Source organism: Enterobacter cloacae complex sp. P27C (assembly GCF_014895705.1).
Taxonomy (GTDB): domain Bacteria; phylum Pseudomonadota; class Gammaproteobacteria; order Enterobacterales; family Enterobacteriaceae; genus Enterobacter; species Enterobacter bugandensis.
Map to the genome: position 1 here is coordinate 346,030 of NZ_JADBQB010000003.1, position 57,270 is coordinate 403,299.

A 57,270-nucleotide genomic window follows, 5' to 3' on the forward strand; every position below is an offset into this window, starting at 1 on the left:
AGGCTGTGCCAGCTGAAGGTTTTGACGGCAACAATCGCCATAATCCCCGCCAGCACCGCCATCGGGATTTTGGCCATCACTTCGCTGAGTGCCGTCACCAGGAGCAGCAGCACGATGCCCGCCGCAATGGTTGAAATGCGGCTTCGTCCTTTCCCCATCTCCACGTTAACGATGGTTTGTCCGATCATCGCGCAGCCCGCAATGCCACCGTAGAGCCCGGCCATGATATTCCCCACGCCCAGCCCGATGCTCTCGCGACGCTTGCTGGAAGGCGTAACCGTCAGTTCGTCCACCAGTTTTGCCGTCAGCAGGGACTCCAGCAGACCGACGAAGGCAATACTCAACGCGCACGGCCAGATAATGTTCAGCGTCTGTAAATTAAGCGGCACCAGCAGCTCGGTTAATCCAGGCAGACCGCCAGTCATTGAGCCTTTATCACCGACAGTCGGCAGGATCTGACCGGTGGTGACGGTGAAAAGGGTTAACAGCACAATTGCAATCAGCGGGGAAGGGACGCTTTTAATATAGCGCGGCACCCACAGCACAATCAGCAGCGTCAACACGAACAGGCCCACAATCAGCGGGCTTCGGCTCCAGAAATGCGGCACCTGAGCGAAGAAAATCAAAATGCCAAGGGCGTTAACAAATCCGGTCATCACCGACTGGGGAATAAAGCGCATCAGCCTTGCCATGCCCAGCACGCCAAACAGAATCTGGATCACGCCAGCCATCAGCACGGCGGGAAGAATGTATTGCACCCCGTGCTGATGCACCATCGGGCCAATCACCAGCGCTACGGAACCGGCCGCAGCCGTGACCATCGCCGGACGACCGCCCAGCACGGAGAGAGCAAGACACAGCACCACGGAGGCGATCAGGCTGACCTTCGGGTCAACGCCCGCCACCACGGAAAATGAGATCACTTCGGGGATCAGCGCCAGAGCGGTAATCACGCCCGCCAGCGTTTCACGCGCCAGTTGTTTAGGGGAGTGCAGCACGCTGGCTACACTGTCTTCAGGGGATACGGCAGAATGAGGTAGGGACATAACAGTTCGCTGGTTAGGGCAGGCTTCCGTGCGCGCGATCACAAAGTGCAGCATAGTAGCCATAAATTCCTCCTTATACCAGTTGCGCGCCGCAATCCCCTACAAACAATCCATCATTAAATTTCACAATTACAATAATTTCGTAACCTTTAAACAATATTTAAAAGTTGTTACCGTGCCCACGCAGCTTTTTTCACCTGCAATTTCCACGCATCAAGCACTTTTACACTAAGGCATAAATTATGAAAAAAATGACTGCCATGCTCTTTTCTCTGGCCGTCGGGCTCAACGCCGTCTCAATGGCAGCGAAAGCAGACGCACCAAAAGAGCAGGAAACGGACGTCCTTTTAATTGGTGGCGGCATCATGAGCGCCACGCTGGGAACCTATCTGCAAGAACTGCAGCCGGACTGGTCCATGACCATGGTCGAGCGCCTCGATGGCGTGGCGCAGGAGAGTTCGAACGGCTGGAATAACGCTGGTACGGGCCATTCGGCACTCATGGAACTGAACTATACGCCGCAGAAAAAGGACGGTTCCATTAGTATCGAGAAGGCGGTAGAGATCAACGAAGCGTTCCAGATCTCGCGTCAGTTCTGGTCCCACCAGGTCAACAGCGGTGTGATGCACGACCCGCACTCCTTCATCAATACCGTGCCGCACATGAGCTTTGTGTGGGGCGAGCAAAACGTGAATTTCCTGCGCGCACGCTACGCTGCGCTGCAGCAGAGCACCCTGTTCCGCGGGATGAAATACTCCGAAGACCACGCGCAGATTAAAGAGTGGGCGCCGCTGGTCATGGAAGGCCGTGACCCGAACCAGAAAGTGGCGGCGACCCGTACCGAAATTGGCACCGACGTGAACTACGGCGAAATTACCCGTCAGCTGGTGGCGTCCCTGAAGAAGAAAGATAACTTCAATTTGCAGCTCAGCACCGAAGTGCGCGGCTTTAAGCGCAATGCGGACAACAGCTGGAGCGTGACGGTTGCCGATCTGAAAAACAATGAAGCCGAGCACGTCATTAAGGCGAAATTTGTCTTCATCGGTGCGGGCGGCGCGGCGCTGAAGCTGCTGCAGGAGTCCGGTATTCCTGAAGCTGACGACTACGCGGGCTTCCCGGTCGGCGGCCAGTTCCTGGTGTCCGAGAACCCGGAAGTGGTGAACCGTCACCTGGCAAAAGTGTACGGTCAGGCTTCCGTCGGTGCGCCACCGATGTCCGTCCCGCATATCGATACCCGTATGCTTGACGGTAAACGCGTGGTGCTGTTCGGACCGTTCGCGACCTTCTCAACCAAGTTCCTGAAAAACGGCTCCCTCTGGGATCTGCTGAGCGCGACCACCACCTCTAACGTCAAACCGATGATGGACGTGGGCCTGGATAATTTCGACCTGGTGAAATACCTGATTAGCCAGGTGATGCTTTCTGATGAAGAACGCTTCGAGGCGCTGAAAGAGTACTATCCGCAGGCGAAGAAAGAAGACTGGCGTCTGTGGCAGGCGGGTCAGCGCGTGCAGATCATCAAGCGCGATCCGAAAGAGGGCGGCGTGCTGCGTCTGGGTACCGAAGTGGTGAGCGATAAGGATGGCACGATTGCCGCGCTGCTGGGTGCGTCACCGGGTGCATCTACCGCTGCGCCAATTATGCTGCACCTGATGGAAAAAGTGTTTAAAGACAAAGTCGCCAGCCCGGAATGGCAGGCGAAGCTGAAAACCATTATTCCATCCTACGGCACGAAGCTGAACGGTAACGTGGATGCGACGGAACAAGAGCTGGAGTACACCAGCCGCGTGCTGCAGCTGCAGTACGTGAAGCCGCAGGCTGCGGATGCTGCGCCGAAGGCGGAGCTGAAGCCTCAGCCGGAAAACAAGCCGGTTGCGGATATCGCGCTGTAAGGTAAAAGCAAAACGGTAACATCTGTTACCGTTTTTAGTTTAGCAGGTCGGGTAAGGCGAAGCCGCCACCCGACTTGTTTTTAACGTACTACCGCTTGTCCGACCGTCTCTTCTGCCTTCCACACGCGATATTTTACTTCCACGTTTTCAGGCGTATATACCACGATCGGCAACTTGCTGTTGTAGCGCAGCAGGCTGTTGTCGCCCAGATAGGCCGTCACAAATTTCTTCTCTTTCTTGCCGTCCGGGCAGGCCATCATGGTAGAGACCGGAGAGGTCACTTTATCAAAGACGTAATAGTCATAACCCCAGCCTTCCAGGGTTTTGCTTTCCAGCTGGCCGCCCAGACGATGCTGATTGCAGTCCACTTCCAGCGTCTTGCCAATTAACAGTTCGACTTTGTAATTCGCTTCGTCCTGCTGAACCGGCAGTTGAATCACCTGACGCTTCATGCCTTTTTCCGCTTGCGGATAGGGTGCAACTTTTTCCAGCGGCTGCGCTTTTTGGGCGTCGCTGGCGAAAGCGCTGGTGCTGACGCACGCGGCGGCGAGAAGCGCGATGGCAAATTTAGGTGCGTTTTTCATTGTCATTCCTTTATGTCAAAACGGTCCTGAACAGACTAACATAACGAGTGTGAATGATTGGTGTGATTTACTTACATTTTAATTATATGCAGCGTAATAAACTTAGAATTAACCTTTTTGGCAGGTGTTTGTACTGGTGTGGAGTGTGACGGGCGTTCGTGTTATTTTAGTCCATCGATAATGTTATTCATCTGTGAAAGGGAAGAGAGATGGTTCGTGCAAAACTGAAAACACCTGAAGGCCGCAAGTTCCTCCTGGCGCTACTCGTCGTGTTTATGATTGCTGCCGCGTGCGTCGGGCGGGCCACCATTGTTGGCGTCATTGAACAGTACAACATTCCTCTCTCCGCCTGGACTACCAGCATGTATGTGCTGCAGTCGGCGATGATCTTCGTTTACAGCCTTGTCTTCACCGTTCTGCTGGCCATCCCGCTGGGCATTTTCTTCCTGGGCGGACGTGAAAAACACTGAGCATTCACCTGCTATAAGAAGCCAGCCTGCGGGCTGGCTTTTTTATATGTGATGATATTTATTCGCATTTCCAGGGTATTCTGTGTCGAACAAGGTCGTTCGACATAAAGCAGGAGATGTTCAATGTTATCCCGGTTTGCAACGCTTAGTCGGATCCCGAAAGGCGTCTGGGTTGTGGGTGGGGTCAGTATGCTGATGGATATCTCCTCGGAGATCATTCACAGCCTGCTGCCGCTGTTTATGGTCACGACACTGGGAGCCAGCGTGATTTTCATTGGCTTGATTGAAGGCCTGGCTGAAGCCACCGCGCTGTTTATCAAAGTTTTTTCCGGTGCCATCAGTGACTACCTGGGTAAACGTAAAGGACTGGCGGTGCTGGGCTACGGTCTTGGCGCGCTGAGTAAGCCGCTGTTCGCTATCGCCTCTTCGTCGGGCATGATTCTGGGGGCACGCTTAATCGACCGGGTAGGGAAGGGGATCCGGGGCGCACCGCGCGATGCGCTGGTCGCTGACGTTACGCCGCCGGAACTTCGCGGCGCGGCCTTTGGGCTGCGTCAGTCGATGGATACCGTCGGCGCATTTCTCGGGCCGCTGCTGGCCGTAGGCTTAATGCTGCTGTGGAACGATGATTTCCGTACTATCTTCTGGATCGCAGTGATCCCCGGCGTCCTCGCCGTGGCGCTGCTTTTCTTCGGCCTGCATGAGCCGAAAACGCCCGTCGAACATAAACGCACGAACCCCATCAAAAAAGAGAACCTCAGGCGCCTCGGGAAAGGCTGCTGGTGGGTTATTGGCCTGGGCGCCATCTTCACGCTCGCACGTTTCAGTGAAGCCTTTCTTGTCCTGCGCGCACAGCAGTCGGGGGTGCCGCTGGCGCTGATCCCGCTGGTGATGGTGGCCATGAATTTGCTCTATTTTCTGTCAGCCTATCCGTTTGGCAAGTTATCGGACGGGATGAGCCACTCCCGACTACTGCAGTGGGGCCTGGTGATGCTGATTGGGGCAGATATTGTGCTGGCGCTAAGCACCCACTGGGCTGGAATGCTTCTGGGCGTTGCGCTTTGGGGAGTGCATATGGGGATGACGCAGGGGCTGCTGGCGGCAATGATCGCAAAAACGGCACCTGCGGATCTGCGCGGTACCGCCTACGGCATTTTTAGTCTGGTCAGCGGCGTGGGATTGTTAGTCGCCAGCCTGGGCGCCGGGGCCATCTGGGAAAGGTTTGGCGCGGAATATACGTTTTATGCCGGAGCCGTGATTTGTCTTGTTACGCTGATGTACCTGTGCAAAACACCGGACGAGGCAAAATAAAAAACCAGCCGTAATAGGCTGGTTTTCAATGTGTTTTTGGTCGGCACGAGAGGATTTGAACCTCCGACCCCCGACACCCCATGACACCGTTTGTAAAACGTTTAAAGCCGCGTCATTTCTGGTGTTTTACGTTATTTGACTGTATAAACAAACAGTGCTTTATTTGCAAAATTTGCGTTATATACATCAACAAGTTAGCTGTTAGTTTTTCCCCATGTTAATTGCAAAAATCATTCTTGCTTCGGGCTGTTTTTTTATTTAAATTACTCAGGCCTATTTATCTATTTGAAGCGTATAAAATTTATTTTTTTAAATTTCGCTTAATTTTTTTTTGAGTTCAATCAAACATATGAAAAAATTTAAGAAACACTGCATTGGTTGTGATAAGAAAATGAAAAATCCTACTAAGGAACATTTCTGGCCAAAATGGCTTATTAAGCATACCAAAATGGAAAAACACACTATAGTTTGGCTCAACGAAAAGAGAATACCGCCTTTAACTGCTACTATTCCTCTATGTGCTGAATGCAATTCAGAATTAGGAGCTAAGTTAGAGGATCCTATGAAGAATATCTTAAGTGACATTGAGGCTGGCAAAGGGATATCAGATAATGAAGCTGAGTTATTTATTCGTTGGGCATGGAAAATGGAGGGTTTTTCATGGCGTTTAGTTTCGCCAGATGGAAATTATTCATCAGTCTATACAGTTAAAGAAAGAGTACTGAAAAAGATTGATCAAGTTAGAGGAAGCTTAGTTTTAGCTATAGCATTAGTCGAAGATGCTTACGAAGGAAGAGATTTTCTTCCGATGGGTTTGTGTAACTTCAACGAAGTTAATGCAATCATTGTATCAGGCGTTATTGGTCATGTGGCTTTTATTGTTCTTACTGATGATCAAATTGGTAAGTTACCGATAAATTATTCTTATTACAGGTTAAACCCATTACGTGATAATTTAGGTGACGCAAAGTTGTACCATCCCACTGTTGGATTTAAAACATTTAGACAGGCACAAGATTTAACTAGAGACGCTGCGAGTTTAATATCATATTCTTTTGATAAAGAGAATAGTGAAATTATGAAAAAGGCAGAAAGAGAAGTAAAAGGGAATGTTATCCTTTTATAAGAATGATATTGTCGGTGGAAAATTTAATTTAAATAGTAAAAGGATATCAGTATTATTTTTATTAATGTTTGCATGGTTAATTGCAGTAAATGTATTTTGGCTAGGTTGATATTCATAGCTTAATATGAGTATTAATTTCAAATATCATTGGTTGGCACGGAGCTAGCTATATGTTTAAGGCTAGCTCTATGCATTGATGATAATTTTAAGTTATAAAAATTTGAGTAAAATATTCCCATCAGAGGTCTTGGATTTCTCCATGGGGAACTAAAACCCAATTAATATGGTTTTTTGTATATATTTTTGTAGATTTCGCGTCGCTGTGAGCCATTCGTCCTTGAGGATCTATACCCTGCATATCGAAAAGATGCGCTGCCAATGCTCTGATTTCATGAAATGTTGGTCTTTCTTCCATAGGTAAATGGTTGTATAAACCAAGTTTATCGCGAGTAATAGAAAAAGACCGACTTAAATAATCCGGTGCAACTTGGGTGGGGTGTGAAACCTCTTTGCTGCGTTTTACTTGCCGTTCTGGGATCCTGTGAACGATAAAGGGACTGGCTACATTATCTCGGCTGGAATCAATTATGCGTTTTAGCTCATTACCAATAGGGATCGCAACATGTGAGGCCTCCTTCTTTTGTACCTTTTGGCGGTGGATGTAAAGCGTTCCATAGATACCATTCTCTGGCTGTTCGAACCAGACACAACCACAAACGCCATTTTTCGGTTCGCGAATTGAATACCTAATCCTGGATACTTCAAGGCGAGCATGTGTCGTCTGTAAGGCCAAATCCATCGCAGTTCTTAACCACGTCGCCGCTGCACGACGTATAGCCATGAAATTCTCTAGCGACAGTCGTTGCCTTTTCTTTTCTTCGGTTCTGCGCATTTTCTTCCTGGTTGCCGGGTTATCAAGCATCAAGGATTCATCGACCGCATACGAAAAAAGCTTTTTGAGAAAGCTGACTTTTCTGTTTTGCACGTTCGCGGAAGCGCTGGCATGGTACTTGTTGATGTAGGCGTTAACGTGCTCCAGTTCGATATCGCAAGCCGGTATGTTAATGAAAAACTCTTTCACGCGTAGTGCGTCATTGTTCCAATCATCTAAAGTACTCTGAGAAGGGCATTCGTCTTCAACAGCCCGAGCCATGATGTGATCCACGTGATCTGCAAATGGTTTGGCTTCTCCAGCAACCCCGCCGGATTCTCTAATGAGATTATCAACCGATGGGGAAAGTTCAGGTCTCATTCTAAGGTTGTACTCACGGGCAATAGCTATGGCCATGGCCCGATCCTTACCTATATTCTTCTTCTTTCCTGTAACAAGCGTGAATTTATAAACACCGCGATCTTTATCAAAAAATAAATAATCTGGCAGGTGTCGGTATTCTTTTTTTCTTGGCCTTGCCGCCATGGTTAGCCCTCATTAATCAACTGGCGAACTGCTTGACTAACCATTGAGTCGACGCCCCATTTTTCTGTTTCGCAGACAAAAACAGATCCGTCCACGATACGCCCCATGAGTAAACCATTCTCGACCCAACGTTTAATCGTTCGGTTATCAGGAACAGAGTCATCGGTGAACTCTCGGCGTCCCCATTGACTCGCCTTCATCAGCTTTGCCATGGTTTCCTTCTCCATAAGCCCGGCTGCACCCGGGCTAATAGTATTGTTACTCGCTACTGGTAGTGATGTTCAACTTCGGTGCTGCAAAAATCTTAATGCCAGCCGTAAGAATCTCGTGAATAGCGTTGTCATTACCAGAACACCAGCCTTCTGCATATTCGCGGCTGAACCCGCTAATGTGCATTACTTCGCCTACGCTACGTTGTGGAAGATTTACCTCCCGCGCCTCCAGTACAGCACTTCGCTTTTCCGCGTTTGCCAGTTGTTCGATGAGTTCTTCAACTAACGTCACACGCATCACTACCTTCTGATAGTCGTGGCGTTTGGCTCTGGCGATTGTGGCGCGCAGAGTCGCATATTTGTTGGGGGTCATTGGACGGACTCCTGACGAAGATGGTTTATTTCGGCGTCAAGGCTCATTCGCTGGTCCATCGATTCCGTCAAGGCGGCAAATGTCACGTCCAAGCGAGTGGCTACCTCACGCATCAGGGAAGCTTCTGCTGGTGGCAGTTTCCCCGCCGCAGCATGGGCTGCGGCTACCAGTTCTTTTATCTTCATGCGAGGCATGCGCGTGATTCCGTAAGCTCAATGAAACGGTTAATGAACAAACCATATGCCTGGCCTGGGCGAAGAGGAACGATCTGGATAATGTCGCTGGCCGGAATACCTTCGAGGCAAGGCCAGAGTGAGCCGTCGTCGATATCCAGATCGCGGCGTTCCGTGGCAAGCATCACCAGATCGGCGTATTTCACTACCGCTGACATATCAGGGGTGATGCTGAATTTGGCCCGGAGCAGCTGTTCTACCCGCTCTTCAATGCGGCGGTAATCTGGAAGCAATGCTTTCAGGGGGGCAGGGATGTCCTGGCAACAGGCTTCAGCTGCGTCATGCATCAGGGCTTCAAAGGCAAACTCTGGCGGCACAACTTGGCTGCACAGTACCGAGTGCTGGGCCACGCTGTAAAATTCCGGCAGATGACCACTGAAGCGGCAGATGTGGGAAAGTGCGGTCGCAATATCCTCGATCTCTACGTCGTCAGTGGTTGAATTGAGGTAATCGAATTTCTTACCTGAAAGTGTCTGGATATAACTCATCGTATCTTCTTCTCCATTCACCAGGCTGCACCCTGGCTGCTTGTTAAGTGCCCATTGGTTGTGTTATCATTTGAAAACGGATTATTCCAAACGAACTCTGGTTGTTCGGTGCCAATCTGTCCTCTATTTCAGTAGCTGCATTAGCGTTAGTAGCCGACGTTTTGACCGTCTATCCATTCATCAAAACAGGAGAAATCGCTATGAATGCAACTGTATTCACTGAAATCTTTGTATTAGTAACTTGCGGGTATGCGCTGCGGGCTGCAAACCTGATGCAAAGCTGAGTAGGGGCTTTAAACACCGTCCGAACCATACTCTTCGATGAGATGAGTAGCCCATGCCCGCACCAATTTAAGAACCTCGCTTAGGCGGGGTTTTTTTATATCCGCAAAATTGTGTCGGTGGTGCCTCCACCTGCCGGACCGGCCAGAACCGGCGACGCTACACCTCAAGAAACGTATTCATTTCAAAAGTTGAAATAAAAACTTGTTGGCCTCGTCACTTGCGCAGAGCCGCATTACCACAACTGAAAGCCCACTCCTTCGGTAACAAACCTGCCCCCGCAGTGAAAGAGAGAAGGAGTGCGCTTTCACGTTGTGCCCTTAAAAAGCTGGCTGTCACCCTCAAGGGGAAAGTGAGCAGCCAGAACAGGGATCACTTCTTATTGCTTTGGCCTGCTTTTAACCACATCAGGCGCGGTGGTAAGCCATTTGCGAATCATCCGGTCATTCATACGCCACTGGCGGCTACTTCGTGGGCTTCCTGCCTGTTCGCTGTTGATGAAAATGAAGATAAAAGATATTTGCGAAATGCGCAAGAAATAAAATGCGTAAAACGCAAGTTAATGGGCGTAAAAAAACCGCCGTGTAGGCGGTTATTTGTTCTTTGGGGATGTTATCCGTGCCGTTTAACTGACTGCGACTGGCTGATCATTACCTTGCCGAAAACGTAAAATCTGTCTTCATTGGACTTATCCACTGACCACTCCCGATATTTAGGGTTATCAGAAATGACAAGAATTTTATCGGGGATCATCTGTAATCTTTTGACGTAAATTTTATCATCAAAACCAAAGACATAAATCCCATCACCATCAAACTCATTGATCGAAATATCTACGAATATCAAATCACCTGGTTCAATGGTATCAGCCATGCTGTCGCCACGAACGTTTATCACTTTGACAGTATCAGGTGTTCTCCCACCAAATAATGCGGCAGCTCTTTTGTTGTTGTACTCAATGGACCTAATGACATCGACAACATCACTACCTTGTATATGGCCCATGCCAGCACTGGCGCTGACATCGAGCAACTCGACTCTAAACACAGGGTCACCCTCTCCATAAGCTGGATTTTTACCACTGGATTTACATACAGTAGTTTCGTTTGGAGACGGTGTAAAGAGTTCTGCCACGCTAACACCAAGTGCCGTAGCATATTTGCTAAGCGATTGTTCAGTAAATGACTTTTGCTTTCCTGTCTCTACACGTGAGACGTTCGCACCGTCAATACCTACAGCTTCAGCAAGATCTGAAATTTTCATGCCCTTTTCGAGGCGTAATTCTCTAATGCGGTTTCCTATGTTCATGCGTCCATTACAGGTTGTTTTTGCGTGATATGCAAAGCAACTTGCGCAAGTCGTAACTACACATTAATATGCGTATTACGCAATTAAAGGGGGCTTTATGCAATCACCGTTAAGAAATTTGCGAAAATCGCAAGGTTTTACTCTCTCTCATGTGGCAAACGTGGTGGACATTGATCCAGCCAACCTAAGCCGAATTGAAAGGGGCCAACAAATCGCATCACTCGATGTAGCTGAAAGGCTTGTGAAGTTTTATTCGGGCCAAATTGATGAGCTCCAAATCTTGTACCCGCACCGTTATACGCAGGCTACAGAAACCGGTGCAGCATCGGTACCACAGGAAAAAGGAGAAAGCCGTGGGTAATGAACCGGAATGGAAAGTAGATAAGCAGCCAGCCTGGCTGGTGGCCGCAATCAAAAAAACGATAACCGAGCTTCCGGGCGGATATTCCGAAGCAGCTGAGTGGTTGGGTGTGACCGAGAACGCGCTGTTTAACCGGCTGCGTACCGATGGTGATCAGATCTTCCCGCTCGGTTGGTCGATGGTGCTTCAGCGTGCTGGTGGTTCAAACCACATAGCGAATGCTATTGCTCGTCACTCGAACGGTGTTTTTGTGCCATTGGCTGATGTTGAAGAGATTGAGAACGGCGATATCAACCAGCGTCTCATGGAGTCAGTTGAGTGGATCGGCAGGCATTCGCAATACGTTCGTAAAGCTACCGCTGACGGCGTTATTGATGCTCAGGAACGCGCCCAGATCGAAGAGAACAGCTATCAGGTGATGGCTAAGTGGCAGGAACATTTGACGCTGCTTTTCCGTGTGTTTTGCGCGCCGGAAAAGAGTGACGCCCGCGAGTGTGCAGCTCCGGGCGTCGTGGCAGACAAATCTTGTATGGAGAAGTAATCCGCATGACCAGTTTATCGGCTTTTAACCGTTTACCGCAACTCAGGATGATCCCGGTACCGGGCGCTCCGTTGTTTCGGTATGAACGCAGAATAGCAAACCGCTGGGTGCCATGTAACCACAGTCGGGCGGTCGCAATTGTGGGGGTTTACTACAGGAAGGCGAAACGCTTATGCGCGAAGTTAACCGAAGGTACAAAGACCACAGAGGGATCCCCGTTCGGGTTATCCGGTGGGAGCCAGAGACTCAACGAGTTATCTACCTGCGGGATGGTTATAACCACGAATGTTTCAGCCCGCTCGAACAATTCAAGCGCAAGTTTACAGAGTTAAAGGACGACCATGAGCACTAAATTAACGGGTTACGTTTGGGACGCTTGTGCCGCTTCTGGCATGAAGCTGTCCAGCGTTGCCATCATGGCGCGTCTGGCAGACTTCAGCAGTGATGAGGGGGTTAGCTGGCCTTCCATCGCTACCATCGCGCGCCAGATTGGTGCCGGTGAGAGCACGGTTCGCACAGCCATATCTCAACTGGAAAAAGACGGGTGGTTAACCCGTCAGCAGCGCCGTAAAGGCAACCGCAATGCATCGAACGTTTACCAGCTCAATGTTGCGAAATTACAGGCTGCTGCCTTTTCTCACCTGTCAGATTCTGACGCATCAAAATCTGATGCCTCAAAAACCGACGCGTCAAAATCTGAGGCATCAAAAAACGATGAAAAAGGCGGTTTTCACCCGTCAGAATCTGGGGGGGATCCGTCAGTAAATACAACTACTGATCCATCAGATAAAAAACATTCTTGTCCGGTTGCTGCGCAACCCGACCCTGTGGTGGTTATCACCGATCAGGCGAAGCAGGTTTTATCACATCTGAACAAGACCACCGGATCACGGTATCAGGTCTGCAAATCGTCCTTGGAAAACATCCGGGCTCGCCTGGCTGACGGGTTTACGCCCGATGAGCTGCTGTTGGTGGTGGATTACAGCGTCGAAAAGTGGGGCGAAGATCTGAAAATGGCCGAATATCTGCGCCCAACAACGTTGTTTTTGCCATCTAAATTCCCAGGTTACCTGCAATCCGCAAATAAGTGGAACGCAGCAGGACGCCCAGAACGACAGTACTGGGGCTCAATTCGTAAGCATGATCCGATGAAATTTGGTGGGCCAGATAAAGCCATCCCAGCTGGCTTCAGGGGAGCGAAATGATGAGCATGAATGATGATAACAAATATTGCCGCGCGCTGGCTGAACTGCGCTCAAAGCCAGCGCATGAATTGAAAGAGGTTGGCGATCAGTGGCGCACTCCGGATTTGTTGTTTTGGGGCATCAATTCGATATTTGGGCCGATGGTTCTGGATCTGTTTGCAGACGATAGCAATGCTAAATGCCCTGCATGGTATACCGCCGAAGATAACGCGCTGACGCAGGACTGGTCAGAACGTCTGGCAGAACTCGGTGGCGCCGCGTTTGCTAACCCGCCATACAGCCGTTCTCAGTACCATGAAAAGCAGGCCATCACTGGCATGACCCACATCATGAATCACACAATGGCTATGCGTGATAAAGGTGGTCGTTACATATACCTCGTGAAGTCAGCCACAAGTGAAACATGGTGGCCGGAGGATGCCGATCACATCATGTTTATTCGTGGTCGTATTGGGTTCGATCTTCCTGTTTGGTTTGTTCCCGCTGACGAGAAGCAGCAACCCACCAGCGCATTTTTTGCCGGGGCAATAGCTGTTTTCGACAAAACCTGGCGTGGTGAAAGCTTCAGCTATATCAATCGCACCGAACTGGAAGAAAAAGGGCGTGCAGCATTGTCATTGGCTCAATTCGCCGCGGCAAAAATGGCCCTTCCGCCGGTGCCGGAAAAAGCAATGCCTACTCCCATTGCAACGCCTGATACAGAGTCGCGCATCTGGCCTCTTGAGGTTGGACTGGTGTTTAACCAGATTGAAGGGGCTGACGCTCTACCTGTTTCACAGCAGAACAAGCTGAAAGCCAATATCAACCAGCTGTGGCTCGAACGTATGCCGACGAGTGAAATTATCACGACCGCTGGTGGTCTCTTCAACAGCATACAGGGGGCCGTCAATGCGTGAAATTATCGTTGATAACTTTGCTGGTGGCGGCGGCGCGAGTACCGGCATAGAACTGGCGATCGGGCGTAGCGTGGATATCGCTATCAACCACGACGAAAACGCTATTGCGATGCATAAGACGAATCACCCTGACACGCTGCATTATTGCGAGTCGGTGTTTGACGTTGATCCAAGCGCAGCCACCAGCGGTAAACCTGTCGGCCTGGCCTGGTTTAGCCCTGACTGCCGCCATTTTTCCAAAGCGAAGGGCGCTAAGCCAGTCAAGAAAGAGATTCGAGGGCTGGCGTGGATTGTCCTGCGCTGGGCGCTGGCAGTACGTCCCCGAGTCATGATGCTGGAGAACGTCGAAGAATTTAAGACATGGGGCCCGCTGCTGGATGAAGAATTACGCCCGGATCCTGAGCGTGCTGGTGAAACATTCGAGGCATTTGTCGGCATGCTGTCGACTGGTATCGCGGCGAATCATCCAGCACTGGCTGAGGTTTGTGAATTTCTTGCCATTGAGCCGCACGGCCAGCAGGCGCAACAGCTGATCGCCGGGCTTGGCTATGAGGTCGATTATCGTGAGCTGCGCGCTTGTGACTACGGCGCGCCAACGATCAGAAAGCGTTTCTTCATGGTCATGCGCTGTGACGGCCGCAAGATTCATTGGCCTGAAGCGACTCATGGGGATCCAAAATCGCTGGAAGTACAAAGCGGCAAGCTGGCGCCATGGCGTACCGCGGCGGAGTGTATTGACTGGAATATCCCGGCCCGGTCCATCTTCGATCGCAAAAAGCCGCTGGCGGAAAATACGCTCAAACGTATCGCGCGCGGCATCCAGCGTTTCGTTATCGAGAGTGCTTCGCCGTTTATCGTTAAGTGCAACCATACCACGTCACACGGCAAATATGATTGTTTCCGTGGGCAGGAGCTCGAGGCTCCATTACAAACCATCACGAAAACCCACGGCTATGCGCTGGCGGTGCCGCACCTGACTAAATTCCGCACCGGAGCCACCGGGCAGCCATTAACTGAGCCGGTACCAACTGTCACCGCTGGGACATCGGCGCGCCCGGGCGGGAATGGGCATGCGCTTGGCGTAGTTGAGGCCGCCCTGACACCGTTCCTGGCAGGCAACGGCGGCAGTGAGTACCAGGCTAAGCCGCGCCCGCTGGATAAACCCGCTCATACAATCCTCAAGCAGTCCCGCTCGTGTGTGGTTGCGCCGGTCATCACCCGCCAGTTTGGTGCCAGCGTTGGGCACAGGGCTGACGAACCGAGCGCGACGATTACTGCAGGTGGTGGCGGTAAGTCGCAGCTGGTAACTCCAACACTGATCCAGATGGGGTACGGCGAACGCCCAGGGCAAGAACCGCGTGTTCTTCAACTGAATAACCCGCTCGGCACAGTCACTGCTGGTGGTAATAAGTTTGCGACGGTGAGCGCGTTCCTGGCGAAGCACTATGGTGGGAATTACACGGGCCCGGGTGTTGGTCTGGATGAACCCGCACATTCCGTTACCACTGTTGATCACCATGCGGTTGTCGCGTCTCACCTGGTGAAGCTGCGCGGAACCTGCCGCGACGGTCAGACGATGGATACTCCTATGCCGACTATTACCGCTGGTGGCCAGCACGTTGGCGAGGTCCGGACATTCCTCGAAACATACTGCGGTGATAGCGAGGATGAATGGCTGGTGACGATCGAGGGGGTTAAGTACCAGATCGTCGATATCGGAATGCGCATGCTGCAACCGCATGAGCTTTATAAGGCGCAGGGCTTCCCTGACGGCTACGTTATCGATCAGGACTATCGCGGCAATCGTTACGCCAAAGACAAGCAGGTAGCGCGCTGCGGTAACGCAGTACCGCCGCCGTTCGCTCGTGCGCTGGTAGAAGCAAATCTTCCTGAATTATCTGCAAATCAAAAGGCGGGTGCAGCCGCCTGATATGGAGAAATAGCATGAATCAGTTAACCGCAAAGGGTGTTGTGACAATGTCCAGCCGTGAAATTGCTAGGCTGGTGCAGAGCAAACATGGTGATGTGAAGCGCTCAGCTGAGCGCCTTGCATCTGCTGGTATTTTAACCGCGCCGTTGGCGCACACCCCCTACACACACCCGCAAAACGGGCAAACCTACGAGGAGTATTGGTTCAACAAACGTGATTCTCTGGTGATCGTCGCCAGGCTGTCGCCAGAATTTACCGCCGCTGTTGTCGATCGCTGGCAAGAGCTGGAGAACAGCCAGGCCGTAAGTGTCCCGCAAACATTGCCGGAGGCATTACGTCTCGCCGCGGATCTGGCCGAGCAGAAAGAACAACTCAGCCAGCAGTTAGCCGCTGCCGCGCCGAAAATTGAGTTTGTCGATCGGTATTGTACTGCCAAAGGCTCAATGTCTTTCCGCCAGGTGGCAAAGCTGTTGCAGGCCAAAGAGACCGATTTCCGCTTGTTCCTCATTGAGAGCGACATTATGTACCGGCTCGGCGGAGTGCTGACACCGCGGCACCAGCACATTGCAGCCGGGCGGTTTGAAGTTAAAACTGGCACTTCGAGCGAAACAAACTACGCCTTTAGCCAGGCACGTTTTACACCCAAAGGCATCGAGTGGATCGGCGGCCTGTGGACGGCACACATCGCTAAGGGGCATGCCGCGTGAGAGGACTGTTTACAGCTGAGACTGTTCCGCGCCTTGGGCTTGTGCTGTTAAAGCCGGGTAGCGAACTGATGTCTTTGTTTCAACAGGGGCGTGTGCTGGTGGAGCCTCAGCCAAAAAGTATGGCTGGGCTTCCGTCGGGGCTCATCCCTGATGCCAGGCAGCCGCTGGCAGAAGATAAGTCCCTCGAGGAATTCTTCACCGACGAGAGAGTTATCCGTGCAGCAGGCGGTTTGACCGCGTTGGAATCCTGGTTAGAGCGTAACATTAAGGAATGCCAGTACCCGTACACTGATTATCACCATCATGAGCTGGTAACGATGCGACATCCCCCTGGATCAATGTTGCTCTGTTGGCATTGCGATAACCAGCTGCGCGAGCAAACCACTTCGGCGCTGGCAGAACTGGCCCGGCGTAATCTCATTAACTGGCTGATCAATTCCATCCTGTCTTCGCTTGGCTACAACAACGAGCGTGAACTATCCCTCGGTGAATTGTGCTGGTGGGCCGTTTATTCAGGCATTGCTGATGCAATCACGGAAAGGATGGCCCAGCATGCGCTTCGCTTACCGGATGAGCCGTTTTTATCCGTATATCGAGAAAGTGACATTGTGCCGATGCCCCCTGCTAAAAGCATTTTGCAGAAGAAGGCCACCCCTGCGGTCACGGCTGCGAAATTAAAGCATGGAGCAAATCAGGAAGTGGCCTATGACCAGCCAAAGGTTCTGGCTCTGCATGCGGATCCTGAATCCCCTGAATCATTCATGTTGCGCCCAAAACACCGCAGGTGGGTGAATGAAGACTATACCCGGTGGGTTAAAACCCAGCCCTGTGAAGGTTGCCGGCGGCCAGCGGATGATCCACACCATGTCATTGGTCACGGCATGGGCGGTACCGCCACTAAAGCCCACGATTTGTTCGTGATCCCTCTGTGCAGAGAGTGTCACGACAAATTACATGCTGATGTTGCAGCGTTCGAGAAAAAACACGGTACCCAGCTAGAACTGCTATTCCGGTTTATGAATCGAGCGCTGGCGATCGGCGTAATAACAAAAGCGTAATTGTATGGAGCGCTGAGCATTATGAATTTACAAGAACTCGAATATACCCGTATTGAATTGCGCCGCGCGCTGACCGATTTCTCAGGGGCGACGAAGGGACAGCTGCAGGCGTTCAGTGAGCATCCACCAGCAGATAAAAATAAGTATCCCCGGCACCATCCAGAAATCGTCATGGGGGGTGGGGAAGGTTGTGGATCGAAGGTTGTAAAAACTCTGGCCACTCCGCTTTATATTCTGGAGACAAGAAGCCGTCGACGCCCATTACCCCCTATGAAGGATGCCGAGTTTGCTAGTTCTGCGTGGCGCCGCTCGGTAAATGGCCTTGGAGAGCATCTGCAGGCGTGGGTCCGGTACTGCTATGGATATGATCTGTCTTTCCGGTACCAGACATTAATGTGCCAGTACGTTTGGGCACAGTTTCAGCATCAGCAGGGAAGTAAGAAGCTCCAGGACAGGGTCACAAAAAAATTAGTGGGGCTGGTCTGGCTCGCGGCCCAGGAAGTTGCGGCATCACGCAATAACGATACGTACCAGGAGTATGCGGGGGCGGCACTGGCCCGCATGGTTAGCGTGGAGCGTTCAACCTGGCTCAGGGTATACGCTGTTCACTGGGCTGCATTTAAAGCAGCTTTCGTGGAAATGGACATGCTGGCGTTATGCGAAAGCCTGGCGCGGTACGAAGAGTATGAAGAAGCGAAAGTGGTGGAAATGTGAAGTAAATTTCACTAACTCCTTCAATCAGGCTTGCAAAATGCAACAAATTAAGTCATATTTGAAGCTAATTTGATATGCTGCCAAATCTTTACCCAACCTCGCTCTTGCGGGGTTTTTTGCTATGATGTATTTCTTTTTTTTGGGAATTCATCATGGATATACTGAATCTTTTGGAGGTTTTGAAACCTGCCAGTAATCTTGTTACGGTAAAAATAGAGAATAGTTCCACTTTTTGGGATTCATTGAGCAAAATTTTAATAGCAATTTTACCTGCATTTATCTCTTTTGTTGCCTTATTGTTTTCTTATTTTCAATTCAAGGCTAGTATGCGCAAGCAAAGTGAGCAATATGCTTTAGGTATTGAGCAGCAGTTATTGACCTTAAAGCTTAATACTCGTCTTGCAACTGAGATTGAACTTAAAAAAGATGTGTGTAAAGAAGTAAGAACGGCATTTGTTGGTTTTATGAAATATCATGCAGAGTTATATCAAAATAAAGTCAGATATTCTAAACTCATTAAGAGTAATAATGGCGAAAGCACCGATGAAAGTCGCGAATTGCACAATGTTATTATTGCCAGGACGCAATCAATGATAGAAAGTAAAATGCTTCTTGACTCATATTTCGACTTGGATGATCCAGAAGATAAAGAATTTTATGATCATATTAATGATGCTACAAGCATTGCTCTTAAAGGGGGTGATGGTTCTGGGTATGACTTAGGATATTCACAAGGTAAATGTAGTCGACTATGTTTCAAATATATTGAAAGAAGACGGAAAGAAATAACAGGCCTAGTACATACTATTGGGAACTGATCTCTCGCTCCAAAAAGGAGTCCCCTTTGTGGAAATGGGCGGCTGGTGGGTGTTGTAGCACTCTGCCAGCCATCAGCTCATGCTTTCAGGTCACAAGCTAACCAAGGCCCATTGCTTTAGCGCAAAAGCAAAGAGAGCCTATCAGAGTTACGCTTATTGATCTATGAAAAATACTGTAAATATAAACAGTGTTGAGTTAGTCAACGCTGATAGCCTGCAATACCTCGCAACCCTCCCAGATAACACCATTGACCTTATTGTTACGGATCCTCCTTACTTTAAGGTGAAGCCGAACGGCTGGGATAATCAGTGGAACGGTGACGCCGACTATCTTCGCTGGCTTGATATGTGTCTTGCCCAGTTCTGGCGAGTGCTTAAGCCTGCCGGCAGCCTGTATTTGTTTTCAGGTCACCGACTTGCATCCGATATTGAGATCATGATGCGTGAACGCTTCAACGTTATGAATCACATTATCTGGGCGAAGCCATCAGGGCGCTGGAACGGGTGTAATAAAGAAAGCCTGCGCTCTTACTTCCCCGCGACGGAACGCATCCTTTTCGCTGAGCATTATCAGGGGCCATATAAGCCGAAAAGCGACGGATTTGCTGAGAAAAGCAACGAGGTCAAACAGCACGTCATGGCTCCGTTAATCACCTACTTTAGGGATGCACGAGCTGAACTGGGGGTCACGTCCAGGCAAATAGCTGACGCCACCGGAAAGAAAAATATGGCGTCTCACTGGTTCGGTGCCAGTCAGTGGCAACTACCGAACGAGCAGGATTACGAAAAGTTGCAGGAATTGTTCACTCAGATCGCCATTGAGAAGCACCGCGCCTCTGAACTCAAAGCACCGCATCACCAGCTGGTGGCCACATGGCATTCGTTGAACCGGAAATACCTTGATCTGCTGGAAGAGTACAAATCTCTTCGGCGGCATTTCTCTGTGACAGTAGCCGTGCCCTATACAGACGTCTGGACACATAAACCCGTCCAGTTCTATCCAGGTAAACACCCGTGCGAAAAGCCCGCTGATATGTTGCGGCAAATCATCAACGCCAGCAGCAGGCCCGGCGATGTGGTAGCTGATTTCTTTATGGGCTCGGGATCAACTGTTAAAGCAGCCATTGAACTGGGCCGCCAGGCTATCGGCGTAGAACTGGAAGAGGAACGTTTCAACCAGACGGTAAGTGAGGTAAGGCAGCTGGCAGGGGAATAAAAGCTTGGGTCGCTATCGCGGCCCTTTTTATTACCTCAACTGGACACCCGCAACGTAGCGAGGTGAGAGCATGTATCGAATGGAAAAAATCACGACGGGTATTGCATACGGCGCATCGGGAGGGGGGACCGGATACTGGTTGCTTCAGCTCCTCGATAAAGTCTCCCCATCTCAATGGGCGGCCATTGGTGTGCTCGGTAGCCTCATGTTTGGTTTGCTGACGTGGTTAACGAGTCTGTACTTCCAAATCAAAGCGGATCGCCGCAAAGCTGCGCGGGGTGAATGATGTCGAACAAAGCAAAACTCAGCGCAGCAGTGCTGGCGCTAATCGCGTCAGGGGCATCTGCTCCACTCATTTTCGACCAATTCATCAGCGAGAAAGAAGGCAATGCGCTGGTGGCCGTTGTTGATCCGGGTGGGGTCTGGTCATTATGTCACGGCGTGACCGTTATCGATGGCAGGCGTGTTGTTAAAGGCATGACGGCCACTGAGGAACAATGCCGGAAGGTTAACGCTATTGAACGCGATAAGGCATTAGCCTGGGTTGATCGCAATATCAAAGTGCCTCTGACAGAGCCACAGAAGGTGGGTATCGCATCCTTCTGCCCGTATAACATCGGCCCCGGTAAATGCTTCCCATCGACCTTCTATAAGCGCATCAACGCAGGTGACCGCATCGGTGCATGCGAGGCAATCCGCTGGTGGATTAAAGACGGTGGCCGCGATTGCCGTCTAACCAAAGGCCAGAAGAATGGCTGCTATGGGCAGGTTGAGCGACGGGACCAGGAAAGTGCTCTTGCATGCTGGGGGATAAGCAAGTGAGTCGATTAACCTCTATTATTACCGCGGTGGTTATCTGCTTTTTGGTCTCTATGGCATGGGCTGTTTACCACTATCGCGGCAACGCCATCACCTACAAAGACCAGCGCGATAAAGCCATTGAAAAGCTCAGCCTAGCGAGCGCCACTATAAAAGACATGCAGACCCGCCAGCATGACGTCGCTGCACTGGATGCCAAGTACACTGGAGAAATGGCTAATGCTAAAGCTACTATCGATCAGCTTCAACGTGATGTTGCTTCTGGCAAGCGTCGGCTGCAGCTCAACGCCAGATGTACCACGAACGGAGCGACCAGCACCGGCGGCTTGGGCGATGCTTCCGGCCCCCGACCTTTTGACTCCGCTGAACGGGATTATTTCACCCTCAGAGAACGAATCGTCACAGTGACGAAGCAGGTAGACTATCTGCAGAATTACATAAGAGAGCAGTGCTTTCAATAGATTACAGCTCATTACCTTCTGATATTTTCTCTCCTCTAAATGGATTTCCTGCTAATATAGTCCAGTCATTCACGGTTTAACGTGCCTTGACTATAGAACTATTTACGTTGAAAATTTCTCATTTTCTACAAGCAAGTTCATTGATGAATGTGAGAAAAATAATATCTTCAAAGTCAAAAGGGGATGAGAAAATGATATCGTTACTATTTGGCGCCGGAGCCAGTTTTGGTGCCGAGTTACATAAGCCTGTTCCTCCTTTAGGAAATTACTTATTTGATAAACTTGTGGAACTGGGTGGCGCGTTTTCTGAATTGCCGGATGATATTAAGCAGGAGTTCAGACTACACGGATTCGAAAAAGGTATGTTGAGTATACCTAATGACAGTAGAGTCATTAACCCCCTTCAGAAGGAAATAGCAAAATACTTATCCTCATTTAAACCGAGCAATGAAAATGCTTATGTAAGACTATTTCGTTCGCTGAGAGAGTATGCGAAGCATGTTAATGTCATCACACTGAATTATGATTTGCTTATTGAGCATGCTATGCTTATGTCTGGCGCACAAAAAGTTTCATATGGTCTAGATGCCAATGAGCAAAATTATAGTGTTTTGAAAGTTCATGGCTCTGCTAATTTTGTGCCAGTACTAGCACCTAATGTTATCTTTGAGGGTAATGTATCCATTGGTTGTGGTGCATTTATTGAAACTAATCAGATACTTTCATTAAATAGCCATGAAGAAATCATAAAATGGTGTGATTCACGCCAAAACTCGGATCTCAGTCCGATAATGTGTATGTATAACAAAGAGAAACGTGTGGTGATTAACCCTAAATACCTTGAGTCAAAGAGGAAGGAATATGCAGACGTTGTCTCAAATACTAAGACGTTAATAATTGTTGGGGTTAAATATATTGCGCATGATAACCACATATGGGATGTAATACTTGATTCAGCCCCGGAATTAATAATTGTCGATCCATACCCATCTGAAGAGTTTTTATTGTTATTGCAACAAAGAAACATCACTCATACTCTGATGCGTGATTCATTTTATAAAAGCGTACTAAAGTTATCATTATATATAAGGAATAGAGTTAAAATTTACCCTCAAATTTAAAATCTTATCTATCAATGAGTTGGCAGTTCGTTTTTTAGTAAAGGGGAGGTTGCAAATAGTGTTTCGCTAAGGTTTATGAGGAAAACAAACATTGTTATGTATGTAGGGAAGCTCTGTCAAAATGAATGCAGGGAGAGTTGTAATCGTTATTTCAGGTGATGATCATGTCCAAAAGTTATTCGGTAAAAAATATTTAAAACGCCCTTTTAATTGGGCTTTTTTATGTGCTGGATACGCGAACCTATACCTTGCTGACTAATTTTGAAAAGAGGTTAGCAGCTAATCACATTATGCAAATGATATTTGTTATCTTTTACGGGTCCTTTCCGGCGATCCGCCCTGTTACGGGGCGGCGACCTCGCAGGTTCTCGCTATTTATGAAAATTTTCAGGATTTTTCCTTTTCCGTTCTTCTTCTTGCTAAGTATCTGTCTTTGCTGGGTATAACCCACCACAAGAAAGGAAGTGTTAAAGCCTGGTAGTAGTCATTTTACCTGGCATGGTTTCCTTACCCTGTGTTTCGCCTGGAGTTCGTCATGGAGGTCAATAAAAAACGCCTTTCAGAGATTTTTGGTGTCAGCATCCGCACGGTCCAGAACTGGCAGGATCAGGGAATGCCAGTTGCGCGCGGTGGTGGAAAAGGTAATGAAGTGCTTTATGACTCTGCCGCCGTAATCGAATGGTATTCCGCCCGTGACGCAGCGATAGAAAACGAAAAGCTGCGAAAAGAGGTTGAACAGCTGAGAGTTGATTCAGAATCAGACCTTGTGCCTGGCACGATTGATTATGAGCGCCATAGGCTTACCCGAGCCCAGGCTGATGCTCAGGAACTAAAAAATGCAAAAGAGTCCGCTGAGGTGGTGGAGACCGCATTCTGCACGTTCGTGCTGTCGCGGATAGCCGGAGAAATTGCCAGTATCCTTGATGGAATACCTCTGTCGGTTCAGCGGCGCTTTCCGGAACTGGAAAATCGACATATTGATTTCCTCAAGAAGGACATCATAAAAGCCATGAACAAAGCAGCTGCGCTGGATGAAATGATACCGGGGTTGCTGAGTGAATATATCGAACAGTCAGGTTAAGGGGCTACAGCACTCCGCGCGCTCGGGGCTCCGTTCGTTGTACCGGCCAGAACCGCAAACGGCGGTTGAGTGGGCAGACGAAAATTATTACCTTCCAAAAGAGTCTGCTTATCAGGAAGGGCGCTGGGAAACGCTGCCGTTTCAGCGTGCGATAATGAATGCGATGGGTAATGACTATATCCGCGAGGTCAATGTCGTTAAGTCTGCCCGAGTAGGCTATTCAAAAATGCTGCTCGGCGTGTATGCGTATTTCATCCAGCACAAACAGCGTAACTCGCTTATCTGGTTACCTACCGACGGTGATGCAGAAAACTTCATGAAATCCCATGTTGAACCGACAATCCGGGACATCCCCTCACTGCTGGCGCTGGCGCCCTGGTACGGTAAAAAGCACCGGGACAACACGTTGAGTATGAAACGTTTCTCGAATGGGCGAGGTTTCTGGTGCCTCGGTGGTAAAGCTGCAAAAAACTACCGTGAAAAATCTGTTGATGTGGCGGGTTATGACGAGCTGGCGGCATTTGACGATGATATCGAGAAAGAGGGCTCTCCAACGTTTCTGGGGGATAAACGTATTGAAGGGTCGGTCTGGCCTAAATCGATACGAGGATCCACACCCAAAATTAAAGGGACATGCCAGATTGAACGTGCCGCCAAGGAGTCTGAGCATTTCTTGCGCTTCTATGTTCCCTGCCCACATTGTGGGGAGGAGCAGTTTCTTAAATTCGGCGATAAAGAGACGCCATTCGGGTTCAAATGGACGCCGGGCGATCCTGCCAGCGTTATATATCTGTGTGAACACAATGCCTGCGTAATTAAACAGCAGGAGCTCGATTTTTCGCAGGCGCGGTACATCTGTGATGAAACCGGGATCTGGACGCGAGACGGACTTTGCTGGTTTTCATCATCGGGTGCAGAAATTGATCCGCCTGACAGCGTAACCTTTCACATCTGGACGGCCTATAGCCCCTTCACAACCTGGGTGCAAATCGTCAAGGACTGGATCAAGACCAAAGGGGACACGGGAAAGCGTAAGACGTTCGTCAACACAACGCTTGGTGAAACGTGGGAGCCTAAAATTGGTGAGCGTCCTGATGCTGAGGTGATGGCCGAACGTATTGAGCACTTCGGTGCCAGGGTGCCGGAGCGCGTGGCCTATCTTACTGCCGGTATTGACTCCCAGCTTGACCGTTACGAAATGCGTGTCTGGGGCTGGGGGCCTGGTGAGGAAAGCTGGCTTATCGACAAAATTATCATTATGGGGCGACATGATGATGAATCCACGCTTCTGAGGTTGGATGAGGCGATCAACAAAACCTATCCGAGGCCTAACGGCGTTGAGATGCTTATTTCCCGCATCTGCTGGGATATCGGCGGCATAGACCCAACGATTGTTTATAACCGCTCGAAAAAGCATGGTCTGTTTCGTGTCATCCCCGTTAAAGGCGCATCTGTCTACGGCAAGCCCGTGGCGAATATGCCTCGTAAGCGTAACAAGAACGGCGTTTATCTCACTGAGGTAGGAACAGACACCGCGAAAGAGCAAATTTATAACCGTTTCACGCTGGTGGCAGAAGGCGACGAACCGCTGGCGGGAGCGGTTCACTTCCCTAATAACCCTGAAATATATGATTTAGCTGAGGCTCAGCAGCTTACGGCTGAAGAGCAGGTTGAGAAGTGGGTAGACGGGAAGAAAAAAATCGTCTGGGACAGTAAAAAACGACGAAATGAGGCGCTTGACTGTTTTGTCTATGCACTTGCAGCTCTGCGGATAAGTATCTCCCGCTGGCAGCTGGATCTGGATTCTCTTCTGGCCAGCTTACGGGAAGAAGACACTGGCCGTAAAAATAATAAATCTCTGGCGGATTATGCCAGGGCATTAGCGGGAGATGAATAATGGCAACACAGGCTGAACTGGATGCCGCGCGCGCAGCGTTACATGATCTGATGATGGGAAAACGGGTTGCGACGGTACAGAAAGACGGTCGAAGGGTGGAATTTACGGCGACGTCAGTCAGCGATCTGAAAAAGTACATCGCCGATCTAGAGTCACAGGTCGGTACCACTTCACGACGCCGCGGGCCGGCAAGGTTCTACGCATGAAAATTCCTTCTTTAGTTGGCCCCGACGGGAAAACCTCCCTGAGGGAATATGCAGGCTATCACGCCGGTGGCGGCGGATTCGGTGGGCAGCTAAATGCCTGGAATCCCCAGAGTGAAAGTGCCGACGCCGCACTTCTGCCGAACTTCGCCCGGGGGAATGCCCGTGCTGATGATCTGGTCCGTAACAATGGTTATGCGGCAAACGCCGTTCAGCTTCACCAGGATCACATCGTCGGGTCTTTTTTCAGACTGAGTTACTGCCCGAGCTGGCGTTATCTCGGCATTAAAGAAGAGGAAAGCCGAGCATTTGCCAGGGAGGTGGAGGCCGCCTGGTATGAATATGCGGAGGATGACTTTTGCGGGATTGATGCCGAGCGCAAGCGTACCTTTACGATGATGATCCGTGAAGGCGTTGCGACACACGCATTTAACGGTGAACTGTGCGTCCAGCCCACCTGGGACAGTGATTCATCGCGACTTTTTCGCACGCAATTTAAAATGGTTAGTCCAAAACGCGTGAGTAATCCCGGTAATACAGGTGACACGCGTAACTGTCGCGCGGGTGTCAAAATCAGTGATAGCGGCGCAGCGCTGGGGTACTACGTCAGTGAAGACAGCTATCCTGGCTGGATGACGCAAAAATGGACCTATATACCACGGGAACTGCCGGGCGGAAGGCCATCATTCATCCATATTTTTGAACCGCTTGAGGATGGACAGACCCGCGGCGCAAACGTGTTTTACAGCGTGATGGAGCAGATGAAAATGCTCGACACCCTGCAAAATACTCAGCTCCAGAGCGCAATTGTAAAAGCTATGTATGCGGCGACAATCGAGAGCGAGCTTGATACCGATACGGCGATGGACTTTATCCTCGGCGCGGATAGTAAGCAGCAAAATAAGCTGACGGGCTGGCTTGGCGAAATGGCAGCATACTACGCTGCAGCGCCGGTTCGCCTCGGTGGCGCGAAAGTGCCTCATCTTATGCCGGGCGATTCCCTGAACCTTCAGTCAGCACAGGATACCGATAACGGTTATTCCACCTTTGAACAATCACTCCTGCGCTATATTTCGGCCGGTCTTGGTGTTTCGTATGAGCAGCTTTCCCGTAACTACTCTCAGATGAGCTATTCGACGGCGCGCGCCAGCGCCAATGAATCCTGGGCGTTCTTTATGGGGCGTCGCAAGTTTGTCGCGGCCCGGCAAGCCTGCCAGATGTTCGTCTGCTGGCTCGAAGAGGTGATTGCGCGCCGGGTTGTCACGCTCCCGTCCAAAGCCAGGTTTAGCTTCCAGGAGGCGAGAACTGCCTGGGGTAACGCCAACTGGATTGGCTCGGGGCGCATGGCTATTGATGGGCTGAAGGAGGTGCAGGAGGCCGTGATGCTGATTGAGGCTGGTCTCAGCACATATGAGAAGGAGTGTGCCAAACGCGGAGATGACTATCAGGAGATATTTTCTCAGCAGGTACGTGAAACTATGGAGCGCCGGAGCGCGGGACTTAAACCTCCGGCATGGGCGGCAGCTGCATTTGAATCTGGGCTGAAAAAATCAAACGAGGAGGTAAAAGATGACGCCAGAGCTGCGTAATCTCCCGCATATTGCCAGCATGGCCTTCAATGAGCCGCTGATGCTTGAACCCGCCTACGCGCGGGTTTTCTTTTGCGCGCTGGCAGGCCAGCTGGGTATCACCCGACTGACTGATTCCGCTTCTGGCGTCTCGCTCGGCGCTGAACAAATTGCAGAGCCGCTGGCGCTGTTTGGCGATGACGAGGAAATGGGGCCCCGGCTCGCGCGGAGCTATCAGGTAACAAACGGGATCGCGGTGCTGCCCGTTTCCGGGACGCTGGTCAGCAAAACCCGGTCACTTCAGCCTTATTCCGGTATGACGGGCTATAACGGGGTCATTGCCCGACTGCAGCAGGCAATGAGCGATCCAGGCGTAGACGGTATTCTGCTGGATATGGACACGCCGGGCGGGATGGTGTCCGGGGCTTTCGACTGTGCCGACATTATTGCCCGGATGCGGGATATCAAGCCCGTCTGGGCGCTGGCAAATGATATGAACTGCAGCGCAGGGCAGTTAATTGCCAGTTCTGCATCGCGACGACTTGTCACGCAAACGGCCAGAACCGGCTCCATCGGCGTCATGATGGCGCACAGTAATTATGGCGCTGCGCTGAAAACTAACGGCGTTGAGGTCACGCTGATTTACAGCGGCGATCATAAAGTCGACGGCAACCCCTACGAAAAACTACCAAAGGACGTTCGCGCTGATTTTCAGACGCGCATCGATGCCACTCGTCAGATGTTTGCCGAAAAGGTTTCCGCTTATACCGGAATGTCAGTGCAGGCCGTACTGGACACCGAGGCGGCCGTCTTCTCCGGCCAGGAGTCCGTGGATAGCGGTCTGGCGGATGAACTTGTTAACAATACCGACGCGCTCAGCGTGATGCGTGAAGCACTCGACAGACGCAAAAAAACAACCACTGGAGGAACTATGCCATCACCTTCTGCATCTGCAGCGACCAATCAGCCAGCTGACCAGGCAGCAACACAGACGACTGCACCGGCTGAGCAGGTCACCACCGTTGACACAACAACTGCTGCCTTAACGGCCCCGGCAGACCTCAGCGCTCAGGTTTCGGCAGCCGTAGCCGCCGAGAATGGTCGCATCATGGGTATTCTGAACTGCGAAGAGGCAAAAGGTCGTGAATCACAGGCCCGTGCGCTGGCCGAAACGCCGGGCATGACGGTTGAGAGTGCACAGCGCATTCTTGCCGCGGCGCCGCAAAGCGCCCAGGCGCGTACCGATACGGCGCTGGATCGCCTGATGGAAACCGCACCAGGCGCTCTTTCAGCAGGGAATGCCTCTGCTGAAGCCGGCGACGATTTGTTAAACACCCCCGTTTAAGAGGCTAACATGGCAATCACCGAAGTATTTACTCATCACCAGCCGCTCGGTAACAGCGATCCGGCACACACCGCGTATGCACCGGGCGAACTGACAGCATCCACCCCGGCAATGACCCCGCTCATGCTCGATGCTACGTCCGGCAAGCTAACCGTCTGGGACGGCGAGCATGCAGGTGCAGCAACCGGCATTCTGGCGGTTACCGCTGACCAGAGCAGTGCTGAACTGGCATTCTATAAATCCGGTTCTTTCCGCATCGAAGATGTGCTCTGGCCATCTGCCGTTACCGACGAAAATATCAAGCGTAACGCGTTCGCCGGTACTGCGATCAGCATCGTTTAAACACCCTCAACTTTCATAAAAGCCGCTTATGCGGCTTTTTTTACGGGAAAAATCTATGTCAGTTTACACAACAGCCCAGCTTCTGGCGGTCAATGAGAAGAAATTCAAGTTCGATCCGCTCTTCCTGCGTATCTTCTTTCGCGAAACTTATCCCTTCAGTACAGAAAAAGTCTACCTGTCGCAAATTCCGGGCATGGTCAATATGGCGTTGTACGTATCGCCGATTGTCTCCGGGAAAGTGATTCGTTCCCGTGGTGGCAGCACGTCGGAATTTACGCCGGGGTATGTGAAGCCAAAACACGAAGTGAATCCGCTGATGACCCTCCGCCGCCTGCCTGATGAAGATCCACAGAATCTGGCCGACCCTGCCTATCGCCGCCGACGCATCATTCTTCAGAACATGAAAGATGAAGAGCTTGCAATTGCGCAGGTAGAAGAAAAGCAGGCCGTTGCTGCAGTCCTCAGTGGTAAATACACCATGACCGGGGAAGCGTTTGAGCCGGTTGAAGTTGATATGGAACGCAGTGCCGGTAACAACATCACCCAGGCGGGTGCAGCTGCCTGGTCTTCTCGCGACAAAAAAACGTACGACCCGACCGATGATATTGAAGCGTACGCGCTTAACGCCAGCGGTGTGGTCAACATTATTGTCTTCGATCCAAAGGGCTGGGCGCTGTTCCGCTCCTTTGATGCGGTGAAGGAAAAGCTGGATACGCGTCGCGGTTCAAGCTCTGAGCTCGAAACCGCCGTGAAAGACCTGGGAATGGCCGTCTCTTATAAGGGGATGTATGGCGACGTGGCCATCGTTGTTTACTCCGGTCAGTACATCGAGGATGACGTCAAAAAGAACTACCTGCCGGATCTGACAATGGTGCTGGGAAATACCCAGGCGCGCGGTCTGCGTACCTATGGCTGCATTCTGGATGCAGATGCACAGCGCGAAGGCATTAATGCTTCAACGCGCTATCCGAAAAACTGGGTGCAAACGGGCGACCCGGCTCGCGAGTTCACCATGATTCAGTCAGCTCCGCTGATGCTGCTGCCAGATCCGGACGCGTTCGTGTCAGTCAAGCTGGCATAACTTTCCCCAGTGGCCCTGTTGGGCCACATTTCTGGAGTATTTCCCATGACAGAAAAAGAAACCCTTATCGCCCGACTGAAAGAGCTGGGCGTAAAGCTTGATCGTGAGGTCAACGTCACAGGCACCATCCAGGAGCTTACGTTACGTATTTCTGAGCTCGAAGAGGAACTCGACGAAGACGGAGAAGAGGGCGCTGAGGTGTCCGTTGCCAGCACTACAGCTATCAGCACCTCGGGCCAGCCCGGCCCAGAGAACACCTCTGGCTCTATTACCGAGAATCCTGCGTCAAATGAGCCCGGCGAGCTGGTGGCGGTTGAGACACTGGTGACCTTGCACATTGATGCACTTCACGCCACACGCAACGAGTCCCTCTCTATTGTTGAGCCTGGTGTCGTTATTCGCGTGACCGACGCGGAGGCTACCGAACTGATTTCTCAGGGGCTGGCCCGGGAAGTCTGACAGGGGGCTTAATGGCTGATTTCGATAATCTTTTTGATGAAGCGATGGCGCGCGCGGATACCACTATACGTGGAGTGATGGGCGCAGAGGCAAGGATAACCTCTGGATCTTTATCCGGCGTCACGCTCCGCGGGGTCTTTGACGATCCAGAGAACATCGGTTTCGCAGAAGCGGGGATCAGAATTGACGGAACCAGGCCGACGTTTTTTGTGAACTCATCAGATGTAAGCGGGCTGGAACGTCTGGACACACTGAAGGTAAACGGGCGTGAATTTTGGGTTGATCGCGTGGGCCCGGATGATTGCGGTTCCTGCCATGTATGGCTGGGTAGTGGATCACCTCCCGGCGGATCGCGGCGTCGTTAAGGAGCATTCATGTCGATAAAAGGTCTTGAGCAGGCGATTGCTAACCTGGATAGCCTGGACAGAAATATGGTTCCCAATGCCAGCGCATGGGCTGTGAACCGGGTTGCTGCTAATGGCGTCTCGGTTGCCGTCCGAAGAGTGGCGAAAGAAACGGTAGCCGGTGATAACCGCGTTTCGGGGATACCTGTAAAGCTGGTCAGACAAAGGGTGAGAATCAACAAAGCCTCGGCGTCAGGGCACTCAGCGGCCCGAATTAAGGTTAACCGAGGCAACCTTCCCGCCATCAAACTCGGTGCCGCGCAGGTCAGGGCTACGAACCGAAAAGGCCCGCTGGTTCGAAAAAGTAGCGTGCTGAGAATTGGCCGTTATGTTTTTCGCGACGCCTTTATCCAGCGCCTGGCGAACGGCCGCTGGCACGTCATGAAGCGCATTGCAGGAAAAAGTCGTTATCCCATCGACGTGGTCAAAATCCCATTGTCCGCGCCCCTCACTACTGCTTTCGAAGCAGAGAAGAAACGCATGCTTGAAGAGGAAATGCCAAAACAACTTGGCTATGCCCTCAGGCAACAACTGAGGTTGCATCTGACACGATGAAACACACTCTCATTCGCCAGAAAATTATTGATGTGCTTGAAGAGGCCATCGGGATCGACGTCATGTTTTTTGACGGGCGTCCGGCTGTCATTGAGGAGGAGGATTTTCCTGCCGTCGCGGTCTATCTGACCGATGCGGAGTATACCGGCGAAGAACTTGATGCCGATATGTGGGCGGCAACGTTACATATCGAGGTCTTCCTGTCCTCGCAGGTACCAGATTCCGAACTGGATGAATGGATGGAAAGCCATATCTATCCGGCCCTCGCTGATGTTCCCGGCCTCGATTCACTGTTAACGCTCATGGTTCCACAAGGCTTCGATTACCAGCGCGATGATGGGATGGGGCTGTGGACCTCCGCCGATATGAAATATTCAATCACTTACGAAATGTGAGGAAAACATGCCAACACCAAATCCACTTGCTCCTGTAAAAGGCGCCGGTACCACCCTCTGGCTTTACACCGGAACGGGCAACGCTTTCGCTAACCCACTCTCTGATATCGACTGGAATCGCCTGGCGAAAATCAAAGAACTTACGCCGGGCGAAATGACCGCCGAATCGTATGACGACACTTACCTCGACGACGAGGATGCCGACTGGAACGCGACGGCCCAGGGGGCAAAATCTGCTGGCGATACCTCATTCACCCTCGCCTGGAAGCCGGGCGAAGAAGGGCAAAAAGACCTGGTCGCATGGTTTATTGATGGCTCAGTACGCTATTACAAAATTAAATACCCGAACGGTACCGTCGACGTTTTCCGCGGCTGGTGCAGCAGTCTGGGTAAAGCCATTCCGGCAAAAGAGGTCATTACCCGTACAGCGAAAATCACCAATACCGGCAAGCCGGAGCTGGCTGAAGAAAGCGGGACCCCGAATATCCCCGTGACCGGCGTTACGCTCGATAAAGCCACGGCAAGCGTGATCGTGGGCGCAACCACAACGGTCAATGTGACGGTTAACCCTGCCAGTGCCTCAGATACCTCGTTCCGCGTGGCAACCTCCGACGGGGCAAAAGCAACGGTCACCGTTAGCGGCAACGCGATCACCGTCACCGGCGTGGCGGCAGGTACTGCTGACGTTATTGTTATGACCAGCGATGGTAATTTCGTAGCGGTCTGCAAAGTCACCGTAACTGCAGCGTAAGGAAGGACGCATGTTTCTGAAAAAAGAGAAGTTCACCTGGCAAACAGAATCCCTGACCATCTTTGAGCTGTCGGCGCTGCAGCGTATTGAGTACATCACGTTTATGGCCGCAGAGGAAAAGGCCGTCAGCGCTGATAGCGACGGCATCAGCGATCAGGAAATGACGGCCAGGCTGATTGGCTCAAATATTCGCTGCGGTGCGCGTTTGATCGCGATGTCTTTGTGGCATAACGATCCGGCTGGCTCGGATGTGGAGACGCTTTATCAGCAGGTGCTTAGCGGCTGGCCGCCGGAGGCGATCGGTAAAGCAGAAATGAAAATAAAGCTGCTCTCCGGCATGCTCGTTCCGGTTGAGGATGACAACGTTGCCGATCCGGATGCCTCCGCGGAGGCCGAAAGCGCTGAACCCGTTACGGCGGAAAAGCCCTTGCCAGCGAGCTGAAGTTTGTCCTGAATCTGGCGCGCGAGTTCGGGCGACCCGACTGGCGCGCCATGCTGGCTGGAATGACTTCCAGTGAGCTGGGCGACTGGCACCAGTTCTACCGGGAGCATTATTTTCAGGACGCGCAGCTCGATGCGCATTTCTCAGAGCTGCTTTATTCCATCTCCACTCTTTTCTTCCGCGACCCGGAACTTACCCCCGCACATTTCAGCCTGCTTTCTCCTTCGGATGCCATCATCAGCGATGACGAGCCGGATGATGACACGCTGATGACCGCCGCTGAGGGGATCACAGGAGGTATCCGATATGGCCCAGCAGATTAGCGATCTGGTTATTAAGCTGGATGTTGACCGCGCAACCTTCAGCGAGCAGGTCGCCCGAATCAAAGGGCAACTGACAGGAATGGCGGATGAGTCTGATAAAGTTCAGGCGCGAATGCAGCGTGCTGCGGACCGTCAGAGCGCTGCACTAAAGAGTGTGGGCGACGCTGGCGCGGCGGCCGCCGCAGACATGAAAGCCCGTCAGTCAGCCGCAACGGAAGGGCTGACAAAAGACTGGCAGAACGTTTCCAGGTCCGTTGATGAAACTCATCGCCGCGTGACCGAACTTAACCAACGCATGCGTGAGAATGACGGGCAGGCCGCAGCGCTTGCCCGCCGACAGGATGAACTGGCGGCATCATTTTTCGGCCAGATTGACGGCGTTCGCCAGCTCAATGGTGAAACACAGTCGCTTGCGAACGTGCAGGCGCGCTTTCGCGCAGCCAGGGCACAGGGCAACATCACCCAGCAGGATTATCTCGCCCTTATTTCCCGCACCACGGCCCGGCAAAAAGAACTGCAGATTGTGGAGGAAAAATCGGCCGCAGCGCGCACGCGATTCCTCAGCCAGCTGAAGCAACAGGTTGCAGAGCAAAAGCTCTCCGGTACCGAGCTGCTGCGCATGAAGGCGGCGCAGGTCGGTGCCAGCGATGCGGCTGAGGTCTATATCCGCAAGCTTGAAGCCGCCAAAGTGGCCACGCACGGTCTGGGGCTGCAAAGTGCTGCTGCCCGGCAGGAGCTGGGGGTACTTATCGGCGAGGTCATGCGCGGTAACTTCGGTGCGCTGCGCGGCTCCGGGATCACGCTGGCGAACCGGGCAGGATGGATAGACCAGCTGCTGTCGCTGCGCGGCCTGGGGATCGCCGGCCTGGTTGGTGGGATTGCCGCGGCGGTATTCGGGCTGGGTAAGGCCTGGTATGACGGCAGCAAAGAGTCTGAGGAGTTTAACAGGCAGCTGATCCTGACCGGGAACTACGCGGGGAAAACGTCAGGGCAGCTTCAGGCGCTGGCGCGCTCGCTGGCCGGTAATGGCATCACGCAGCATGCCGCTGCAGGCGTGCTGGCGCAGGTCGTTGGAAGCGGCGCGTTCAGCGGGAATGACGTCAGCATGGTCAGCAATGTTGCCGCCAGGCTGCAGCAGGCTACCGGGCAGGCCGTTGACGAAACCATAAATCAGTTTAAACGCCTGAAGGATGATCCGGTTAATGCGGTCGCTACGCTTAACGATTCACTTCACTTTCTGACAGCCACCCAGTATGAACAGATAGCTTCTGCTCAGGCGCTGGGGGATTCTCAGAAGGCCGCCGAGCTGGCCATGCGGGCATATTCCGACGCGGTCATTCAGCGTGCCGGGGCGGTCGAGGATAATCTCGGATCCCTCGAAAAAGCCTGGAACTGGGTGAAGAATGCCGCCTCCGGTGCGTGGGATGCGATGTTGGGCGTCGGGCGAAATCCTGACACCGCGATGAAGCGCCAGGACTCTTTTGCTGAATGGCAGGCAGCAGAGAAAGAGTACCGCGCGCTGTCCAGCAATCTTAAGGTCGACCCGGATTATGCCGGTAACAACGTTCTGCAGAAAGCTGATGCGGAAAGGTTGAGAAACGCGCGCCAGCAGGTGGAGCTGAAAAAGCAGGCTTACGATCTTGCCGATCAGCAATACGCCCAGGAAGGGCTGGCAGCCGCGCGGGAAAAAATGCGGACGGACCAGCAGGCTCAGGCAATCCGCAACCAGCAGCAGTTTAACCAGCTGGTGGAGTCCGGCGCGACGGCGGCAGAAAAGCGGGCTTCAGCAGAGAAAAAGCTCAGTCAGCTTATTGAGAAAAACCGCCGGGATGCGAAAGACGGTGTCGCCACGCTGTGGACTGAAAAGGACATTGCCGCTGCCCGCGCCGGGATTGAAAAGCAGTGGAAGGATCCAAAAACGCCGAAAGGCAAAAGCTACTCAACGCCCGCCGGGGATAAAGCCGAGGAAAAGGCGCAGGCCGAACTTCTGACCCTTCAGGCCCAGCTTAAAACGCTTGAGCAGCATACCAGCGTGAACGACGTCATAAGCAAACAGCGTCAGGATCTCTGGCAGACTGAAAATCAGTTCACCGTTCTGCAGGAGGCCGCGGGGCGTCGTCAGCTTACGGTGCAGGAAAAATCCCTGCTGGCGCACAAGGAAGAAACGCTCGAGTACAAGCGGCAGCTGGCCGACCTGGGTGATAAGGTTGCCAGCCAGCAAAAGCTCAACCAGCTGGCCGATCAGGCCGTGAAGTTTGAGCAGCAGCAAAAAGCCGCCAGGGCGGGCTTGCAGGCTCAGTCTGAGGGGGTATCCACCCGGGAAGCTGGGCGACAAACTACGCTGCAGCGTCTCAGCGAAAGCTATTCGTACAACCCTCAGGCGCAGCAAAAGGTTCTGGAAGAGCAAAGGGCGACGTTCGAGGCTGAAGATGCTCTGCGCGCAAACTGGCTGGCCGGGGCTAAACAGGGCTGGGCCGAATATCAGGATTCAGCGACAAACGTTTTCAGCTCTGTTCAGCAGATTTCACAGGCAACGTTCAGCGGCCTGGCGGGTCAGCTTACCAGCCTGACGACAACCGGGAAGGCGAGCTTCAGGGACTTCACCAGCTCGATCCTTAAAATGATTGTCTCAGTTATCAACCAGCTGCTGGTGGCTTACACCATCCAGAGCGCGATGGGCTGGGTGAGTGGCGGTACCAATACAGCATCTGCAGGACAGTCATTTTCGGTACCGTCTTTCCGACCTACGGGCTTTGACGCAGGCGGCTTTACCGGGCACGGCGGTAAGTACGAGCCAGCCGGTATCGTTCACCGCGGGGAGTTCGTCTTCACCAAAGAGTCTACCAGCCGTATCGGCGTGGCCAATCTTTATCGGCTGATGCGCGGGTATGCCTCCGGTGGTCTGGTCGGCGGCGGGAGCGCAGCAACTTCTGGGATCGGCGGGATTCACGTTTACGCACCCGTTTCAGTGACTACAGCGCAGTCTAACGATACGAAGCAGCAACAGAGTGGTGATGGTGCACTTGCTCAGGCTTATCAGAAAGTGGTTGATCGTTCGCTCCGAGAAGGCATCGCGCGCGAAACAAGGCCTGGGGGAATCATCTGGAATGCCACTAAACAGAGGTAAATGATGGCCATAGAGCATTTTGCATGGAAGATTCAGGCAGCAAGCCAGCCCACTCTGAGTAGCAAAGATACAGTCAGAACGGCGCAGTTCGGTGATGGGTACAAACAGGTAAGTGGTTCTGGCCTGAACGATGAGGTTCTTAATTATGCCTTTTCTTTTACTGGCGATCCGGTAATAGCCAGGGAGATTCATTCATTTCTGCGGAGGCATAAAACAAAGTCTTTCACATTCACTCCACCTGGTGGTGATTTAGCCCTCTGGCGTGTTGAGGCAGATAGCCTTCAGCGAGTCACCCTGAATAAAAAAGTGGAAACCGTAACCGCAACGTTTGAACAGGCATTTGCACCATGAGCCTTAATGCTGATTATCAAAAACTTGAGCCGGGAAATGAAGTCCGGCTTTTTTCTGTCGATGGTACGGCCTTCGGCATGTCAGATGTGCTTTTCTTCCATGCGCATAATATCGCGCATACACCAGAAGAGATTGATGCTGCTGATGGGGATCAACGTAAACTGCCTGCGAAATCCATCTGGTGGCAGGGGCAGGAATATAAAGCGTGGCCCTGCCAGATTGAGGGGATTGAGGCTTCCACCAGTGGGAGCAGTGCGCAGCCCAAATTATCGGTTGCTAACCTCGACAGCTCTATAACTGCGCTCTGTCTTGCCTATGATGATCTGCTGCAGGCGAAGGTCACGATCCATGATACGTTGGCCAGCTACCTTGATGCCCGAAATTTTCCAGACGGGAACCCAACGGCAGACCCTACGCAGGAAAAGGTGAAAGTATTTTACATCGATGCCAAAAGCGCGGAGACAAACGAGGCCGTGGAGTTCACACTTTCAAGTCCGATGGACCTGCAGGGACTGATGATTCCGACGCGCCAGCTGCATTCGCTCTGTACCTGGTGCATCCGGAACAAGTATCGCACCGGCGACGGCTGCGACTATGCCGGGACCAACTATTTCGACAAAAACAATAACCCGGTCAGCGATCCGTCCCTGGATGAATGCAGCGGCACTCTGACGGCCTGCAAACTTCGGTTCGGCGAAAATAATGAACTCTCGTTTGGTGGCTTCCCGGGGACGTCTTTGATCAGGAGCTGATATGCGTCAGAAAACCATTGATGCCATTATGGCGCATGCTGCAGCTGAATATCCTCGTGAGTGCTGCGGCGTCGTGGTGCAGAAAAGCCGCGTTGAACGTTATTTCCCGTGCCGTAATCTTGCAGCGGCGCCAGAGGACAATTTTGTCCTTTGTCCGGAAGATTACGCAGCAGCTGAAGACTGGGGAACTGTGATCGCCATCGCTCACAGTCACCCTGATGCCACGACGCAACCAAGCGAGCTGGATAAAGCACAATGCGATGCAACGCTTTTACCCTGGCACATCGTGAGCTGGCCGGAGGGGGATTTACGTACCATCCAACCGCGCGGAGAACTGCCGCTGCTGGAGCGTCCGTTTGTGCTTGGTCACTTTGACTGCTGGGGTCTGGTCATGAGCTATTTCCGCCAGAACCACGGCATTGAGCTGCACGATTACCGGGTAGATTATCCATGGTGGGAAAACAATTATCCGGACAACTTCTATCAGGATTGCTGGTACGAGTGCGGTTTCAGAGAGTTCGACGGACCGCCGAGGCCTGGTGATATGGTGATCATGCAGGTCCAGGCAAATAAGTGGAATCATGCGGGGATCTTGCTTGAGGGCAACTTGCTGCTGCACCACCTGTACGGGCATCTTAGCCAGCGCGTGCCTTATGGTGGCTACTGGCAGGAACGGACGATGAAGATTTTACGTTACAAATCTCTGTGCTAACCTTTTGCAAAACCAAAGGGGATAGGGATATGAAAAGAATATTTATTTTAGCTTCCATATTTATAATTGCAGGTTGCGCGACAAAGCCTGTAACAAATGAGCAAGCAAAAGATGTTCCAGCAAAACAGATTATCGACAATACACTGTTAGTTAAAAAAGAAGGGGCAGGAAAGGTAATCATCAAGCGGGACTCTGGTTTTATGGGCAGTGCATGCATGACAAGGGTTTATGTTGATGGGAAAGAAGTTGCAGACTTAGACACAGCTCAAAAGGTAACAGTTTATCCAAAAATTGGAGATCATATCTTTAGCGCTTGGCCCAAAGGTATGTGTGGCGGAGGCATGAGTGAGCAGTCAGGTAAGGTGACAGAAGGCAATGTACTGATGTTTAGGATTGGGTACGGTACTAATGGTGATTTTGGTATTTACCCCACAGCTTTTTGATAAAACAAATCATTTTATAACCTCGCTACGGCGAGGTTTTTTATTTTTGCGAGGTCTTAATGACTGAAGTAATGACTCAAATTGAGCTTGGCGGTGCGCCGGGGAAAATATTTGGGAAAACCCACCGGCGGCTAATCACTAAGGTATCGGAAGCCGGGACGGCTCTAGCAAAAACGATTCCTGGGTTTGAAAGCTATATGATCCATAGTCAACGGCGTGGGTTAACTTTTGCTGTTTTTAAAGGGAAGAAAAACATAGGTGTAGATGATTTGGGATTTCCTGTCACAGGTGAAGTGATAAGAATTGTACCTGTAATCATTGGAAGTAAAAAAGCCGGGGTACTTCAAACGATATTAGGAGCAGTTATTGTGGCAGTCGGGGCTATTGCAACTTTCGGGTTCGCCCAAGCCTGGGGAGTAAACGTAATGATGGCCGGGGGAGCAATGATTGCTGGTGGTGTTGTCCAAATGCTATCTCCTCAGCCAACCGGACTAGCCAGTAAACAAAGCTCAGATAATCGCGCCTCATACGCATTCGGTGGAGTGACAAACACTGCTGCTCAGGGCTACCCGGTACCGCTTCTTTATGGTCGCCGGCGAATCGGCGGAGCGATTATCTCGGCCGGGATTTATGTCGAAGATCAGCAGTAGATAACAAACCTTTTTTCAGGCCACCTTCGGGTGGCTTTTTTATGGGCGCAATATGGCTACAGAAAAAGTGTTAAAGGGCCGCAAGGGCGGCAGTTCCAGTTCCCGAACCCCTACTGAACAGCCAGATGATCTGCAATCTGTAGCGAAGGCTAAAATCCTCGTTGCGCTTGGGGAAGGGGAGTTTGCAGGGCAGCTCACTGGCAAAGATATCTACCTGGACGGAACGGCGCTGGAGAACTCCGACGGCTCACAAAACTTCAGCGGCGTGACGTGGGAGTTTCGCGCGGGAACGCAGGCGCAAAATTACATTCAGGGCATTCCCGGTACCGAAAACGAAATCAGCGTGGGTACTGAAATTTCCAGTGTTACCGCATGGACACGCACTTTCACTAACACTCAGATCTCGGCAGTACGCCTGCGTCTGAAATGGCCGTCTCTGTTTAAACAGGAAGATGACGGGGATTTGGTCGGATATTCGATCAACTACGCGATTGACCTGCAGACGGACGGCGGAACATGGCAGAAGGTACTCAATACCAGCGTGACCGGGAAAACAACCTCTGGTTACGAGCGTAGCCACCGAATTGATTTACCTCAGGCTGGCAGTACCTGGACCATCAGACTGCGTAAAATTACAGCCGATGCTAACAGCGCGAAGATTGGCGACACGATGACACTGCAGAGCTTCACTGAGGTGATCGACGCCAAGTTGCGCTATCCGAACACCGCGCTGCTGTACATTGAATTCGACTCCAGCCAGTTTAACGGCTCAATCCCGCAGATCTCCTGTGAGCCCCGCGGACGTGTTATCCGTGTTCCTGATACTTATGACCCTGAAACCCGAACCTATAGCGGTACATGGACCGGGGCGTTTAAATGGGCATGGACGGATAACCCGGCGTGGATTTTTTACGATCTGGTGGTTACCGATCGTTTCGGCCTTGGTAACCGGCTTACTGCGGCTAACATCGATAAATGGACGTTGTATCATGTGGCTCAGTATTGCGATCAGCAGGTACCGGACGGCAAAGGCGGAAGCGGTACCGAACCACGGTATACCTGCGACGTCTATATCCAGGACCGTAACGACGCTTACACGGTGTTGCGTGATTTTGCCGCTATCTTCCGCGGCATGACTTACTGGGGCGGGGATCAGATCGTTGCCCTGGCTGACATGCCACGTGATGTTGATTACAGCTATACGCGCGCGAACGTTATTGACGGTCGCTTCACCTATTCGAGCAGCACCACGAAAACCCGATACACCACGGCGCTGGTATCCTGGTCCGATCCGGATAACGCCTACGCTGACGCGATGGAGCCCGTATTTGAGCAGGCGCTGGTGGCACGTTACGGCTTTAATCAACTGGAGATGACGGCTATCGGATGCACCCGGCAATCAGAAGCAAACCGAAAAGGCCGCTGGGGCATCCTCACCAACAATAAAGACCGTGTTGTTTCGTTCGATGTCGGCTTGGATGGAAACATACCACAGCCGGGCTACATCATCGCCGTGGCAGACGAACTGCTTTCCGGAAAGGTTATGGGCGGCCGCATCAGCGCCGTTAATGGTCGCGTTATCAAACTTGACCGCGTGGCAGATGCGGCAGCAGGTGATCGCCTTATTCTCAACCTACCTTCCGGAGCGTCGCAGAGCAGGACCATTCAGGCCGTGAACGGTGAATCAGTCACAGTCGCCACGGTATACAGTGAGACGCCACAGGCCGAAGCTGTTTGGGTGGTGGAATCTGACGAGCTTTACGCTCAGCAGTACCGCGTTGTCAGCGTAAGCGATAACGATAATGGCACCTTCTCGATCACCGCTGCATGGCACGATCCGGATAAATATGCCCGTATCGATACTGGCGCAATTATCGACCAGCGGCCAATAAGTGTAATACCTCCTGGTAATCAGTCACCGCCAGCTAACATCGTGATCAGCTCGTTTTCAGTGGTTCAGCAGAATATCAGCGTCGAAACGATGCGCGTCAGCTGGGACCAGGCGCAGAACGCTATCGCCTATGAGGGGCAGTGGCGCCGCAATGACGGAAACTGGGTGAACATGCCGCGCAGCTCCACCACGTCATTTGACGTCCCGGGGATTTATTCCGGGCGCTACCTGGTGCGCGTGCGCGCAATCAATGCCGCGGAAATTTCCTCAGGGTGGGGCTATTCAGAAGAGAAAACGCTGACGGGTAAAGTGGGCAATCCGCCTAAGCCGGTTGGCTTCATCGCTTCTGAAAATGTGGTATTCGGTATCGAGCTGAACTGGGGATTCCCGGTGAATACCGACGACACGCTGAAGACGGAAATTCAGTATAGCCTGACCGGTACCGAAGACGATGCGATGCTGCTGGCCGATGTGCCTTACCCGCAGCGAAAATATCAGCAGATGGGCCTTAAGGCTGGGCAGATTTTCTGGTACCGCGCGCAGCTGGTGGACCGCAGCGGCAATGAGTCAGGCTACACCGACTTTGTGCGCGGGCAGGCGAGTATTGATGTTTCCGATATCACTGATGTGATCCTAGTGGAGATTAAAGATTCCGACGTATTTAAGGATTTGATTGAGAATGCCGTTGCCAGCAGTGACAAACTGGCGGAACTGACCGATGCAATTAAGGAGAACGCCGATGGCCTGGCTGCAGCTGTAGGTTCGAACAAGCAGACTGCAGAAGCAATCATCGGCAATGCCCTGGCTATTGCTGATGTTGTCGTTCGCCAGACTGCGCAGCAGGGCGCAAACTCTGCGACATTCGAACAGCTCAGAGAGGTGATCGCCACTGAGACGGAGGCGCGAGTTACTGATGTTACCCGTCTTGAGGCAAAAACTGCGCAGAATGAAGCCGGTATTACTGATGTTCGCCAGGCATTAGTGACGGAAACTGAAGCGCGCGCTTCTGCGGTAAGCCAATTGACTGCTGCCACGCAGAGCGCCTCTGATAAAGCTGATTCAGCTGCTGCTGTAGGTGCTCAGAATACAGCATCAATCACTGACCTTAGCCAGGTTGTCACAGACCTCGATTCCTCAATGGCATCACGTCTGGAAGAACTGGGTGCACAAACTGATAAGGCCAGCGGCGGTATTCAGAACAATGCTATCGCGCTGATCACCAGTACTCTCGCGCAGGTTAACCAGCGTAACCTTCTGAGCGTGCAATATGGCGATAACAAAGCCGGTATTGAGCGGGTCGATAATGTAATGGCCGATGCCAGTAAAGCTGTTGCTGAGTCTTTGCGTACCCTTGACTCCAGTGCCGGGGGAAACACCGCGAATGTCACTGACCTGTCAAAGACGCTTGCTGACTTCACACAGGCTTCGGCTACTCAGATCAATTCACTGAAGGTCACCGTAAATGGCCAGCAGGCCGCCATTATTCAGAATGCGCAGGTATCAGCAGACATCAACAATAACCTGAATGCGATGTACAGCATTAAGGTGGCTGTTGATGCTAACGGTCGTCAGTATGCTGCAGGCATGGGTATTGGTGTTCAGAACACTCCAACCGGAATGCAGTCGCAGGTGTTGATCCTGGCTGACCGATTTGCGGTGATGTCTCAGCCTGGTGGAGCTGTAAATTTGCCCTTCGTCATTCAGAACGGGCAGACGTTTATCCGTGACACCTTCATTCAGGATGGCACTATCACCAATGCCAAGATCGGAAATGTCATCCAGTCGAATAATTACAGTGCGGGTACAGCAGGCTGGACCATCAACAAGAATGGTTCTGCTGAATTAAACAATGTCACGGTTCGTGGAGGGATTTACGCCCAGAATGGGCAGTTTGGATTTACCAACTCAACAGGAGGAGTCACGATCAATAACAACGGTGTCACTGTCAATTTGTCGAACGGTGGGCGCATTGTTCTGGGAGAGTTTTGATGGCCAGGGGACTCTATATCGATTTGAATGACGGGCGTCCGGCAATGACCATCACTGCCGGAATGAAATGTCCGTCGTATGGTGGGGAGGCTGTGGAGGCATGGGGCCAGCAGACCATGACTGTTCAGGGCTATGTTGCTGGAGCTACCCCTTTTTTCATTCCATCAAATTCGGTTGTGAATGTGACTCGCTCGCCGAATCTGATAACAACGATTATGGTTCTCGATGGGATAACCAATAACGGCAATGGAACTCTTACTCAGAGTGTCTGGTCATCAGATGGCTGGGGGAAAGATAAAACATTTCCCGGCACAGTCTGGCAGATTTTACCCGCCGGGCAGAGTGGAAACCGTGGTTTGCTTATTGAGGATTCGACAGACTTTATTGCGATCTCTGACGTCAGCCGTGTTGCTTCCTGTGTTTTCAGTGGAACGGTCAATGTAAATGGTACTTACACACTTCCGGCCAAAGGGCTCGTTTTTGCCCGCTGGAATGACAGCTCAGCTACGCTCGAATGTGATGGTAATAATATTTACTCCCGGCAGGATTACACGGGCTATGACGATATTGCCCGTTCTGTGAATGTCGATATTGCGATTTTTTCGGTTCAGGCTCCTGTACCCGGGAGAGGATTAAATTTCATCAATGCTGCTGGTCAGTGCACTTTCTCTACCACCCGACGTCCATTTATATTCCGCAATCAGTTTTATTCACCGGGCAATAGCTGGGTCGATATTGGCAACAGCATGATTGCGCTTGGCTGCTATGGTTTCAACTCTTCAACAGCCAGCGGGTGGTGCAACATGCGATCCAAGGGACTGGTGATGAGCGGGAACTCGGTAAAATGTGGGAATGGCCGTGTCCGTTCCCGATGGACCGACAAGTATTCTGTGACCGGCGAGAGATATACCGGAATGAGTATTCCCATCATCCCCGCAATGTATTGACACAACCCCACTAACAAGCCCCGCCATGGCGGGGTTTTTTATTACCAGGAGAAAATATGATTTATACCACTGGCACTATTGCCATCAGCGGAAATACCCTAACAGGTACGGGAACAAACTTTACTGCAGCTGGCTCGTTAATTCGTAACGGCTGTAGCGTCATCGCACTGACCAACCCCGCGCAGGTTTTCCAGATCACCGCGATTGGGAGCGCAACCTCTCTTACCGTTACGCCAGCCGCTAACCCTGCCGTACCTTCCGGTACCAAATACGCCATTCTTCTGAGCGACAGCCTGAGCGTGGATGGCCTGGCGCAGGATATTGCTGAAACATTCACGATGTACCAGCGCTATATGAGCGGATTCGCTGATGTGATGAACGGTACTACAGACGTCACCATCACGATTAACGGCGTGGCCGTCACGGTACCGGGGCAGAAGTCACTGGCCAAGAAAGGGGCAAACAGCGACATTACCAGCCTTTCCGGGCTGACTACAGCGCTAAGTATTTCACAGGGGGGGACTGGTGATAAGACTGCCGCTGGGGCGCGTACAAACCTCGGTTTGGGGAATGTGGCAACTAAAAATACTGGTGAAGGGGATAATGATGTACTGGCTCCAGGGTCATTTGGTGTGGGGTCTAAAAACCTTCCAGTAATTTCTGACCTCTGGGACAAGAGTAAGGGGACTCGCTTCTGCAACGTTACCCCTGCAACATCGGGAGGTCCAGGTGTTTACGGTTCAGGCATCCGGCTGTCAGATCGAAACATCGGGAGTGGATCAACCTCTGCCGCGCAGCAGTCATTTTATGCTCTGATTCTTAGTGGGAAAGTTTTTCAGTTCATGAGCATGGCTGATGGTGTCGATAGTGGCTGGATGCAGATTTACCACACCGGGAACACGACTCGGGCAGCCGATGGTACGCTGAAAGGTGCATCGCCTATTGTACAGTTGTTCGGGAATGGTACATGCCAGCTTAACGATGAGTCTGAGGGGTGCACTGTAACCCGCCAGGGTATCGGGGAATACCTGATTGAAGGTTGTACCGGCTTGAATGCAGATGCTGCATGGGGCGGTATAGATGGCGGTTTTGACATTCCTACTGACCGTAACAAACAGCCACTCATCTGGCTTGATTATAAGGTTAAATCTGACGGTTCTGTGCTGGTTAAAACCTATCACCGCACCCACCCGTCGGCCCCTGAATTTGCCAGAAATGAGCGGGCGGGGTTAGCTGATGGAGACCCGGTTGATATCCCGTCAGATCAGTTTGTAAGCGTCCGAGTGGAAATGCCAGCTGACAGCATCTGGAATAAGAAACTTGATGCGGCAAGAACTGCACTTAATGACGAGCCGGAACAAGCTGTTTAACAGATGGCTTAATTCTGCTCACCCAAGGCCATTGTCGAAAAATTTACAAAAGCCATAATTCGAAGCGTGAGAAAAGCTTAGAAGCGAAACGGCGAAGCTTTAAGCAATAGCTTTTGGGACTGCATCTTGCGGACACATACAAATAAAACTACTGTATATAAAAACAGTATTTGAGGTGTGTGTCATGGAATTCATCAGGCCTACAGAACTGCGAGAAATCATCGCTCTCCCGCTTTTCAGTGACTTAGTACAGTGCGGATTTCCCAGCCCCGCGGCTGATTACGTTGAACAGCGCATCGATCTCAATGAGTTACTTGTCGCTCACCCGAGCTCGACATATTTCGTCAAAGCAGCGGGCGACTCGATGATCGAGGCCGGGATCAGCGACGGTGATCTGCTGGTGGTGGACAGCTCACGCACTGCTGTGCATGGTGACATTGTCATCGCCGCGGTGGAAGGGGAGTTCACTGTTAAGCGCCTGCAGCTACGCCCGACAGTCCAGCTCATACCGATGAACAGCGCTTACTCGCCGATAATCGTCGGCAGCGAGGATACGCTTGATGTGTTCGGTGTCGTGACTTTCATCGTGAAATCTGCGAGCTGAGCATGTTTGCACTCTGTGATGTGAATTCGTTCTACGCATCATGCGAGACGGTGTTTAGACCTGATCTGAGGGGGCGGCCAGTGGTCGTTCTGTCGAACAATGATGGTTGCGTAATCGCACGAAGCGCCGAGGCCAAGGCCGCTGGAATTACCATGGGGGAGCCATTTTTCAAGCAAAAGGAGCTTTTCCGTCGCGCTGGCGTTGTTTGCTTCAGCAGTAATTACGAGCTTTACGCTGACATGTCGAACCGGGTAATGACGACGCTGGAGGAAATGAGCCCCCGCGTCGAAATTTACAGCATCGATGAAGCTTTTTGCGACCTGACAGGTGTTCGCAACTGCCGTGACCTGACGGAGTTCGGCAAAGAGATCCGCGCTACGGTTCTGAAGCGTACGCACCTAACTGTCGGGGTTGGCATCGCGCAGACGAAAACCCTCGCTAAGCTGGCAAATCACGCCGCCAAGAAATGGCAGAGGCAGACGGGTGGTGTTGTTGATTTGTCCAATATTGATCGCCAGCGTCGGTTGTTGGCTATTGTGCCTGTGGAGGATGTCTGGGGCGTCGGCAGGCGCATCAGTAAGAAGCTGAACGCCATGGGCATCAAAACGGCTCTAGATCTCTCAGAACAAAGCACATGGATTATCCGTAAACATTTTAACGTGGTACTCGAGCGAACGGTCCGGGAGTTGCGTGGCGAGCCTTGTCTTGATCTGGAGGAGTTTGCTCCGGCAAAGCAGGAAATCGTCTGCAGCAGGTCGTTCGGTGAACGCGTCACCGAGTACGAACAGATGCGCCAGGCTATTTGCAGCTATGCGGCGCGCGGTGCTGAAAAGCTTCGCGGCGAGCATCAGTATTGCCGCTTTATTTCTGCATTCGTGAAAACCTCTCCCTTTGCGCTTAACGAGCCGTATTACGGTAACAGTGCGTCCATGAAGCTTCTCACACCCACGCAGGATTCCCGCGACATTATCAACGCCGCTGTAAAGTGCCTGGACAAAATCTGGAAGGATGGACACCGCTATCAAAAGGCTGGAATCATGCTGGGAGACTTCTTCAGCCAGGGGGTGGCCCAGCTGAATCTTTTCGATGAGAACGCGCCACGCGCTGGAAGCGAAAGGTTGATGGAAGTGCTCGATCACCTGAACGCTAAAGACGGGAAAGGAACTATCTACTTTGCCGGACAGGGCATTCAGCAGCAATGGCAGATGAAGCGTGAAATGCTGTCTCCACGATATACAACGCGTATTAGTGATTTATTAAGTGTCAAATAAACTTCCTATGGTATCTTACTGATATGTCTATTATTGACTTCAATAAGATTGAACAAGGACCTAGAATGAGTAACAAACCAATTGTTTTCATTGCATCTTCGTCGGAAGCATCTTTACACGCTGAAGCTGTCAACTTACAACTTACTGAAGAAATGCAATCCGAGGTATGGACAAATGCTTTTGATTTATCATCAATTACAATAACTCAAATCATAAAAAAAACTAAAGAGTCTGACTATGCGGTATTCATATTTCATCCTGATGATCAAATTTTTATCAGAAATATTGAATATAACTCAGTAAGAGATAATGTGGTTTTAGAGCTAGGGATGTTTATTGGAAGTCTAGGGCTTGAAAAATGTTTTATTTTAATTCCAAAATCAACGGAACGGGATTTTAGATTGCCATCTGACCTGCTCGGTGTGACTGTATCTCATTATGATGTTCAAGATAAAAATATAATCCGTGCTATCACCCCAAGTTGTACAAAAATTAAATTTTCGATTAAGAGCTTGGAAAATTCAAAGATTGAAACTGATGTACTTAGCCAAGAAAGTATATTAAAGGCACAATTAAATGATGCTAAGTCTCAGATATGGACAATGAACTTTGACATGCAACGCATGACAGAGAGTGCAAATAATGCAAATGACATCATCAAAAGAATGTTTTTCTCTATTGCGAAGCCAGCTACACCTTTAGAAATAAAACAATGGGAAGACGGCGCCAAAGCAACTCAACTCAGAGAGATTAAAATCCAACGACATAATGTTTTTATAGTTGATAAGGATGTGATAATACCTCCTTTATTTGGTTCTGAATTAATATCATTGATTGTTAAAGAAGGTGTCAATGTTTATGGTTTGGATAATTGCGGGCATAATTTAATATATTTCATGGATGGGTTTAGAGTAAATAAAGAATTGGGGCATTAATTAATTTAAGTATAAAAACATAGTGCAACAAGAATTATTATATAAGGTATTTATTTCATTTATTATATTTATAACCAAGGGAGTCGGCAATTAATTCGGCCCCTTGGTTCTTCACATTCCCCACGGCGCGCGACACAGCGTGCCAGATAAACTTGTCAGCTGGCACTGCGCCGTCGGCAGCTATCTCCTCAGCTTCTTTCCCGCCTATGTCCTGGCGCATCCATTCGCGCGCCGCTTCAGGTGACAGAACCAGCGGCCTGCGGTCGTGAATATCCACGAGGCCTTTATCAGCAGCAGACGTCACAATGAGAAAACCTTCTGCTTCGTCGCCACGCTCGAACGGCGTGCTGCCGATTGCAGCCATAAAGATTGGCTGATTGTCGGCGCGGTGGATGAAGAAAGGCTGTTTCTTGTCACCTTCCCGTTTCCATTCAAACCAACCATCTGCGAAGCATATCGCTCTGCCATGTTGCCAGAGCGGTTTAAACATTCTGCTCGTTGCCGCCGTTTCAACACGAGCGTTAATCAGTGGCGGTTTATCCCACCACCCGGGCGCGTAAGACCACAGGACAGGATCGAGGTGCAGCTGCTCGTCGCGTTCGCTCAGCAGGAGAACTTTTGTGCCTGGTGCCACGTTGTACCGGCCAATTGGCTCCGGGTCGTACGCGATGTCACGATCGGCTTCGTCGGCCAGGTATGCCAGATAGTCTTCACGGGTTTGGGCTTGTGCAAAACGTCCACACATAGAAACCTCCAGCCAGATGTCAGACTGAAAGTATAGGGCAGGAAGAAAAAACAGGTGCGCACCGAAACATTATGATTTTGAAACAGGGGCATGATGATGGAAGCCAGCGAGGCGGTAAAGCGGCGTGTTGCTAAACTGGAAGGATCTACGCAAAGTTTCGAAAATAGTGTAAAGAGTAAATCTAACCCGGTAGTGTGTCCGGGTTTGCTGTGATGACATTAGGTAAATTCATTCATTTGTAAGCCACATATCAGACTCTTCAAACATTTCCTCCAGCATACGGTTCAACTTTTCACGGTCGCTTTTGCTGGCATCACTATTCAATCCGTTAGCCTGCATAGGTTTAACCTTCACTTCAGCATCAGGGAATATGTGATGAACTCGCCTCGTCAGCTCAGCCAGAATAATTTCTCTGGCTCCATCCAAGCCCTGGAAATTTCGCTTATCGTAAACCAACTCAACAAACATAACAGTCTCCTTAATCTGTTTGAGAGGAGGTTATATTTTTACTGTAAAGATATACAGTGTCAAGGCGAGTAAAACGATTTAAAGGATGGGATTTTTTCGTCCGATTGAACAGAAAGTACGGGCAATTATTCCCCAGTTTTTCCCCAATGTTTCCCCGTATAAAAATACCAATAAAAAAACCAGCCATAAGAGGCTGGTTTTCAATGTGTTTTTGGTCGGCACGAGAGGATTTGAACCTCCGACCCCCGACACCCCATGACGGTGCGCTACCAGGCTGCGCTACGTGCCGACGCATAGAAAGAATACTACTCGATTCCGTTTCGAATGCAAGGGAATCCGTCGCTAACTGGTTTATTATTAATCAGTTAGCGATGAAGCGCTTCTCATCCGTCAGAACCTGTAACAGCAGGCTAAGCTGTGGTTTCTGGTCCTTCAGCCGTTCACCCTGCAGATTATAGGTCTGATAGTTCCCGTTGCTGTTCAGCACCAGCGTCAGCTTCGGCGTGGTCACCACCAGCGTGTTGCCGTCAGCTGCAGTCACCCAGTTATGGCGGCGCGTGGCGCTGAAGAGATCCTGCCCCTGCGAATACTCGTTTGCTGGCGTACTGACGTGCAGCAGGCGCTGCATCAGGGTCGTCATGACGTCTTTATGTTCTGTGAGCATATTGATGCGCTGCGCCGGCGTTCCCGGCCAGTGGATCACCAGCGGAACATGCAGGTTTGGACGTGACCAGCTCATGCTCTTCGTCTCGTCGCCTAACGGTACGCCATGCCCTGCGGTCACGATCACGACCGTGTTATCAAGCTTGCCTGATTCACGTAGCGCGTCAAGCACGCGGCCAATCTGTGCGTCAACATCGCTGGCCGCGCGGCCGTAGCGGCGCGCAAAGCCAGCCTGGTTGCTGTCGTTAAGCGTTGTGCCGTTAAAGGCCACCCACGAGAACCAGCGGTTATCTTCCTGCGCGTAGCGCTGCAGCCAGTTTATCCACTGGTTTGCGGTCTGGGCATCAGACTGGCTCTGCGCGGCAGGCAATGAGAAATCAGAGAGCAGCGCCTGGCGGTACAGTGAACTGTTGAAGCCGTCCGATGAGAACAGCCCTAACTGATAGCCCTGCTGATTAAGCCCGGTGATCAGCGCCGCAGGAATGCGCGCAGACAGCACGCCGTCCATGTATCCGGCAGAAATGCCATAGAACAGGCCAAAGATACCCGCATCGGTTGAGTTACCTGAACTCATATGCTGGGTAAACGACACGTTCTGACTCGCGAAATCGGCCAGCGCAGGCATCTGCTTCTCGTAACGAGAATAGTTGAGGCCATCGACGGTAATCAGCAGGACGTTTTGCCCGCGACCCATATCGCGATAGCGCAGATCGCTCAGTGGATACTGCACGCTAACCGCTTCCGGATTACCCTGTTCGACCAGACGGCGCTGGTACTCCTGGGCATCAAGCAGGCCGTGTTTCTCAAGGAAACGACGGGCCGTCATCGGATAAGAGAGCGGCAGGTTAGCGCGCTGCATGGTAATAGGGCGATAGAAGTTCGCATCCGCCCAGATATACATGAGGTGCGAACTGATAAATGAGACGAAAAAGAGCGCGGCGACGGGCTTCGCGTAATGGCGGCGCCGGGTCAGGCTGCGGAGCTTTTGCCAGCTCCAGGTGGCAAACAGCATCTCGATCAACAGGATCACCGGAACGCTGATGAACATCAGCTGCCAGTCGCGGGCCGTTTCGTTCTGGTCGGGGTTGATCACCAGTTCCCAGACGATAGGGTTGAGATGCAGGTGGAACCGGGTGAACACTTCACTGTCGATAAGCAGCAGCGTCATCCCCACCGTCGCAAGGATTGCGGACAAGAACCGCATCAAACGCTGCGACATGACGATAAACGTCAGAGGAAACAGGATCAGCAGATAGGTGGCGAATACCAAAAAGCTAAAGTGACCAACAACGCTTATCCAGGAGTAGATACGCCCGGTTAGCGTTGTGGGCCAGTCTGCGACAAACAGATAACGACAGCCAATTACCGTCGCTAGCAGAATGTTGAACAGGGCAAACCAGTGTCCCCAACTGACCATCTGGGAGACTTTTTCACGGTAGCGCTGACGATTCGTCACCATAAACTGTTGTTCGTTTCCCTTAATGGGCCTGGTCGTTGCTGACGGATGACTGTAACGCCTGGGCGAAAGATTTGGCGATCGCCTGACGCTGAGCCGGAGCAACGCTGGTGTTGATAAGGTTGGTGACCATATTTCCCAAAACCATCAGGGAGAGATCGGTCGGCGTTTTATGTTTTTCCAGTACGTTGACCAGCTCACTGAGCAGTTGTTCAACGTGTTCATCACTGTAGCGGGAATGTTGTGGCATAAATCAAAATCAGTTTGTTGATGAAAGGGCAACATATTACCGTAGCAACAGCTTTTTTTCCCCTTTTTTATCTGTTGTTGCACACATGTCCTGGTGGTGGTTGAATACCGCCCGGTCTAAAAGGAGAGTTTATCATGAGTCTGGAAATCAACCAGATTGCCTTGCACCAGCTTATCAAGCGTGATGAGCAAACCCTTGAAGTGGTGCTACGCGATTCGTTACTGGAACCCACGGCAACCGTTGTGGAAATGATGGCAGAGCTGCATCGCGTCTACAGCGCTAAAAATAAAGCCTATGGTCTGTTCAGCGAAGAGAGTGAGCTGGCCGATAGCCTGCGCCTGCAGCGTCAGGGCGAAGAGGATTTCCTGGCGTTTAGCCGCGCGGCAACCGGGCGTCTGCGCGACGAGCTGGCGAAATATCCGTTCGCCGACGGCGGTATTGTCCTGTTCTGCCACTATCGTTACCTGGCGGTCGAGTACCTGCTGGTTACCGTGCTGAATAACTTAAGCAGCATGCGCGTGAACGAGCAGCTGGACATCAGCTCAACGCACTATCTGGATATCAACCATGCGGATATTGTGGCGCGTATTGATTTGACCGAGTGGGAAACTAACCCGGAGTCGACCCGCTACCTCACCTTCCTGAAGGGGCGGGTGGGCCGCAAAGTGGCGGATTTCTTTATGGACTTCCTCGGTGCCAGCGAAGGCCTGAACGCCAAAGCGCAGAACAAAGGGCTGCTGCAGGCCGTTGATGACTTCACGGCGGAAGCGCAACTCGATAAATCTGAACGCCAGACCGTGCGTCAGCAGGTTTACAGCTACTGCAACGAGCAGCTGCAGGCGGGGGAAGAGATTGAACTGGAGTCCCTGTCAAAAGAGCTGGCGGGCGTCAGCGAAGTGAGCTTCCAGGAATTCACCGCGGAGAAGGGCTATGAGCTTGAGGAGAGCTTCCCGGCGGATCGCAGCACGCTGCGTCAGTTAACCAAATTTGCCGGCAGCGGCGGCGGGTTAACCATCAACTTTGACGCCATGCTGTTGGGGGAACGCATCTTCTGGGATCCGGCCACCGATACCCTGACCATCAAAGGTACGCCGCCGAACCTGCGCGATCAGCTTCAGCGCCGCACGTCTGGCGGTAAATAGCAGCTATAAAAAAACCCCGCCGAAGCGGGGTTTTCTCGACAGGTTTGCGATTACGCGCGAACGAAGTCGATGTGAGTCAGTTTTGGCTTGAACGCGTGACGCTGAACAGCCTGAACCTTCACTTTTTCTTCTTTACCGCCAACAACGATGGTCAGAACTTCGCTGTAGAACTCAGCTTTGGTCTGCATGTTCCACACTTTGTCGTGATCCAGTTCGATAGCAACTGGAGCAGCTTCGCCACCGTAAACGATAGCCGGGAACTTGTTAGCGTTACGCAGGCGGCGGCTCGCACCCTTACCCTGCACGTTACGTACTTCTGCTTCGATAGTGAACATTGATTTCTCTCTGTATTTAAAACCCTACTACAGGCGACCCAGCAGCAGGTGAGTGTTCTGCCCCACGGATGTGAAGCGGGCGGCATTTTATACTCAAATGCCCCGCACATCAATGAAAAGTCCCGTTAACCGCGCAATTCATTTGCCCGACGGAAGCGACCTTCATAGTCAAAGACCTTCTCGCGAACCTGCCAGAACTGGCCTTTCTTGCGGGCGACCACGAAGTCGGGGTGGCGCAGCAGCACCTGCTGATGCACGATATCCGCCACGGTTATCCAGTGCAGCGGCACGCCAGGCGTACGGGTATGCGGCCGGATAAACAGCTGCTCAAATGCCGTACGCTGGGCAGGCGTCTGAACCCTGAACCGTTCGCTGACGTCAGCGCCATCCTCGTCGTAATAGGTGATTTTCAGCCACTCGCCTTTTTCATCCGCGCCGGGCTGCAGCGCCATGCCGGAGCAGCGCAGCACCAGCGCATCTTTCAGCTTCAGCGCCGCTTTCAGCATGTCGTCCGGGTCCACCAGCACCGTGTCGCACTCGCGGCAACGGCGGGCGGCGATGTCATTTTCGGCGTTGCACTGCGGGCAGTTTTTGAAGCGGAAGCGGAAATCGCACTGCTCGCGATGTCCCTCATCATCCTCAAACCAGCCCTGACAGCGGCGGCCAAAGTGTTCAATCAGCGTGCCGTCGGCGGTGGTTTTTCCCCAGAAGGTGTTGGCAAAGCCGCAGGCCGGGCAAAACACCTGTACCGGCACGTTGTCGCTTTTGCCTTTTGGCGCGCCCACTTCCGGGGAGTACAGATCGTGCGGGTTGCCGGCGTAATCCAGTATCAGGCAGTCGGTTTTGCCCGGCGCCAGGCGCAGGCCACGGCCGACAATCTGCTGATACAGGCTGACGGATTCGGTCGGGCGTAGAATCGCAATCAGATCGACGTGCGGGGCGTCAAACCCGGTGGTTAATACGGAGACATTCACCAGGTAGCGGAACTGCTGGGCTTTGAAAGCCTCAATCAGCCTGTCGCGCTCCGGGCCGGGCGTTTCGCCTGTGATCAGCGCTGCGTCGTCAGCGGGTAGCAGTCCCGTGATTTCGCGCGCGTGTTCGACGGTGGCAGCAAAAATCATCACCCCTTTACGCGTTTGCGCGAACTCTTCAATCTGGCTGATGATATGCGGCGTGATCCGCTTCTGTTTTTTCAGCTCATGGTTAAGATCCGCCTCGCTGAACAGCCCGTTGCTCTGCGCCTGTAAGCGGCTGAAATCGTACTGCACGACCGGCATATCCAGCCGCTCGGGCGGCGTCAGGTAGCCGTGCTTAATCATGTAGCGCAGCGGAAGTTCATAGATACAGTCGCTGAACAGCGCTTTCTCGTCGCCGCGCACCATGCCGTGATAATGAAAGCGGTAGATCCAGCCTTTGCCCAGACGAAACGGGGTTGCCGTCAGGCCGAGCAGGCGTAAGTGAGGGTTCACCTCTTTAAGGTGAGTGAGGATTTGCTGATACTGGCTGTCGTCGTCATCGCTGATGCGGTGACATTCGTCGACAATCAGCAGCGAAAACTCGCTGCGGAACAGATCCAGGTTGCGGGCCACCGACTGTACGCTGCCGAAAACCACTTTGCCGTGGCTCTCTTTGCGCTTCAGCCCGGCGGCGAAAATGTCGGCTTCCAGCCCCAGCGCACAATATTTGGCATGGTTTTGCGCCACCAGCTCTTTGACGTGGGCCAATACCAGCACGCGACCACGCGCCAGGCGCGCCAGTTCGGCAATGACCAGGCTCTTGCCTGCACCGGTCGGGAGGACAATGGCCGCCGGTTCCCGGTGTTTACGGAACCAGGCGAGCGTCGCGTCAACGGCTTCCTGCTGATAGGGACGAAGTGTAAAAGTCATGGGGTCTCGGTTTCGTTAATCCGCATATAGTATGCCACGAAACTTTTTCCCTTGAGTGGCGCAACCAGACCATTATACTGAACCGTTCCTGACTGCTTCTTTTTTCGGACGCACGGTCCGACTTCCAGCACCATTAAGGCTAAAAAGATTTCATGCGACTTGATAAGTTTATCGCTCAGCAACTCGGCGTAAGCCGCGCTATTGCCGGGCGCGAAATTCGCGCCAACCGCGTTACCGTGGATGGCGACATTGTGCGAGACAGCGCGTTCAAACTGCAGCCTGACCATCAGGTTGAGTACGACGGCAATCCGCTGACCCAGCAGCACGGTCCCCGCTATTTCATGCTCAATAAGCCGGAAGGCTATGTCTGCTCAACGGACGATCCGGATCACCCAACTGTGCTCTATTTCCTCGACGAACCGGTGGCGCATAAGCTGCACGCCGCGGGCCGCCTCGACATCGACACTACCGGTCTGGTGCTGATGACCGACGACGGACAGTGGTCGCATCGCATCACTTCCCCGCGCCACCACTGTGAGAAAACCTATCTGGTCACGCTGGAGTCACCGGTTGCGGATGACACGGCAGAGCAATTCGCGAAAGGCGTTCAGCTGCATAATGAAAAGGATCTGACCAAACCCGCCGTGCTTGAGGTCATCACCCCGACGGAGGTCCGTTTGACCATCAGTGAAGGACGCTACCATCAGGTGAAACGCATGTTTGCCGCCGTGGGTAACCACGTTGTGGGCCTGCATCGTGAACGCATCGGTGCGATTGCGCTCGATCCCGACCTGGCGCCCGGTGAATATCGTCCGCTGACGGAAGAAGAGATTGCCAGCGTCGGTCTGCCTTCGCACTAATTTCAGGAGAACCCTGTGACCACCAGGCCACACTCGTCGTTCAAAATTGTCTTCATTCTTGGCCTGCTGGCGATGCTGATGCCACTGTCTATCGACATGTATCTGCCTGCGCTGCCGGTGATTTCCGCCCAGTTTGGCGTACCGGCAGGCAGCGCGCAGATGACGCTCAGCACCTATATTCTCGGTTTCGCGCTCGGACAGCTGCTGTATGGCCCAATGGCCGACAGCCTGGGGCGTAAGCCGGTTATTCTTGGCGGGACGCTGGTCTTTGCGGCCGCAGCGGTCGCCTGTGCGCTGGCGCAGAGTATCGATCAGCTGATTATCATGCGCTTCCTGCACGGGCTGGCCGCCGCTGCCGCGAGCGTGGTGATCAACGCCCTGATGCGTGATATCTACCCGAAAGAAGAGTTCTCCCGCATGATGTCGTTCGTCATGCTGGTGACGACGATTGCGCCGCTGGTGGCACCGATGGCCGGTGGTGCGGTGCTGGTGTGGTTTAGCTGGCACGCGATTTTCTGGATCCTGGCGCTGGCCGCGCTGCTGGCCTCGGCGATGATTTTCTTCTTTATTGATGAAACGCTGCCCGTCGAGCGCCGCCAGAAATTTCATATTCGAACCACGATAGGCAACTTTGCCTCGCTGTTTCGCCACAAGCGGGTGCTGAGCTACATGCTGGCGAGCGGGTTCAGCTTCGCCGGAATGTTCTCCTTCCTGAGCGCCGGGCCGTTTGTCTATATCGAACTGAACCACGTTTCGCCGCAGCATTTTGGCTATTATTTTGCGCTCAATATCGTCTTCCTGTTTGTCCTGACCATCATTAACAGCCGCTTTGTCCGGCGGGTGGGCGCGCTGAACATGTTCCGCGCCGGGCTGTGGATCCAGTTTGTGATGGCGGTCTGGCTGGTGGTGAGCGCGTTTCTGGGCGTGGGCTTCTGGGCGCTGGTGATCGGCGTGGCGGCCTTTGTCGGCTGCGTGTCGATGATCTCGT

The 57,270-nt window shown here is 52.0% G+C and carries 60 protein-coding genes, 1 tRNA gene and 2 pseudogenes (2 of these 63 cut by a window edge); 48 read left to right on the plus strand and 15 right to left on the minus strand.

Going from position 1 to position 57,270, the window contains the following annotated elements; translation table 11 throughout:
- On the minus strand, positions 1-1,100 hold the 5' portion of the coding sequence (locus IM291_RS07795; RefSeq protein ID WP_192986639.1) for a SulP family inorganic anion transporter. Its footprint begins 190 nt before the window's first position; 1,100 of the gene's 1,290 nt are visible here — the first part of the coding sequence; the start codon lies at positions 1,098-1,100; the stop codon falls past the left edge of the window.
- Between the two features lie 188 nt (positions 1,101-1,288).
- On the opposite strand from IM291_RS07795, the gene mqo reads away from it, so the two are divergent.
- Positions 1,289-2,938 (plus strand): malate dehydrogenase (quinone), encoded by a 1,650-nt coding sequence (gene mqo / locus IM291_RS07800; protein WP_028013892.1) that lies wholly within the window; start codon positions 1,289-1,291, stop codon positions 2,936-2,938.
- Positions 2,939-3,018: 80 nt separating this feature from the next.
- On the opposite strand, the gene eco is transcribed toward mqo, so the two are convergent.
- The gene (gene eco / locus IM291_RS07805) at positions 3,019-3,522 is read right to left on the minus strand and encodes a serine protease inhibitor ecotin (RefSeq protein WP_028013891.1); all 504 of its coding nucleotides are present in this window, start codon (positions 3,520-3,522) and stop codon (positions 3,019-3,021) included.
- A gap of 209 nt (positions 3,523-3,731) precedes the next feature.
- On the opposite strand from eco, the gene IM291_RS07810 reads away from it, so the two are divergent.
- The 3 genes from IM291_RS07810 to IM291_RS07820 all read left to right on the plus strand — a co-directional run bounded on the left by IM291_RS07810 (position 3,732) and on the right by IM291_RS07820 (position 6,429).
- Positions 3,732-3,992, plus strand: coding sequence for a DUF2534 family protein (locus IM291_RS07810; protein ID WP_008500962.1), 261 nt, complete (start codon positions 3,732-3,734; stop codon positions 3,990-3,992).
- 123 nt (positions 3,993-4,115) lie between these two features.
- Positions 4,116-5,303 carry an MFS transporter gene (locus tag IM291_RS07815; protein ID WP_192986508.1) on the plus strand — a complete coding sequence of 396 codons (1,188 nt, stop codon included), beginning with the start codon at positions 4,116-4,118 and terminating at the stop codon, positions 5,301-5,303.
- Positions 5,304-5,694: 391 nt separating this feature from the next.
- Positions 5,695-6,429 (plus strand): hypothetical protein, encoded by a 735-nt coding sequence (locus IM291_RS07820; RefSeq protein WP_192986510.1) that lies wholly within the window; start codon positions 5,695-5,697, stop codon positions 6,427-6,429.
- A 238-nt stretch (positions 6,430-6,667) separates the two neighbouring features.
- On the opposite strand, the gene IM291_RS07825 is transcribed toward IM291_RS07820, so the two are convergent.
- From IM291_RS07825 to IM291_RS07845, 6 genes and pseudogenes are all read right to left on the minus strand, one after another.
- Positions 6,668-7,846 carry a phage integrase Arm DNA-binding domain-containing protein gene (locus IM291_RS07825; protein ID WP_192986511.1) on the minus strand — a complete coding sequence of 393 codons (1,179 nt, stop codon included), beginning with the start codon at positions 7,844-7,846 and terminating at the stop codon, positions 6,668-6,670.
- A 2-nt stretch (positions 7,847-7,848) separates the two neighbouring features.
- Entirely contained in the window at positions 7,849-8,058 is a 210-nt protein-coding gene (locus IM291_RS07830; protein WP_047055370.1) for a hypothetical protein, read from the minus strand.
- A gap of 46 nt (positions 8,059-8,104) precedes the next feature.
- Positions 8,105-8,305 (minus strand): annotated as a pseudogene (locus tag IM291_RS22100) (hypothetical protein); the annotation flags it as partial.
- A gap of 122 nt (positions 8,306-8,427) precedes the next feature.
- Entirely contained in the window at positions 8,428-8,625 is a 198-nt protein-coding gene (locus tag IM291_RS21890; protein ID WP_016247400.1) for a hypothetical protein, read from the minus strand.
- Positions 8,613-9,152 carry an HD family hydrolase gene (locus IM291_RS07840; protein ID WP_192986513.1) on the minus strand — a complete coding sequence of 180 codons (540 nt, stop codon included), beginning with the start codon at positions 9,150-9,152 and terminating at the stop codon, positions 8,613-8,615. Before IM291_RS07840 ends, IM291_RS21890 begins: the two co-directional genes overlap by 13 nt.
- Before the next feature lie 894 nt (positions 9,153-10,046).
- Positions 10,047-10,742 (minus strand): S24 family peptidase, encoded by a 696-nt coding sequence (locus IM291_RS07845; RefSeq protein ID WP_192986515.1) that lies wholly within the window; start codon positions 10,740-10,742, stop codon positions 10,047-10,049.
- Positions 10,743-10,839: 97 nt separating this feature from the next.
- Here IM291_RS07845 and IM291_RS07850 point away from each other — a divergent pair, with 97 nt between their 5' ends.
- From IM291_RS07850 to IM291_RS08050, 41 genes and pseudogenes are all read left to right on the plus strand, one after another.
- On the plus strand, positions 10,840-11,103 hold the full coding sequence (locus IM291_RS07850; protein WP_192986517.1) for a helix-turn-helix domain-containing protein: 264 nt from the start codon (positions 10,840-10,842) through the stop codon (positions 11,101-11,103).
- Positions 11,096-11,644: a YmfL family putative regulatory protein gene (locus IM291_RS07855; protein WP_192986519.1), complete on the plus strand. Its 549-nt coding sequence runs from the start codon at positions 11,096-11,098 to the stop codon at positions 11,642-11,644. The genes IM291_RS07850 and IM291_RS07855 overlap by 8 nt, the downstream gene beginning before the upstream one ends.
- Before the next feature lie 172 nt (positions 11,645-11,816).
- The gene (locus IM291_RS07860) at positions 11,817-11,996 is read left to right on the plus strand and encodes a DUF4222 domain-containing protein (RefSeq protein ID WP_192986521.1); all 180 of its coding nucleotides are present in this window, start codon (positions 11,817-11,819) and stop codon (positions 11,994-11,996) included.
- Positions 11,986-12,849, plus strand: a complete 864-nt coding sequence (locus tag IM291_RS07865; protein WP_020690688.1) for a conserved phage C-terminal domain-containing protein — start codon at positions 11,986-11,988, stop codon at positions 12,847-12,849. The genes IM291_RS07860 and IM291_RS07865 overlap by 11 nt, the downstream gene beginning before the upstream one ends.
- Positions 12,846-13,745 (plus strand): phage N-6-adenine-methyltransferase, encoded by a 900-nt coding sequence (locus IM291_RS07870; RefSeq protein WP_370552180.1) that lies wholly within the window; start codon positions 12,846-12,848, stop codon positions 13,743-13,745. Before IM291_RS07865 ends, IM291_RS07870 begins: the two co-directional genes overlap by 4 nt.
- Positions 13,738-15,675 (plus strand): DNA cytosine methyltransferase, encoded by a 1,938-nt coding sequence (locus tag IM291_RS07875; RefSeq protein WP_192986522.1) that lies wholly within the window; start codon positions 13,738-13,740, stop codon positions 15,673-15,675. The genes IM291_RS07870 and IM291_RS07875 overlap by 8 nt, the downstream gene beginning before the upstream one ends.
- A gap of 14 nt (positions 15,676-15,689) precedes the next feature.
- The gene (locus tag IM291_RS07880) at positions 15,690-16,382 is read left to right on the plus strand and encodes a phage antirepressor KilAC domain-containing protein (protein WP_110915309.1); all 693 of its coding nucleotides are present in this window, start codon (positions 15,690-15,692) and stop codon (positions 16,380-16,382) included.
- Complete coding sequence (locus IM291_RS07885) at positions 16,379-17,440, plus strand: DUF968 domain-containing protein (RefSeq protein ID WP_192986524.1); 1,062 nt, start codon at positions 16,379-16,381, stop codon at positions 17,438-17,440. Before IM291_RS07880 ends, IM291_RS07885 begins: the two co-directional genes overlap by 4 nt.
- Before the next feature lie 21 nt (positions 17,441-17,461).
- On the plus strand, positions 17,462-18,154 hold the full coding sequence (locus IM291_RS07890) for a bacteriophage antitermination protein Q (protein WP_192986526.1): 693 nt from the start codon (positions 17,462-17,464) through the stop codon (positions 18,152-18,154).
- A gap of 152 nt (positions 18,155-18,306) precedes the next feature.
- Complete coding sequence (locus IM291_RS07895) at positions 18,307-18,972, plus strand: hypothetical protein (RefSeq protein ID WP_192986528.1); 666 nt, start codon at positions 18,307-18,309, stop codon at positions 18,970-18,972.
- A gap of 163 nt (positions 18,973-19,135) precedes the next feature.
- Positions 19,136-20,188 (plus strand): site-specific DNA-methyltransferase, encoded by a 1,053-nt coding sequence (locus IM291_RS07900; RefSeq protein WP_192986530.1) that lies wholly within the window; start codon positions 19,136-19,138, stop codon positions 20,186-20,188.
- Positions 20,189-20,258: 70 nt separating this feature from the next.
- Positions 20,259-20,474: a class II holin family protein gene (locus IM291_RS07905; protein ID WP_000286102.1), complete on the plus strand. Its 216-nt coding sequence runs from the start codon at positions 20,259-20,261 to the stop codon at positions 20,472-20,474.
- On the plus strand, positions 20,474-21,010 hold the full coding sequence (locus IM291_RS07910; protein WP_192986643.1) for a lysozyme: 537 nt from the start codon (positions 20,474-20,476) through the stop codon (positions 21,008-21,010). Before IM291_RS07905 ends, IM291_RS07910 begins: the two co-directional genes overlap by 1 nt.
- Positions 21,007-21,468: a lysis protein gene (locus IM291_RS22030; protein WP_192986532.1), complete on the plus strand. Its 462-nt coding sequence runs from the start codon at positions 21,007-21,009 to the stop codon at positions 21,466-21,468. The genes IM291_RS07910 and IM291_RS22030 overlap by 4 nt, the downstream gene beginning before the upstream one ends.
- Positions 21,469-21,554: 86 nt before the next feature.
- Complete coding sequence (locus IM291_RS07920) at positions 21,555-22,589, plus strand: hypothetical protein (protein ID WP_192986534.1); 1,035 nt, start codon at positions 21,555-21,557, stop codon at positions 22,587-22,589.
- A gap of 535 nt (positions 22,590-23,124) precedes the next feature.
- Positions 23,125-23,670, plus strand: coding sequence for a terminase small subunit (locus tag IM291_RS07925; protein ID WP_192986535.1), 546 nt, complete (start codon positions 23,125-23,127; stop codon positions 23,668-23,670).
- The gene (locus IM291_RS07930) at positions 23,645-25,567 is read left to right on the plus strand and encodes a phage terminase large subunit family protein (protein ID WP_048029714.1); all 1,923 of its coding nucleotides are present in this window, start codon (positions 23,645-23,647) and stop codon (positions 25,565-25,567) included. Before IM291_RS07925 ends, IM291_RS07930 begins: the two co-directional genes overlap by 26 nt.
- Positions 25,567-25,773, plus strand: a complete 207-nt coding sequence (locus tag IM291_RS07935; protein ID WP_023292738.1) for a phage head-tail joining protein — start codon at positions 25,567-25,569, stop codon at positions 25,771-25,773. Before IM291_RS07930 ends, IM291_RS07935 begins: the two co-directional genes overlap by 1 nt.
- Positions 25,770-27,359, plus strand: coding sequence for a phage portal protein (locus tag IM291_RS07940; protein ID WP_192986537.1), 1,590 nt, complete (start codon positions 25,770-25,772; stop codon positions 27,357-27,359). Before IM291_RS07935 ends, IM291_RS07940 begins: the two co-directional genes overlap by 4 nt.
- A complete protein-coding gene (locus tag IM291_RS07945; protein ID WP_192986538.1) occupies positions 27,340-28,683 on the plus strand; it encodes a S49 family peptidase in 1,344 nt (447 codons plus the stop codon). Before IM291_RS07940 ends, IM291_RS07945 begins: the two co-directional genes overlap by 20 nt.
- A gap of 9 nt (positions 28,684-28,692) precedes the next feature.
- Positions 28,693-29,025 (plus strand): head decoration protein, encoded by a 333-nt coding sequence (locus IM291_RS07950; RefSeq protein WP_023292735.1) that lies wholly within the window; start codon positions 28,693-28,695, stop codon positions 29,023-29,025.
- Between the two features lie 55 nt (positions 29,026-29,080).
- Positions 29,081-30,106, plus strand: a complete 1,026-nt coding sequence (locus IM291_RS07955; RefSeq protein WP_192986540.1) for a major capsid protein — start codon at positions 29,081-29,083, stop codon at positions 30,104-30,106.
- 45 nt (positions 30,107-30,151) lie between these two features.
- Entirely contained in the window at positions 30,152-30,565 is a 414-nt protein-coding gene (gpFI, locus tag IM291_RS07960; protein ID WP_048993956.1) for a DNA-packaging protein FI, read from the plus strand.
- 11 nt (positions 30,566-30,576) lie between these two features.
- Positions 30,577-30,930: a head-tail joining protein gene (locus tag IM291_RS07965; RefSeq protein WP_023292732.1), complete on the plus strand. Its 354-nt coding sequence runs from the start codon at positions 30,577-30,579 to the stop codon at positions 30,928-30,930.
- Positions 30,931-30,939: 9 nt separating this feature from the next.
- Entirely contained in the window at positions 30,940-31,524 is a 585-nt protein-coding gene (locus IM291_RS07970) for a phage tail protein (protein WP_023292731.1), read from the plus strand.
- Positions 31,521-31,919, plus strand: a complete 399-nt coding sequence (locus IM291_RS07975; RefSeq protein ID WP_192986542.1) for a phage minor tail U family protein — start codon at positions 31,521-31,523, stop codon at positions 31,917-31,919. Before IM291_RS07970 ends, IM291_RS07975 begins: the two co-directional genes overlap by 4 nt.
- A 7-nt stretch (positions 31,920-31,926) precedes the next feature.
- Entirely contained in the window at positions 31,927-32,670 is a 744-nt protein-coding gene (locus tag IM291_RS07980; protein WP_192986544.1) for a phage tail protein, read from the plus strand.
- Between the two features lie 10 nt (positions 32,671-32,680).
- On the plus strand, positions 32,681-33,112 hold the full coding sequence (gpG, locus tag IM291_RS07985) for a phage tail assembly chaperone G (RefSeq protein WP_192986546.1): 432 nt from the start codon (positions 32,681-32,683) through the stop codon (positions 33,110-33,112).
- Positions 33,109-33,426, plus strand: a pseudogene (locus IM291_RS07990) (phage tail assembly protein T); the annotation flags it as partial. The gene gpG and the pseudogene IM291_RS07990, both read left to right, overlap by 4 nt.
- Positions 33,419-36,562, plus strand: a complete 3,144-nt coding sequence (locus IM291_RS07995) for a phage tail tape measure protein (protein WP_192986548.1) — start codon at positions 33,419-33,421, stop codon at positions 36,560-36,562. The pseudogene IM291_RS07990 and the gene IM291_RS07995, both read left to right, overlap by 8 nt.
- A gap of 3 nt (positions 36,563-36,565) precedes the next feature.
- On the plus strand, positions 36,566-36,913 hold the full coding sequence (locus IM291_RS08000) for a phage tail protein (RefSeq protein ID WP_023343873.1): 348 nt from the start codon (positions 36,566-36,568) through the stop codon (positions 36,911-36,913).
- Complete coding sequence (locus IM291_RS08005; protein ID WP_192986550.1) at positions 36,910-37,665, plus strand: phage minor tail protein L; 756 nt, start codon at positions 36,910-36,912, stop codon at positions 37,663-37,665. The genes IM291_RS08000 and IM291_RS08005 overlap by 4 nt, the downstream gene beginning before the upstream one ends.
- 1 nt (position 37,666) lies before the next feature.
- Positions 37,667-38,377, plus strand: coding sequence for a C40 family peptidase (locus IM291_RS08010; RefSeq protein WP_192986551.1), 711 nt, complete (start codon positions 37,667-37,669; stop codon positions 38,375-38,377).
- A 29-nt stretch (positions 38,378-38,406) separates the two neighbouring features.
- The gene (locus IM291_RS08015; RefSeq protein ID WP_192986553.1) at positions 38,407-38,820 is read left to right on the plus strand and encodes a hypothetical protein; all 414 of its coding nucleotides are present in this window, start codon (positions 38,407-38,409) and stop codon (positions 38,818-38,820) included.
- A gap of 59 nt (positions 38,821-38,879) precedes the next feature.
- Complete coding sequence (locus IM291_RS08020) at positions 38,880-39,470, plus strand: tail assembly protein (protein WP_192986555.1); 591 nt, start codon at positions 38,880-38,882, stop codon at positions 39,468-39,470.
- Positions 39,471-39,522: 52 nt separating this feature from the next.
- Positions 39,523-43,350 (plus strand): phage tail protein, encoded by a 3,828-nt coding sequence (locus IM291_RS08025; RefSeq protein ID WP_192986557.1) that lies wholly within the window; start codon positions 39,523-39,525, stop codon positions 43,348-43,350.
- Positions 43,350-44,297, plus strand: a complete 948-nt coding sequence (locus tag IM291_RS08030; protein ID WP_063930857.1) for a DUF6453 family protein — start codon at positions 43,350-43,352, stop codon at positions 44,295-44,297. Before IM291_RS08025 ends, IM291_RS08030 begins: the two co-directional genes overlap by 1 nt.
- Before the next feature lie 56 nt (positions 44,298-44,353).
- Entirely contained in the window at positions 44,354-45,667 is a 1,314-nt protein-coding gene (locus tag IM291_RS08035; protein WP_192986561.1) for a phage tail protein, read from the plus strand.
- Between the two features lie 184 nt (positions 45,668-45,851).
- The gene (locus IM291_RS08040; RefSeq protein ID WP_192986562.1) at positions 45,852-46,271 is read left to right on the plus strand and encodes a translesion error-prone DNA polymerase V autoproteolytic subunit; all 420 of its coding nucleotides are present in this window, start codon (positions 45,852-45,854) and stop codon (positions 46,269-46,271) included.
- A gap of 2 nt (positions 46,272-46,273) precedes the next feature.
- Positions 46,274-47,542 carry a Y-family DNA polymerase gene (locus tag IM291_RS08045; protein ID WP_192986564.1) on the plus strand — a complete coding sequence of 423 codons (1,269 nt, stop codon included), beginning with the start codon at positions 46,274-46,276 and terminating at the stop codon, positions 47,540-47,542.
- A gap of 65 nt (positions 47,543-47,607) precedes the next feature.
- The gene (locus tag IM291_RS08050; RefSeq protein WP_192986566.1) at positions 47,608-48,477 is read left to right on the plus strand and encodes a TIR domain-containing protein; all 870 of its coding nucleotides are present in this window, start codon (positions 47,608-47,610) and stop codon (positions 48,475-48,477) included.
- A gap of 55 nt (positions 48,478-48,532) precedes the next feature.
- Here the strand turns inward: IM291_RS08050 and IM291_RS08055 are convergent, their stop codons facing one another.
- From IM291_RS08055 to IM291_RS08075, 5 genes are all read right to left on the minus strand, one after another.
- Positions 48,533-49,222 carry an SOS response-associated peptidase gene (locus IM291_RS08055; RefSeq protein WP_192986568.1) on the minus strand — a complete coding sequence of 230 codons (690 nt, stop codon included), beginning with the start codon at positions 49,220-49,222 and terminating at the stop codon, positions 48,533-48,535.
- A gap of 228 nt (positions 49,223-49,450) precedes the next feature.
- Entirely contained in the window at positions 49,451-49,690 is a 240-nt protein-coding gene (locus tag IM291_RS08060) for a DinI family protein (protein WP_192986570.1), read from the minus strand.
- A gap of 212 nt (positions 49,691-49,902) precedes the next feature.
- A tRNA-Pro gene (locus IM291_RS08065) sits at positions 49,903-49,979 on the minus strand.
- A 72-nt stretch (positions 49,980-50,051) separates the two neighbouring features.
- A complete protein-coding gene (gene yejM / locus IM291_RS08070; RefSeq protein WP_028013888.1) occupies positions 50,052-51,812 on the minus strand; it encodes an LPS biosynthesis-modulating metalloenzyme YejM in 1,761 nt (586 codons plus the stop codon).
- Between the two features lie 19 nt (positions 51,813-51,831).
- A complete protein-coding gene (locus IM291_RS08075; RefSeq protein ID WP_014884596.1) occupies positions 51,832-52,059 on the minus strand; it encodes a YejL family protein in 228 nt (75 codons plus the stop codon).
- Positions 52,060-52,193: 134 nt separating this feature from the next.
- Between IM291_RS08075 and yejK the strand changes: the two genes are divergently transcribed.
- Positions 52,194-53,201, plus strand: a complete 1,008-nt coding sequence (gene yejK, locus IM291_RS08080; protein WP_008500957.1) for a nucleoid-associated protein YejK — start codon at positions 52,194-52,196, stop codon at positions 53,199-53,201.
- A 50-nt stretch (positions 53,202-53,251) separates the two neighbouring features.
- Here the strand turns inward: yejK and rplY are convergent, their stop codons facing one another.
- Together rplY and IM291_RS08090 are read right to left on the minus strand one after the other, a co-directional pair.
- Positions 53,252-53,536, minus strand: a complete 285-nt coding sequence (rplY, locus tag IM291_RS08085; protein ID WP_028013887.1) for a 50S ribosomal protein L25 — start codon at positions 53,534-53,536, stop codon at positions 53,252-53,254.
- Between the two features lie 125 nt (positions 53,537-53,661).
- On the minus strand, positions 53,662-55,422 hold the full coding sequence (locus tag IM291_RS08090) for a DEAD/DEAH box helicase (RefSeq protein WP_192986572.1): 1,761 nt from the start codon (positions 55,420-55,422) through the stop codon (positions 53,662-53,664).
- Positions 55,423-55,574: 152 nt separating this feature from the next.
- Here IM291_RS08090 and rsuA point away from each other — a divergent pair, with 152 nt between their 5' ends.
- Together rsuA and IM291_RS08100 are read left to right on the plus strand one after the other, a co-directional pair.
- Complete coding sequence (rsuA, locus tag IM291_RS08095; RefSeq protein ID WP_028013885.1) at positions 55,575-56,282, plus strand: 16S rRNA pseudouridine(516) synthase RsuA; 708 nt, start codon at positions 55,575-55,577, stop codon at positions 56,280-56,282.
- Positions 56,283-56,297: 15 nt separating this feature from the next.
- A protein-coding gene (locus IM291_RS08100) for a Bcr/CflA family multidrug efflux MFS transporter (RefSeq protein ID WP_048958051.1) crosses the window boundary here: on the plus strand, positions 56,298-57,270 show its 5' portion. It continues 224 nt past the right edge of the window; 973 of the gene's 1,197 nt are visible here — the first part of the coding sequence; its start codon is at positions 56,298-56,300; the stop codon falls past the right edge of the window.

Coding starts and splice junctions, on each gene's coding strand:
- mqo (WP_028013892.1), top strand. CDS start 1,289: ATGAAAAAAATGACTGCCATGCTCTTTTCTCTGGCCGTCGGGCTCAAC.
- eco (WP_028013891.1), bottom strand. CDS start 3,522: ATGAAAAACGCACCTAAATTTGCCATCGCGCTTCTCGCCGCCGCGTGC.
- IM291_RS07810 (WP_008500962.1), top strand. CDS start 3,732: ATGGTTCGTGCAAAACTGAAAACACCTGAAGGCCGCAAGTTCCTCCTG.
- IM291_RS07815 (WP_192986508.1), top strand. CDS start 4,116: ATGTTATCCCGGTTTGCAACGCTTAGTCGGATCCCGAAAGGCGTCTGG.
- IM291_RS07820 (WP_192986510.1), top strand. CDS start 5,695: ATGAAAAATCCTACTAAGGAACATTTCTGGCCAAAATGGCTTATTAAG.
- IM291_RS07825 (WP_192986511.1), bottom strand. CDS start 7,846: ATGGCGGCAAGGCCAAGAAAAAAAGAATACCGACACCTGCCAGATTAT.
- IM291_RS07830 (WP_047055370.1), bottom strand. CDS start 8,058: ATGGCAAAGCTGATGAAGGCGAGTCAATGGGGACGCCGAGAGTTCACC.
- IM291_RS21890 (WP_016247400.1), bottom strand. CDS start 8,625: ATGCCTCGCATGAAGATAAAAGAACTGGTAGCCGCAGCCCATGCTGCG.
- IM291_RS07840 (WP_192986513.1), bottom strand. CDS start 9,152: ATGAGTTATATCCAGACACTTTCAGGTAAGAAATTCGATTACCTCAAT.
- IM291_RS07845 (WP_192986515.1), bottom strand. CDS start 10,742: ATGAACATAGGAAACCGCATTAGAGAATTACGCCTCGAAAAGGGCATG.
- IM291_RS07850 (WP_192986517.1), top strand. CDS start 10,840: ATGCAATCACCGTTAAGAAATTTGCGAAAATCGCAAGGTTTTACTCTC.
- IM291_RS07860 (WP_192986521.1), top strand. CDS start 11,817: ATGCGCGAAGTTAACCGAAGGTACAAAGACCACAGAGGGATCCCCGTT.
- IM291_RS07865 (WP_020690688.1), top strand. CDS start 11,986: ATGAGCACTAAATTAACGGGTTACGTTTGGGACGCTTGTGCCGCTTCT.
- IM291_RS07870 (WP_370552180.1), top strand. CDS start 12,846: ATGATGAGCATGAATGATGATAACAAATATTGCCGCGCGCTGGCTGAA.
- IM291_RS07875 (WP_192986522.1), top strand. CDS start 13,738: ATGCGTGAAATTATCGTTGATAACTTTGCTGGTGGCGGCGGCGCGAGT.
- IM291_RS07880 (WP_110915309.1), top strand. CDS start 15,690: ATGAATCAGTTAACCGCAAAGGGTGTTGTGACAATGTCCAGCCGTGAA.
- IM291_RS07890 (WP_192986526.1), top strand. CDS start 17,462: ATGAATTTACAAGAACTCGAATATACCCGTATTGAATTGCGCCGCGCG.
- IM291_RS07895 (WP_192986528.1), top strand. CDS start 18,307: ATGGATATACTGAATCTTTTGGAGGTTTTGAAACCTGCCAGTAATCTT.
- IM291_RS07900 (WP_192986530.1), top strand. CDS start 19,136: ATGAAAAATACTGTAAATATAAACAGTGTTGAGTTAGTCAACGCTGAT.
- IM291_RS07905 (WP_000286102.1), top strand. CDS start 20,259: ATGTATCGAATGGAAAAAATCACGACGGGTATTGCATACGGCGCATCG.
- IM291_RS07910 (WP_192986643.1), top strand. CDS start 20,474: ATGTCGAACAAAGCAAAACTCAGCGCAGCAGTGCTGGCGCTAATCGCG.
- IM291_RS07925 (WP_192986535.1), top strand. CDS start 23,125: ATGGAGGTCAATAAAAAACGCCTTTCAGAGATTTTTGGTGTCAGCATC.
- IM291_RS07935 (WP_023292738.1), top strand. CDS start 25,567: ATGGCAACACAGGCTGAACTGGATGCCGCGCGCGCAGCGTTACATGAT.
- IM291_RS07940 (WP_192986537.1), top strand. CDS start 25,770: ATGAAAATTCCTTCTTTAGTTGGCCCCGACGGGAAAACCTCCCTGAGG.
- IM291_RS07945 (WP_192986538.1), top strand. CDS start 27,340: ATGACGCCAGAGCTGCGTAATCTCCCGCATATTGCCAGCATGGCCTTC.
- IM291_RS07950 (WP_023292735.1), top strand. CDS start 28,693: ATGGCAATCACCGAAGTATTTACTCATCACCAGCCGCTCGGTAACAGC.
- IM291_RS07955 (WP_192986540.1), top strand. CDS start 29,081: ATGTCAGTTTACACAACAGCCCAGCTTCTGGCGGTCAATGAGAAGAAA.
- gpFI (WP_048993956.1), top strand. CDS start 30,152: ATGACAGAAAAAGAAACCCTTATCGCCCGACTGAAAGAGCTGGGCGTA.
- IM291_RS07965 (WP_023292732.1), top strand. CDS start 30,577: ATGGCTGATTTCGATAATCTTTTTGATGAAGCGATGGCGCGCGCGGAT.
- IM291_RS07970 (WP_023292731.1), top strand. CDS start 30,940: ATGTCGATAAAAGGTCTTGAGCAGGCGATTGCTAACCTGGATAGCCTG.
- IM291_RS07975 (WP_192986542.1), top strand. CDS start 31,521: ATGAAACACACTCTCATTCGCCAGAAAATTATTGATGTGCTTGAAGAG.
- IM291_RS07980 (WP_192986544.1), top strand. CDS start 31,927: ATGCCAACACCAAATCCACTTGCTCCTGTAAAAGGCGCCGGTACCACC.
- gpG (WP_192986546.1), top strand. CDS start 32,681: ATGTTTCTGAAAAAAGAGAAGTTCACCTGGCAAACAGAATCCCTGACC.
- IM291_RS07995 (WP_192986548.1), top strand. CDS start 33,419: ATGGCCCAGCAGATTAGCGATCTGGTTATTAAGCTGGATGTTGACCGC.
- IM291_RS08000 (WP_023343873.1), top strand. CDS start 36,566: ATGGCCATAGAGCATTTTGCATGGAAGATTCAGGCAGCAAGCCAGCCC.
- IM291_RS08005 (WP_192986550.1), top strand. CDS start 36,910: ATGAGCCTTAATGCTGATTATCAAAAACTTGAGCCGGGAAATGAAGTC.
- IM291_RS08010 (WP_192986551.1), top strand. CDS start 37,667: ATGCGTCAGAAAACCATTGATGCCATTATGGCGCATGCTGCAGCTGAA.
- IM291_RS08015 (WP_192986553.1), top strand. CDS start 38,407: ATGAAAAGAATATTTATTTTAGCTTCCATATTTATAATTGCAGGTTGC.
- IM291_RS08020 (WP_192986555.1), top strand. CDS start 38,880: ATGACTGAAGTAATGACTCAAATTGAGCTTGGCGGTGCGCCGGGGAAA.
- IM291_RS08025 (WP_192986557.1), top strand. CDS start 39,523: ATGGCTACAGAAAAAGTGTTAAAGGGCCGCAAGGGCGGCAGTTCCAGT.
- IM291_RS08030 (WP_063930857.1), top strand. CDS start 43,350: ATGGCCAGGGGACTCTATATCGATTTGAATGACGGGCGTCCGGCAATG.
- IM291_RS08035 (WP_192986561.1), top strand. CDS start 44,354: ATGATTTATACCACTGGCACTATTGCCATCAGCGGAAATACCCTAACA.
- IM291_RS08040 (WP_192986562.1), top strand. CDS start 45,852: ATGGAATTCATCAGGCCTACAGAACTGCGAGAAATCATCGCTCTCCCG.
- IM291_RS08045 (WP_192986564.1), top strand. CDS start 46,274: ATGTTTGCACTCTGTGATGTGAATTCGTTCTACGCATCATGCGAGACG.
- IM291_RS08050 (WP_192986566.1), top strand. CDS start 47,608: ATGAGTAACAAACCAATTGTTTTCATTGCATCTTCGTCGGAAGCATCT.
- IM291_RS08055 (WP_192986568.1), bottom strand. CDS start 49,222: ATGTGTGGACGTTTTGCACAAGCCCAAACCCGTGAAGACTATCTGGCA.
- IM291_RS08060 (WP_192986570.1), bottom strand. CDS start 49,690: ATGTTTGTTGAGTTGGTTTACGATAAGCGAAATTTCCAGGGCTTGGAT.
- yejM (WP_028013888.1), bottom strand. CDS start 51,812: ATGGTGACGAATCGTCAGCGCTACCGTGAAAAAGTCTCCCAGATGGTC.
- IM291_RS08075 (WP_014884596.1), bottom strand. CDS start 52,059: ATGCCACAACATTCCCGCTACAGTGATGAACACGTTGAACAACTGCTC.
- yejK (WP_008500957.1), top strand. CDS start 52,194: ATGAGTCTGGAAATCAACCAGATTGCCTTGCACCAGCTTATCAAGCGT.
- rplY (WP_028013887.1), bottom strand. CDS start 53,536: ATGTTCACTATCGAAGCAGAAGTACGTAACGTGCAGGGTAAGGGTGCG.
- IM291_RS08090 (WP_192986572.1), bottom strand. CDS start 55,422: ATGACTTTTACACTTCGTCCCTATCAGCAGGAAGCCGTTGACGCGACG.
- rsuA (WP_028013885.1), top strand. CDS start 55,575: ATGCGACTTGATAAGTTTATCGCTCAGCAACTCGGCGTAAGCCGCGCT.